This window comes from Rathayibacter sp. AY1B7, from assembly GCF_002932735.1.
Classification (GTDB): Bacteria; Actinomycetota; Actinomycetes; order Actinomycetales; family Microbacteriaceae; genus Rathayibacter.
Window position 1 is genome coordinate 112,704 of record NZ_PSWK01000003.1, and the last position, 54,964, is coordinate 167,667.

Genomic DNA, 54,964 nt, shown 5'->3' on the forward strand with positions numbered 1-54,964 from the left:
GCGGATCCGCTCGACGAAGTCCTCCTCGCGGTAGTCGATCAGGACGTCGGCGCCGAGCGCGCGGCACGCCTCGAGCTTGCGGGCGCTGCCGGCCGTGACGGCGACGCGGGCGCCGAGGGCGGCGGCGATCTGGATGCCCGTGGTCCCGATCCCGCTCCCGCCGCCGTGGAGGAGGACGGTGTCGCCGGATCCGAGCCCGGCCACCATCACGAGGTTCGACCAGACGGTGGACGTCGTCTCCGGGAGGGCGGCGGCCGAGACGAGGCCGACGCCGTCCGGCACCGGCAGCACCAGGCCCGCGTCGACCGCGACGTACTCCGCGTAGCCGCCGCCGGAGAGCAGCGCGCAGACCTCGTCGCCCTCCGCGAACCCGGTCGCGTCCTCGCCGAGCGCGACGACCGTGCCGGACACCTCCATGCCGAGGATCTCGGAGGCGCCGGGCGGCGGCGGGTAGACCCCGCCGCGCTGGCCGAGGTCGGCGCGGTTGACGCCGGCGGCCGCCACGCGGACGAGGACCTCGCCGGGTCCGGGGGAGGGCGTCGGCACCTCCTCCAGCACGAGTCGGGAGTCGGGGCCGGGGTTCTCGATGCGGATCGCCTGCATGAGGGGGATGCTACGCCGCGGGCCTCGGCGCTCGCGGTGCTCCCGTCCGGCGAGGGGCCGGCTCAGCGCTGCTCCGCCAGGAACGCCAGCACCGCGTCCTTGAAGCCCCGCGCGGGCACGGTGCTGGTGTGGTCGCGGCCGGGGACGCTCACGAACCGCGCCCCCGCCTCCGCCGCCAGCAGCTCTCCGCCGGGAGCGATCGGATCCGCGCCGCCGGTCACGAGCAGCGTCGGCAGGTCGGGGTGCCGCCCGTGCTCCGGGTGCGCCCCGCCGCGGACGCCGTCGGCCACCGCCACCAGCGCCGCGAGGTCGTTGCCCTGCACGCCCTCCGCCATGCCGATGAAGGCGCGGGTGAAGCCGTCGTCGATCTCGCCGCCGGAGGCGACGCGGGCCCGGGCCGCCTCCGCGTCGAAGGAGCGGAGGGGCTCGCCCACCGTCAGCCCGCCGAGGCTCAGCGATGCGAGCCGCTCCGGGTGCTCGAGCCCCAGCACCCAGCTCATCCGGGCGCCGAGGGAGTACCCGAGCACGTGGGGCGCGTCGAGGTCGTAGGAGTCGAGCACCCGCACCAGGTCGGCCACCATGGCGTCCACGCTGTAGGAGTCGGAGTGGTGCGGCTTCTCGCTCGCGCCGTGCCCGCGCTGGTCGAGCGCGACGACGCGGTACCCGGCCCGGTGCAGCGTCCGCAGCCAGCCCGACGTCTCCCAGTTGAGCACGGCGTGGGAGGCGAAGCCGTGCACGGCGAGGACGGTCGGGGCGCTCTCCTCGCCGACGGAGTAGGTGGCCAGCCGCACTCCGTCGTCGGCCACGACGTAGACGGGCGGAGGGAAGGCGATCACTCCACCACCCTGCCCGCCGCCGCGACGTGGAGGGGGGCACCGCGCCGCGGACACGCCGGGCGGAGTCCCAGGAGCGGAGAGCCGCCGTGCCCGGTGTCCCCGGACGGTCAGCGCGGCGGACGGGTGGAGCGGGCGAAGGGCACGGCGATCCAGAGGCGCACGGTACGGCCCTGGCCGGACCGGACTCCGAGGACGACGCACAGCACGAGGTTGAGCACGGCCAGCGCGAGGATCGCCGAGATCGTCGCGAGCGGCCAGTCGGCGCCGAGCGAGTCGCGCACCGACACCAGCGCGAGGTGCAGCGGGACCAGCATCAGCTGGAGCGCGAGGTAGGTGAGCTGCCAGTTGACGGCGACCAGGCCGTTCCGGTCGCTGAGGGTGCCGATCCGCCGCCGCGACCCCCACACCATCACGGTCGCCGTGAGGGAGATCACGGGGGAGATCACCACGAAGCCGGCGAGCGCCGAGAGCCCGGCGAACCAGACGGCCCGGGCGCCCTTGCGGTCCCGGGTGCGGTGCCGCAGCTCGTCGTCGTCCATCGTCGCCGCCTCCTCGCGCCGGGACCAGTCTCGCACCCGCCCCCGCCTCGAGGCGGGGGATCGCCCCCGAGTTCCGGGGGTTCCCCGGATGGGGCGGGTCCGGGCTCGTCCGTAGCGTGGAGGCATCGCCGGAGCACACCGGCAGCACCGCCGGCCCGCCCGGCGGGACCGCATCCCGCCGGGCGACCGGCACCCGAGAAGGAGCACACCGTGACCACCGACGACCGCACCGCCCGCCTCTCCACCCCCGCCGACGAGCAGCCGACCGTGGACCTGGGCGCGACCGCCGTCCTCACCGAGGAGCGGCCGTCCGCCGGGGAGCGCCCCGCCGCCGAGGAGCCCGCCTCCTCGCAGCAGGCCCGCGCCCCCTACGGCACCCCCGCCGTCCCGCCCGCGTCCGCCGCCGCCCCGTGCCCCGGCGATAGGCTGGCCGCGCAGTTCGCGAGCCCCCTGCACCCTCCGGGGCCGCACGACGACAGCAACGGAGCTGGACGTGACCCTCGCACCGAGCACCCTCCCCGACCGCGACCCGGAAGGCAGCGCCCTGGACGACACCGAGACCCCCGCCACGCGCACCGAGAGCGACTCCCTCGGCTCGATGGAGATCCCCGCCGAGGCCTACTGGGGCATCCACACGGCGCGGGCCCTCGACAACTTCCCGATCTCGAAGCGCCCCATCTCGATCTACCCCGATCTCGTCCGGTCCCTCGCCACGGTCAAGCTCGCGGCCGCCCGGGCGAACACCGAGCTCGGCAGCCTCGCCCCCGCCAAGGCCGAGCTGATCGAGACCGCGTGCCGCCGCATCATCGACGGCGAGTTCCACGACCAGTTCGTGGTCGGGGTGATCCAGGGCGGCGCCGGCACCTCGACGAACATGAACGCGAACGAGGTCGTCGCCAACGTCGCACTCGAGATCGGCGGCTTCGAGCGGGGCGACTACGCCCACCTGCACCCCCTCGACGACGTCAACCGCAGCCAGTCCACCAACGACGTCTACCCGACCGCGATCAAGATCGCGATGACCTGGTCGCTGCGCCGCCTGCTCGACGAGCTGGCGCTGCTGCGCGAGTCGTTCTCCCGCAAGGCGGTCGAGTTCGGCAGCGTCCTGAAGGTCGGCCGCACGCAGCTGCAGGACGCGGTGCCGATGACGCTCGGCCAGGAGTTCCACGGCTTCGCGACGACCCTCGGCGAGGACCACGCCCGCCTCTCCGAGACCATCTGGCTGCTCGCCGAGGTCAACATCGGAGCCACCGCGATCGGCACAGGCATCACCGCCGATCCGCGCTACGGCGCGGCCGCTGTCCGCCACCTCAACGAGATCACCGACCTCGACCTCGAGATGGCGCAGGACCTCGTCGAGGCGACGAGCGACACCGGCGTCTTCATGTCGTTCTCGAGCGCGCTCAAGCGCTCCGCGATCAAGCTGTCCAAGATCTGCAACGACCTGAGGCTCCTCTCCTCGGGCCCTCAGGCCGGCTTCGGCGAGATCAACCTGCCTCCGCGCCAGGCGGGATCCAGCATCATGCCCGGCAAGGTGAACCCGGTCATCCCCGAGGTGGTCAACCAGGTCGCCTACTCGGTGGCCGGGGCCGACGTCACGGTCACGATGGCGGCCGAGGCGGGTCAGCTCCAGCTCAACGCCTTCGAGCCGGTGATCGCGCACTCGCTGCTGCAGAGCATCACCTGGATGACGCAGGCCTGCAGGACGCTCCGCGAGAACTGCATCGACGGCATCACCGCGAACGTCGACCGGCTCGAGGCCATGGTCGCCTCCTCGGTCGGCGTCGTGACGGCGCTCACCCCGAGCATCGGCTACACCGCGTCCGCCGCCCTCGCGAAGGCCGCCCTCGCGACCGGCCGCAACATCGCCGACCTGGTGGTCGAGGCGGGGTTGATGTCGCGCGAAGAGGTCATGAGGCTCATCTCGCCGGCCCGACTCTCGGGCATCGAGGCGATGACCGCGGCGCTCCCGATCATCGACCCCGCGCCGGAGGCGTGACCGCGGCCGCGAGGCGCGCCCCGGCGTAGCTGCGCCAGGGCGCCCAGCGGCGTCCGGTCTCGGTCAGCGCGCGCTCGCCGGAGGGCAGGCCGAGCGCCGCCGCGCCCCGCCGGAGCACGGGATCCCCGGTGAGCAGGACGTCGGGATCTCCGGTCGCCCGCTGTGCCACCTCGGCCGCCGTGGCCGCGTCGATCCCGGGGACCGCCAGCAGCTGCTCGGCGAGCTCCTCCCGGTCGGCGTCGAGCCGCAGGGCTCCCTCGGCGAGCAGCGTGCAGGTCCGCACCAGCACGTCGGCGGATCCGCGGAGCACGTCGGCGGCCTGCTCGGCGATCACCGCGGGGGAGGGGAAGGCGCGTGCGATCGATCCGCTCGCCACGGACTCCGGGAGCGTCGCGCCGAGCGCTGTGACCAGCCGTGCGGCCTCCCGCCGGCCGAGCAGCGCGCGCACCAGCGTCTCGGCCGGATCGACGGAGCCGGGCACGCGGACACCGGGGCGGGCGGCGACGCTCGGAGCGAGTGCGGGATCGGCCGCGAGGGCCTCGTCCACGGCCCGGGCGTCCGCGTCCAGGTCGAGAACCCGCCTCACCCGGGCGACCAGCGGCCCGACGTCGGCGACGGAGACGAGCGTCGCGCTGCAGCGGACGCTCTCCCCGTCCGCCGCCAGCCGCACCAGTGCCGCGCCCCCGGGCAGGACGAGCGAGCGCGCGTAGCCGCCGGGGGACGCCTCCTCGATGCCCGGGAGCGCGGCGCCGCCGAGCACGTCGAGCACCCCGGGATCGAACGGAGCCCGCACTGCCAGCCGGAGCTCCAGCGTGGTCGCGCCGTCGTGGACGCTCGCCTCGGAGCGAGTGCCGCGGGCCGAGGCGCGCAGGGCCGTCGGGGTCCGCTCGTACACCTCCGCCAGGGTCGCGTTGAACTGCCGGATGCTCGTGAAGCCGGCGGCGAAGGCGACGTCGGACACGGGCAGGTCGGTGCTCGTGAGCAGGAGCCGGGCGGTCTGGGCGCGCTGGGCGCGAGCGAGGGCCAGCGGAGGCGCGCCCAGCTCCTCGCGCAGGATGCGGCCGAGGTGGCGCGCGCCGTAGCCGAGCCGGGCGGCCAGCCCCTCGACCCCCTCGCGGTCGACCACTCCGTCGGCGATCAAACGCATGGCGCGCGCCGCCGTGTCGTCGCGCAGGTTCCACTCGGGGGAGCCGGGGACAGCGTCCGGCAGGCAGCGCTTGCAGGCGCGGAGCCCCGCCTCGTGCGCGGCGGCGGCCGTCGGGTAGAAGCGCACGTTCGCGCGCCGCGGCGTGATGGCGGGGCAGCTCGGACGGCAGTAGATGCCGGTGGAGTGCACGCCGGTCAGGAACCGCCCGTCGAACCGGGAGTCGCGGGAGGCGACGGCGCGGTAGCGCTCCTCGAAGAGCGGATCGGAGTCGGGCACGCCTCGAGCCTCGCACGCGGCGACGTCGAGCAGGAGCGGGAATCGGACACGGGCGTCCGCACCCCGGCCCTCCTCCACTCGCCCGGCGCGTGTCAACCGCCGACAGCGCACCCCGCCCGTGCCCTACTGTCGGCCCCATGAGCGCCTATCCGCCGCCCGCACCGCCCGCCACCGCCCGCCCCTCCGTCGTGCCGACCGTGCTCGGCTCGATCGGCGTGGCGCTCCTCGGGATCCTGCTGCTGCTCGTGCTCGCCTACGTGGTTCTCGGACTCGGCGTCAGCGCCGCGGGGATCTGCGCGGTCATCGCCCTCGTCCCGCTGACCGTGGTTCTGCTGGGCGTCCGCTGGGTCGACCGGTGGGAGCCGGAGCCAGCGCTGGGCCTGTGGTTCGCGTTCCTCTGGGGCGCGGCAGGGTCCGTCGCGATCGCGCTCCTGGTCGACCTCGGCGTGCAGATCGCCGTCTACGCGTCCGGGCAGCAGCCGAGCGGATCCGACTTCGTCGGCGCCGTGATCCAGGCGCCGCTGGTCGAGGAGACGGCCAAGGGGATCGGCGTCCTCCTCGTCCTGCTGATCTGGCGCCGGACCTTCGACGGGCCCGTCGACGGCATCGTCTACGCGGCCGTCGTCGCCTCCGGGTTCGCCTTCGTCGAGAACATCCTCTACTTCGGCAGCGCGCTCGTGGAGGGCGGTCTCGGCTCGCTCGCCGTGACCTTCTTCCTCCGCGGGGTGCTCTCGCCCTTCGCGCACGTGCTCTTCACCGCCTGCACGGGCGCGGCCCTCGGCTTCGCCTCGAACCGGCCCGCCGTCGCGCGGCTGCCCATCGCCCTGCTCGGGCTGGCGCTCGCCGCGTTCCTGCACGCGCTCTGGAACGGCTCGTCGTTCCTGGTGTCCGACTGGTTCGGCTTCTACGGCGTGGTCCAGGTGCCGCTGTTCGCGGTGGCCGTGGTCGTCGTGGTGCTGCTGCGCCGGCAGGAGCGGCGCGTGACGCTCCAGCGGCTCGACGACTACGCCGTCGCCGGCTGGCTCTCGCCGGCCGAGGTGCGGATGATCGGCACCGCGGAGGGGCGCCGCACCGCCGCCCGCTGGGCCCGGAGCGCGGGAGGGGACCGGCCGCGGGCGATGCGGGACTTCCTCCGCTCGGCGACGCGGCTCGCGCACCACCGGCAGCACCTCCTGCTCGGCCGCGGCGGACGCACCGGAGCGGTCGACGAGCAGGTCCTGCTCGACGAGCTCGTCGCCCGCCGGGCGGTGCTCACCCGCTGAGCCGGGGCCGCCCCCGCTCAGCCCCGGCGCGCTAGGCGGAGGCGCTGCGCACGCGGCGCTCGCCGGCCGTCACGGGCACGCCGAGCCGGTTCTGCGCGGGCGGCAGCGGGCAGTTGTAGTGGGGCGAGAAGCCGCACGGCGGGATGTACGCCCGGTTGAAGTCCAGGAGCACCGGACCGGGGGTGCCCGCGTCGGCCGCGCCGCCGATCCGCTGCACGACGAGGAAGCGGCCGACGGGGTAGCTCGCGAGCTCCGGGTCGTCGCTGCGGTTGGTCGGATCGCCGAACGGGACGAGGAGCGTGCCGCCGTCGTCGAACGCCGCGACCGTGTACTCGCGGGCGCGCCCGTCGTCCACGAGCGAGAAGGTGATGTCGCCGGGCACGACGAGCTCGCGGGTGGCGCCGTTGTCGCGCAGGTGCTCGAACGGGACGGTGCGGTCCTCGGCGACCGGCTCGAACCACGCCTCGAGCACCCAGGCGGCGTCGAACGGGAAGGTCTCGATGGCGTCGAAGGAGCGGATGCCGTCGGAGGCCGCGTCCCAGACGCGGTAGCCGTACTCCGGCTCGCCGGTGTCGAGGTTCTCGCGGCGCATCCGCGTCAGGGTCGCCGAGGGGCCGTAGCCGGTCAGCGCCTGCTCGTCGTCGACGCTCTCGCCGGGCTCGAGCCAGCGCGTCTCGACGAGGGCGAGATCGCCCCGGGGTCCGGTGACGCGCTCGACGCGTCGGGCGAGCCACGACTCCCAGCCGGCGCGCGCCGACTCCGTGAGGTCGATCGAGGCGCGGGAGGGGGCGGTGACGCTGCTGCTCGGAGTGGCCATGGGGCGTGCAACGCGGGGCCGTCCGGTTCTCTTCCCGGTCGATGACCGGACGGCGGACGGGCTCCCGCGAGAAAGAGCTCGACGCCCTGCGGCAGCGGCAGGGCCGGCTGCTCGGACGGGGCGTCGAGCTCTTCGTGAGAGAGAGGATGCTCCTCCGCGGCGCCGAGCGCAAGAGGCATCCGGATCCCGCTGTCGGGACGGGCCGCTTCGGATCGCTCGGTAGACTGGACCGCCTGTTTTCCCGCGGCCCCCGGAGCGCATCCCGCGCCTCCCGGCCCGCGGCGGCGGACCCTCGGAAGGCGGACGATGACGGACGGCAGCACTGTGCAGGCCACCGAGCTCTCTCGGGAGCGCGACTACGTGGCGGCGCTCTACGCCCGCCTCGACGAGCTGATCGCCCAGGCCCGCGAGGCTCTGGACACGGTCCGCATCGAGAGCGTCGGCGGCAACCACCAGAGCCGCTCCGAGCGCGACGCCTATGCGCGGCTCTACGAGGACCGCATCCGCTCGCTCACCGGCGCCGACGACCGGCTCGCCTTCGGCCGGCTGACGCTCGCGGACGCCGACGCCGAGCACCGCTACATCGGCCGGATCGGCCTGCGCGACGAGGAGCAGGACACGCTGCTGCTCGACTGGCGCGCCCCGCAGTCGGCCGCGTTCTACCAGGCCACCGCCGCCCGGCCGATGGGGACGCGCGCCCGGCGCCACCTCACCACTCGGGGCCGCGAGGTCCTCCGCTTCGAGGACGAGGTCTTCGACGAGGAGCTGCTGCGCGAGGGCACCGTGCTGCAGGGCGAGGGCGCGCTCATGGCGGCCCTCGGTGCGCAGCGCACCGGCCGGATGCACGACATCGTCGCGACCATCCAGAGCGAGCAGGACCGCATCATCCGGTCCGAGCTGCGCGGCGTGCTCGTCGTGCAGGGCGGGCCGGGCACCGGCAAGACCGCGGTCGCCCTGCACCGGGCCGCCTACCTCCTGTACTCCTACCGCGACCGCATCGCCTCCTCCGGCGTGCTCGTGGTCGGCCCCTCGCGGTCCTTCCTCCGCTACATCGAGGCGGTGCTGCCCTCGCTCGGCGAGACGGGCGTCGTCCTCTCGACGCTCGGCCAGCTCTACCCGGGCCTCGACCTCGTCGAGGAGGACGTGCCCGCGGTCGCCCGCGTGAAGGGCTCGGCGCGGATGGCGGAGCTGCTCAAGCGCGCGGTCCGCTCCCGCCAGACCGTCCCGGCCGAGACCCAGGTGCTCGACGTCAACGGCGAGAAGCTCCGTCTGGAGCCGCAGGACGTGGAGCGCGCGATCACCCGCGCGCGCGACACCCGCAAGCCGCACAACGAGGCGCGCGTCTCCTTCGTCAAGACGCTGCTCTCGCAGCTCACCCGCCAGCTCGCCGATCAGCTGCGGAGCCACGGCAGCACGGTCGACGAGGCCGACGAGGCGGTGCTGCGCGAGGACGTGCGGACCGCCCACGACGTCCGCGTCGCTCTCAACACCGCGTGGATCCCGCTGACCCCCGAGAAGCTGCTGCAGGACCTCTACGCCCGTCCGAACTGGTTCGCGACCCTCACGCCGCGCTGGACCGCCGCGCAGCGCTCCCTCCTCCGCCGAGACCGTGACGCTCCGTTCACGGTCTCCGACGTACCGCTGCTCGACGAGGCCGCGGAGCTGCTCGGCGCCTACGACGACCACGCCGACGCCTCGAAGAAGGCCGAGAAGGAGCAGCGCAAGCGCGACGTCGAGAACGCGGAGGCCGCCATCCGCAACATGGGCGTCGACGGCCTCGTCAACGCTAAGGACCTCGCGGCCGGCTTCGCCGAGCGCTCGGTGCTCGGCACCACCGCCGAGCGGGCCGCGGCCGACCGCACCTGGACCTACGGGCACGTCGTGGTCGACGAGGCGCAGGAGCTCTCGCCGATGCAGTGGCGGGTGCTGCTGCGCCGCTGCCCGATGCGCTCGTTCACGATCGTGGGCGACGTCGCGCAGGCGTCCGGCGCCTCCGCCGCCTCGAGCTGGGACGCCGCGCTCCGCGACACCTTCGGCCGCCAGGGCCGGGGAGTGGAGGCGGCGCCGTGGCGCCTGGAGGAGCTGACGGTCAACTACCGCACGCCCGCGCAGATCGTCGCCTTCGCCGAGCGGACGGCGCGCGAGAACGGGCTGGAGATCACGCCGGGGGAGGCCGTGCGCTCCACCGAGTGGCCGGTGCGGACGATCCGCGACCGCGGCGACGCGAGCCTCGCCGAGCGCGTGCTGGCGGCCGTCGTCGAGGACCGGGCGATCGAGGCGGAGGGGACGCTCGCGGTCATCGCGCCCGACGACGACCTCGCCGCGATCGCCGAGCGCCTCGAGGAGCGGTTCGGCCGGGAGGTGGGCCGCGGAGCGACCGGGCTCGACCGCGCGATCGCCGTGCTGTCGACGAACGACGCCAAGGGGCTCGAGTTCGACTCCGTGATCATCGCCCGCCCTCGCCTCATCGCGCAGACCGGCGAGCGCGGCGCCGCATCGCTCTACGTCGCGATGACCCGGCCGACGCAGCGCCTCACGCTCGTGGAGTGAGTGCTCGCAGCCCGCTCCCAGACTCCGCTCCCGAGCGCCGTAGGATCGAGGCATGAGCAGCGAGAACCTGACCAAGCCCGAGGTCGACGCCCCTGAGGGCCCGGCCCCCGACACCCTCGTCGTCGAGGACATCGTCGTCGGCGACGGCGCCGAGGCGCAGCCCGGCTCGACCGTCGAGGTCCACTACCTCGGCGTCGAGTACGACACCGGCGAGGAGTTCGACTCCTCCTGGAGCCGCGACCAGTCGATCAACTTCCCCCTCAACAACCTCATCCGCGCCTGGCAGCAGGGCATCCCGGGGATGAAGGTCGGCGGCCGCCGCAAGCTGATCTGCCCGCCCGCGCTGGCGTACGGCCCGGCCGGCGGAGGGCACCCGCTCTCCGGCAAGACCCTGATCTTCGTGATCGACCTGCTCGGCACCGAGTAGCTCCGAGCGCACGACGAAGGCGCAGCTCCTAACGGGGCTGCGCCTTCTTCACGCGGTCGACCAGCTCGCGCCAGGCTCCGTCGAGCTCGGTCTCGCCGAGGCGGACGAGGTGCGTCTGCACGCGGATCTCGTAGACGAAGCGGTCGGCCCGGCCGGGGGACTCGCCGTCGGCGGCGTCCCAGGGGAGAGAGCCGAGCAGGTCGCGCCACGCGCCCTCGTCGGGCTGCTGCTCGACGTCGACCCGCCACACCCGGCGTAGGCCGGCGAATCCGCCGCTGCGCGACACGATGACGTCCATGCGCGCGATGCTACCCGCCTCCGCCCTCGATCGGACCGGCTCAGGCGGACAGGGTCACGCCGACCGTCGTCCAGCCGGTGCGCACGGCGGCCTCGACCTCGGAGCCGGAGCCGTAGCGCTCGGCGGCGGCCTGCACGGTGAGCGCGGCGAACGCCTCGAAGTCGGCCGTCGCGGTGAGGACGCCCCCGGTCAGCACGTCGTACCAGACCTGCCCTGCGCGCTCCCACGCCTTCCCGCCGAGGGTCGTCGCCGCCACGGCGAACGCGCGGTTGGGGATCCCCGAGTTGATGTGCACTCCGCCGTTGTCGTCGTCGGTCTCGACGTAGTCGGCCATCGAGCCCGGCTGCGGGTCGGAGCCGAGGACGTCGTCGTCGTACGCGGTGCCGGGGGCGATCATCGACCGCAGGGCCGTGCCCTGCACCTCGTCGGTGAAGAGCCCCTCGCCGATCAGCCAGCTCGCCTCGTCGGCGCTCTGGCCGGCGCCGTACTGCTCCAGCAGGGCTCCGAACACGTCCGAGACCGACTCGTTGAGCGCTCCGGACTGGCCGCGGTAGACGAGGTTCGCCGTGTACTCGGTGATGCCGTGGGCGAGCTCGTGGCCGATCACGCTCTGCGAGACGGTGAAGCGGCGGAACACCTGGCCGTCCCCGTCGCCGAAGACCATCCGCGAGCCGTCCCAGAAGGCGTTGTCGTAGTCGTCGCCGAAGTGCACGGTCGCGTCGAGCGGCAGCCAGGCGTCGTCGATCGAGTCGCGGCCGTACGCACCCTGCAGGAAGGCCGACATCGCGCCGAGGCCGTCGTACGCCTCGTCGACGGCCGCGTCCCCCGTGGCCGCCTCGCCCTCGCGGCGGACGACCGTGCCGGGCAGGGTCTCCTCGGTCCGCGCGTCCGCGATGGTGCGCTGGAGCGACTGCACGCGGGTGCGCGGCGAGGACGTCGCGGTGGCGGTCGGCGCCCCGCGGTCGGGCGCGGGCTCTCCGGGCCGGACGCGCCGGAACGGCACGTCCTGCTCGAGCGAGCGGCTCGCGGCCCGCGCGGCCCGGGCGAAGGCCGGATCGTCGAGGCGGGCGATGCGGACGAGGAGGTACGGCGGCACGACGGTTCGTCTCATGCCCCGATCCTGGCACCGACGTCCGACACGGTCCCGGGCTCGCCCGGCGGGCCCGCATGCGGTAGCACCGAGCGGTAGCGTGAGCGCGACGAGCGGTTTCCAGCGATCCGGGGCCAGGCCCCGAGGACGACGAGGGCGGACATGGGCATCATCACGCGGGGCTTCTTCGGCAAGAGGGAGGCGGACCCGGACCTCCCGCCGGGCCAGCACCTCGAGAACGGCTTCCCCGTCCTCTCGATCGGGCCCACCCCGAACATCCACGAGTGGGCCTTCTCGATCGACGGCGGCCCCGCGGGCGTGCGCCGCTGGAACCGGGAGGAGTTCGACGCGCTCCCGCACGAGGACGTCCACACCGACATCCACTGCGTGACCCGGTGGTCGAAGCTCGGCACCAGCTGGCGCGGCGTCTCGGTCGACACGCTGCTGGAGGGCCTGGAGACGGACGCCGGCTTCGTCATGGCGCAGAGCTTCGGTGGCTACACGACGAACCTCCCGCTCGCCGAGATCCGAGGCGGGAGGGCCTGGGTCGTCACCGAGTTCGAGGGGAAGCCCCTCGCGGCCGAGCACGGCGGCCCCGCCCGGCTCCTGGTGCCGCACCTCTACTTCTGGAAGAGCGCGAAGTGGGTCCGGACGCTCCGCCTGATGCCCGGCGACGAGCCCGGCTTCTGGGAGCAGAACGGCTACCACATGCACGGGGACCCCTGGAAAGAGGAGCGCTACTGGTGATGTGGACGGAGGCGGTGGCCGAGTCGGTCGCGCCGCTCACGCCCACGTCGCGCCTCCTGGTGCTCCGCGTGCCCGGGTGGCCGGGCCACCTGGCGGGGCAGCACCTCGACGTGCGCCTCACCGCGCCCGACGGCTACCAGGCGAGCCGCTCCTACTCGATCGGCGCCCCGGCCGACGGGGAGCGGGTCGAGCTCGCGGTCGAGCGGCTGGACGACGGGGAGGTCTCCCCGTACCTGGTTGACGGCCTCGAAGCGGGCGACCGGCTCGAGATCCGCGGTCCGATCGGCGGCTGGTTCGTCTGGCGTCCGGAGCAGGCGGAGCCGGTGCAGCTGATCGCGGGCGGGAGCGGCGTGGTGCCGCTGATGGCGATGGCGCGCGAGCACGCCCGGTCCGGGAGCGCGGCGCGGATGCAGCTGCTCTACTCGGTCCGCTCGCCCGTCTTCGCCTACTACCGCGAGGAGCTGGCGGCGCTCGCCGAGCGGCCGGCCGCGACGGGCGGAGTCGCGGTGGACCACGTCTTCACCCGGGCGGCGCCGGCGGGAGCGGCGCGTCCGGCCGGCCGCGTCACTCCGGAGCTGCTCGCCGAGGCGGCTCTGCCGGCCCCGCTCGAGCCGACCGTCTACGTGTGCGGCCCGACCTCGTTCGTCGAGGCCGTCGCCACCGCCCTGGTCGAGCAGGGCCACGCGCCCGAGCGCGTCCGCACCGAGCGCTTCGGCGGCGCCTGACGCCTGTCCCCGCGAGGCGCCGCGCCCCGGCGGCGCCCCGGGGGGAGGGATCACTCGAAGGAGACGGTGCGGTTCTCGCCGATGTCGGGCTGTCCGCCGGTGACGGCGGCCTTGAGGACCTTGAACAGCACCACCGGACGCGGCTCGTCGGTCGCCCACAGCTCGACGGTCTCGGCCTTGACGCGGATCAGCGCGACGGTCGGGTCGTCCTTGCCGTCGGGGAACCAGCCGGCGACGGCCGGGGACCACAGCTCGTCCACCTTCGCCGGGTTGTGCACGACGGTCGCCGAGCCGGCCACCGACAGGTAGCCCTTCTTCGACTCGAACGCGACGTTGACGCTCGGGTTCGCGCGGATGTCGTCGACCTTGGGCGACGGGTCCTGCGTGAAGAACCACAGTTCGCCGTCGAAGTCGATGTCCTGGGCCTTGAGCGGACGGCTGACGAGCTGCCCGGTGGCGTTGACGGTGGTGAGGAGCCCGATCCCGGCGCTCTTCACCATCTCGGTGATCTGCTCGCGGTCGTCGGAGTCGGCGGGAGTGATGTCGGTGTCGGTCATGGTGCCGACGCTACGCGGACCGCGCGCCGCCGCAAGGGGTGGCGACGCCTCCCCGCGCGTGTCTAGCGTCGAGGCATGGACACCGAATCGACGTACACCGCCATCCTCGACAGCGGAGCGGAGCAGGAGAGCATCCGCCTCGAGATAATCGACGGCTCCCCGCAGCGCTCCTTCACCCGCCTGGCCGACATCGACGGCGAGGAGGTCGAGGTGGTCTGGGAGCTGGAGCCCGACGACGACGGCTTCCACGTCTACCGCCCGGTGCGGGTCGAGGGCCGCGACGACGACAGCGGACTGGTCTCGGACGACCGGCTGACCGACGGCGGCGGCGCCGACGCGGCCTCCGGAGACTGATCCCCGGCGCGCTCGTCCGCCGGCCTGAGCCGAGCGGGCGGGCGCGCTGTCCCGTCCGCCTCGAGGGAGACGCCCCTCCGCTCAGGCCGTCGGGTGGAGGGCGTCGTACGCGCGGAACCCCGGCCGCAGGCGCAGCACCGCGGCGAGGATCGCGATGATCGCGAGCCCGCCCGCGAGCGGCGGCAGCCAGAGCAGCGCGAGCGAGGCGAGCAGTCCCGTGTAGAGGTCGCCGACCCGCGGGCCGCCCGTCACCGCGACGATGAACACGCCCTGGAGACGACCCCTCATGTTGTCCGGGACCGCGGTCTGCAGCATCGTCTGCCGGAAGATCGAGCTGACGTTGTCGGAGGCGCCCGCGCCGGCCAGGGCGACCGCCGCCAGCGCGATGAGCCCCGCGTTCGGCGCCGACGCGTCGTGCTGCACGAGCGCGGCACCGAGCAGGACCGCGCCGAACGCGACGACGAACGCTCCGTACACCTGGATCGAGCGGCCGATCGCGAGGCCCTGCCGGCGGACCCCGGTGAGCCGGCCGGAGAAGACGCCGCTGATCAGCGCCCCGATCGCGAACGCGGCCGTGAGGGCGCCCACCGTCACCGCGCCTCCGCCGAGCAGCACGGCGGCGGCCGCCGGGAAGATCACGCGCGGCTGTCCGAAGGTCATGGCCACGATGTCGACCAGGAAGGACATCCGGATGTTCGGGGCGCCCTTCAGGAAGCCCAGGCCGTAGCGGAGGGACTCCAGCCCCGGCCGCTGCCGCTCGCCCTCGGGCACGAGCGCCGGCAGCCCCGCGATGCCGAGGAACGCGGCGAGGAACAGCACGACGTCGATCGTGTACGTGATCGCGAAGCCGGAGGAGGCGACCAGCACGCCGGCGAGGGCGGGCCCCACGGTCACCTCGACTCCGCTCGCGATGCCGCCCAGCGCGGCGGCGGCGGGGACCAGCTCGGTGCGGAGCAGCCGCGGAGCCAGCGTCATCCGGGTGGTCACGATCACCGTCGTCGCCACCGCGTTCACGGCGGTGAGCACGTAGAGGGAGAGCGGGGTCTCGGCGCCGAGCCAGGCGAGGGCCGCGATCCCCGCGGTCGAGCCCCAGGCCACGACCGCGGCGAGCAGGAGCACCAGGCGGCGGTCGAACGCGTCGGCGAGCATCCCGCCGTAGAGGCCGGCGATCACGGTCGGGACCAGCGCCACCACGCCGACCAGCGCGACCGCGAGGGTCGATCCGGTGAGCTCGTAGATGTGCAGGCCGACCGCGACGATCGTCATCTGGCCGCCGATGCCCGAGATCACGTTGCCGGCCCAGAGCCGGGCGAAGGCCGGGGACTCGCGGAGGGGGGAGACGTCGAGGACGTGGCTGCGCCGGGGGGCGCGGGGGGTCTGGCTCACTCGCTCCATTCTGCTGACTCCGCCGCCCCGGCGGGCCGCGTCGCGCCGATCCGGGGGCTCAGGGGTCATCCCCTAGGGTGAGAGGCATGAGCACGTCATCCGACGGCGCGCCCGGGCGTCAGGGTCCTCCTGCCCCGCGAGCAGCCGGAGCCGCCCCCTCGCGACGCTCGATCCGCACCGCCGCCGAGGCGGGCGCGCGTCGCGCGGCGGCCGCCACGGGCGGTCGGCGCAGCTCCACGGGCGGCGTCCGCGCCGGAGCCGCTCGGACCGGTGCCACGGCCTCGGGAGCTCGCGGTTTCCTCCGCCGCTACGGAGCCGGGATCGTCTCGGTCCTCCTGGCCGTCCTCGCCGTCCCGCTGTCGTTCTTCGTCTGGTACGCCCTGATCTCGCTCGGCGCCTACCCGGGCGACCAGGCCGTCAGCGACCTGCTGGTCGGCGTGCTCTACACCGCGCTCGTGCACGCGGTCCTGCTCGCCGGGATCCTGCTCGCCGTCTCCACCCTCCGCGCCCGGCGTCGCGAGAAGCGCCCGCCGATCGCCGGCTGGATCGGCGTGGTCCTCAACGTCCTCGTGCTCGTCTACTGGCAGCTGCTGGTCTCGCCGTGGCTCGTCGTGCTCTGGAACCGGGCCACCGGCTCCTGATGCCGCCCTCCCTCTGGTAGAGTCGTCCGGTTGCCGTTCGACGGCCGCGGATCAAGAGAGCCCACGCATCAGGCGCCGGGCACCGCGCAACGAGAGAGAGGGGATCCCATATATGGCACTCGAAGCAGATGTCAAGAAGGCGATCATCGAAGAGTACGCGACCCACCCCGGTGACACCGGATCCCCCGAGGTGCAGGTGGCCGTCCTGACCAAGCGGATCAAGGACCTCACCGAGCACCTCAAGGAGCACAAGCACGACCACCACTCGCGTCGTGGTCTGCTGCTGCTCGTGGGTCAGCGTCGTCGACTCCTCGGCTACCTGTCGGATGTGGACATCAACCGCTACCGCTCGCTGATCGAGCGTCTCGGTCTGCGCCGCTAGCTCCTCCCGGAGCAGGGCGCGGTCTCGATGACACCGCGAACTTCTTGCCGAACGGGCCGTCCTCCTCGCGGAGGGCGGCCCGTTCCGCGTTCCCGGGAAGACGAGGCGCGCGGCGCCGGTCAGGGCAGGGGAGCGGGGCGGTCGACTCCGCCCCACGAGTAGCCGCTCGAGGCCGAGAACCAGTCGGCCGCGGCCCGCTGGAGCGCCGTGTCCTCCTCGGGGCGGCCGGGAGCCTCCACGGCGTCGACGAGCCCGGGCAGGGCGATCCGCCAGGCCGCCGCGCTCCGCTGGGCGCGGGCCCAGTCGCGCGCGCACACCGAGTCCTCGGCCGCCGCGGCGAGAGCCCGCGGCGAGGTTACCCGCCAGCCGGTGTCCGACTCCGCGACCACGACCGCGCAGGTGAGCGCGGCGCCGCGGATGATGCTGTCGGGACCGGCGGAGGGGCCGATCGCCTGATCCTGAGCCGCGACCACCGCGGTGAGTGCGAGCTGCAGCCGGGTCGAGGGCTCGTCGGGCCGCGGTCGGATCCTCCCGTCGCCGGCCGAGACCGAGGCCGCCGATCCGGGTGCGAGGAGCAGCCCGGAGGAGGACTGCGACGCGTGCAGGCTCAGCAGCCCCGTCACTCCGTCCGTCCCGCTCGTCACGCCCCGCACCGAGGAGTCGCCGAGACTCCAGACGACGGGGGTGCGGTTGTGGATCGTGAGGCGCCGGTGGTCCTCGTCGAGGCAGGCCACGAGGTGGCCGGCCGGCACGCCCGCTCCGCCTTCGAAGGCGGACGAGGCGGCCAGCAGCTCCCGGGCGTCGTCGCACTGGGCGGGGGCGTCGGAGGCGGCGGCGGCCTGGTCGGCGACCGGCGCCCGGGGGGCGAGGGAGCCCTGCACGCCCGCGACCGCCGCCGTGGTGAGCGCCGCGGCGGCGAGGAGGAGGACCACGCCGCGCCTGCCCATCCTCCGCACCTCCTGGTCGGAGGCTAGCCCGGCGCGGGCGCTCGGGCCAGCGCTGCGAGGGGCTCGCGAAGTGTCCGGCAGAAATTCTTTCGAAGAATCTCAGACCGGGTGCATCCGAGGAGGCGCCTCGGCCGGAAGTAGTGGTGAAGGCCCTTCTCGACCACCCCCCGACCCCACGCGGGTCCCATCGTGAAAGAGGAACACCGTGACCACCTCCCGCTTCTCCCGCAGCCTGCTCGCCGGTGCCTGCATCGGAACCCTGGCCGTCGTCGGCATCGCCGCCACGCCCGCCGCCGCCGCCGACGCCGACTCGGCCGACCTCTCGGTCCTGCACGCCGTCCCCGATACCCCGGTCGACGTCTACGTCGACGGCAAGCTGACGCTCGACGACTTCACCCCCGGCTCGCTCGCCGGCCCGCTCGACCTCCCCACCGGCACCTACAAGGTCGCCATCACGGCCTCCACCGCCGCGGACGCCAGCGCCCCCGTGATCGGCCCGATCGACATCAGCCTCGAGGCGGGGAAGAGCTACACCGTCGCGGCGCACCTCAAGCCGGACAACACCCCCACCGCGACCCTCTTCACCAATGACATCTCGAAGACCGCCGCGGGCGAGGGCCGGCTCACGGTCCGCCACATCGCCGCCGCTCCGGCCGTGGACATCCTCGCCGGAGGGTCGCCCGTCCTGACGAACGTGACGAACCCGAACGAGGGCGTGCTGAACCTCGCCCCGGCCACGATCTCGACCGTGGTCGCCGCGACCGGGACCACCGCGCCGGTCATCGGCCCGGCCGACGTGCAGGTCCAGGAGGGCGTGAACACGATCGTCTACGCCTGGGGCAGCCTGGAGAAGGGCAACCTCGCTCTCGCGACGCAGACCATCGACGGACTGCACTCCTCGCCGTCGGGCGTCCCCGCCGGTGAGGCCGGCCTCGCCGCGGACAACCGTCCCGACGCCGCCGCGGGCTGGTGGGGCGGAGCACTGCTCGCCGCCCTCGCCGCCGCCGGCGCCGTGCTGATCGGCCGCCGCACCGCCGCCTCGCGTCGCTGACCCGAGGCTCCGACCGCCGGGTCGGCCGTGCTGGAGCGCGGCCGTCCCGGCACCCCCGACCACGACCCAGGAGGACGCCATGAGCCGGAGCCCCTTCCCTCTGCGCGTCCTCGCCGTGGTCGGGCTGATCGTGGCCGGTGCCGGTCTCGCCGGATGCGCGGCGCAGGAGTCCCGGGTGGAGCCCGCTCCCGCCGCCGTCTCCTCGGCGCCCCAGCAGCCGGTGCCGGCCACGGTCCCCTCCTCGCCCGCGGCGGCCCTGCCGGAAGCGGTGCCGTCCGTCCCGGTGGCGGACGCCCGGCTCGGCGCGACCCCCGCCCCCACCGCGCTCGCTCCCGAGCGGCTCGTCGTCGACGGGCTCCCCGTCGATATGGCCGTCGAGCCGGTCGGAGTCGCGGACGACGGCACGATGGAGCTCGTGCCCGACACGCAGGTCGCCGGCTGGTACCGCTTCGGCGCCGGCCTCGACGAGCCGGAGGGCACGGTCGTGATCGCCGCGCACGTCGACTCCCTCGCCTACGGCCTCGGGCCGTTCGTCGAGCTGAAGAAGGCGGTCCCGGGCCAGACCGTGACCCTCACCGGCGCGGACGGCGCGGAGCGCGCGTACACCGTCTCGACGGTGGAGACCACGGAGAAGACCACGGTCGACCTCTCGGCCGTGTTCGCCGCCGACGGACCGCCGCGGCTGGTCCTGATCACCTGCGGCGGCGACTTCGACTACGACACCCGCCACTACCTCAGCAACGTGGTGGTCACGGCCGTCCCGGCCGGCTGACCCGCCCGCCCGAGCCTCAGCGACGTACGATGAGCCTCGCAGCGCCGCACGCCCCCGGGCGGCAGCGCTCCCCGCAGCCCTGGAGGGACCCCCTGATCGAGACCATCGAGCCCGCCGACGGCGCCGAGGCCGACAGCGCTCTCGTGGCCCGGCTCGGCCGCCGCTTCGCCGCAGGGGAGGGGGCGGCGCTCGCCGAGGCGTACTCGCGCTGGTCGCCGCTGGTCTTCACGCTGGCGCTGCGCTCGCTCGGCGACCGCGGCGACGCGGAGGACGTGGTGCAGCGCGTGTTCGTCTCGGCCTGGACCTCGCACTCGGGCTTCGACCCCGGACGGGCGGCTCTCGGAGCGTGGCTGGTCGGGATCTCCCGGAGGAGGATCGCGGACGCGCACGAGGCGCGGGCGCGCGAGCGGAGGCTCACCGAGGCCCTCGTCGCCGTCACGCCGGTCGAGGAGGGGGAGGCCCCCGTCGACCTCGAGGCGCGGATCCTGATCGCCGACGAGCTGGCCCGCCTGGATCCCGTCCCCCGGCGGGTGATCGGCCTCGCCTTCTACGAGGACCTCACCCACACCGAGATCGCCGAGCGCACCGGCCTGCCGCTCGGTACCGTCAAGAGCCACATCCGCCGCAGCCTCGACCGGCTCCGCTCCCGCCTGGAGGTGAGCAGCACATGACCCACCTCGATCCCGACGAGCTCGCCCTGCTCGCCCTCGGCGAGCACTCGAGCGACGCCGAGCAGGCCCACCTGCGCGATTGCCCCGACTGCGCCCGGCAGCTGGTCGAGCTCGGCCACGCCGCGGGCCTGGGCCGTGCGAGCCGTGCTGTCGAGCTGGAGGCGCCGCCCGCGATCGTCTGGGACCGCATCCGCGAGGAGCTCGCCCTCGACGACCTCGGGCCCGGCGCCCTGCCGTCGTCGGCCGCTGCCGTGCCGCCTCCGCTCGCCCTTCCCCGGGGACGGCACCGTCCCGCGCGCCGCCGCCGGCCCCGCGCTCTGAGCGCCGTGCTGGCCGCTCTCGGCGCGCTCGTCATCGGGGTCGCGGGCGGAGCCTGGTGGCAGGCCTCGCGGAGCGACGACACCGCCGCCGTCGTGGCGCGCGCTGATCTCGCCGCTCTCCCCGACTGGCAGGGAGCGAGCGGAACCGCCGAGCTGGAGGACGCCGACGGCACCCGCCGCCTGCACGTGCACCTCGATGCGCAGAGCGCGGACGACTCGTACCGGGAGGTCTGGCTCCTCGCCGCCGACGCCTCCGGGCTGGTCGGGCTCGGCGTGCTCGACGGGACCGACGGCGTCTTCGCCGTGCCCGACGACGTCGACCTCGCCGAGTACCCGCTCGTGGACGTCTCCCAGGAGCCGTTCGACGACGACCCGGAGCACTCCGGCGACTCGATCGTCCGCGGCCCCCTGCGCGAGGGCTGAGGCCTAGGCCGACCGCTCCGCCAGCACGGCCGTGAGCGCCTGCACCGCGGCGGAGGGGCGCGGCGCCGTGCAGACCGAGAGCTCCCAGACCAGCCCCGGCCAGTCGAGCGCGAGGGCCGTGACGCCCTCCAGCGGCTCGACGCCCGCGCGCGGCACGATCGCCGGCCCCAGCCCCGCCTGCACGAAGCGGGGGATCCCCGGCAGATCGGCGACCTCGGTGGCCACCCGGCGCGACGCCCCGGCTTCGCGGAAGGCGAGGTCGACGGCGACCCTGTTGCCGAAGCCGGCGGGCGTGTCCACGAAGGTGAGCCCGTCGAGGTCCTGCGGGGAGGGCGGTACCGCCGCGGCGAGCGGATGCGCGCTCTCCACCAGCAGGACGTAGTCGCTGCGCACCAGCCGCGTCACCGCCAGGCCCCGCAGCTGCGTCGCCGGCAGTGCCAGCAGAGCGGCGTCGAGCAGGCCGCGGCGCAGGTCCTCGGCGAGACCGGTGGAGCCGGTGGTCGAGGTGCGCAGGAGCAGGTCCACCAGCGGGTGCCGAGTGCGGAAGACGCCGAGCGCGCCGGGCAGGTCGACGAGGTCGAGGGCGGAGAAGGTGCCCACCCGCACCCGCCCGCGGAGCCCCGCCGCGTCGTCGGCCGCGAGCGAGCGCATCCGGTCGAGGCTGTCGATCGCCGATCGGGCCGAGGGCAGGAGCGCCTCGCCGACCGCGGTGAGCGCCACCCGCCGGGTCGAGCGGGCGAACAGCGGCGAGCCGAGCTCCTGCTCGAGCGAGCGGATGCTCGCCGAGAGGGTCGACTGCACGACGAACAGGCGCGCGGCCGCCCGGGTGAAGCTGAGCTCCTCGGCGACGGCGACGAAGGCGGCGAGCTGGCGGTCGTCCATCCGCCCATTATTCAGCAGGGACGATCAATCCAACCGAGATCCTCCGTTGGACACGGATGATGGGGCGGAGCACTGTGGACACCGTGACCACCACCGAGCGCTCCCTCCCGTCCGTCCATCGCCGCGAGCTCCCGCACCGTCACGGCTTCTGGGTGATCGCCGTCGCCTTCCTCACGGTGATGGCGTTCTCGACCGTGCCGACACCGCTCTACGCGATCTACCAGCAGCGCGACGGGTTCCCGGCCTTCGTCGTCACCGTGGTCTTCGCCGCGTACGCGGTCGGAGTCGTGGCGAGCCTCTTCCTCGCCGGGCACGTCAGCGACTGGCTCGGCCGCCGCCGGATCCTGCTCGCGTCGATCCTCGTCGAGGTCCTGGCGGCCGCCGTGTTCCTGCTCTGGCCGGACGTGCCCGGGCTGATCCTCGCCCGCCTGCTGACCGGGCTCGGCGTCGGCGCGCTCACCGCGACGGCCACCGCCCATCTCTCGGAGCTGCGCGCCGTCGCCCGCCCGGAGGAGGGCCCCGGCACCTCCCGCGCCGTCTCCGCCCTCGTGAACATGGGCGGGCTGGCGCTCGGCCCGCTCGTCGGCGGGGTGTTCGCCGTGACTGTGCGCGAGCCCCTGGTCGTCCCGTACGCCGTGTTCCTCGTCCTCCTGGTCGTCCTCGGAATCGGCGTCGCGCTCGTCCCCGAGACGGTCGAGCGGCGCGAGGTCCTCCCGGCGTACCGTCCGCAGCGCCTGGCCGTGCCGGCCGCGTCCCGCGGCGTCTTCCTCTCGGCCGCGGTCGGCGCGTTCGCCGGGTTCGCCGTGCTCGGCCTCTTCACCTCGCTGGCGCCGACCTTCCTCGCCGGGCGCTTCGGCGAGACCTCCCACCTCGAGGCGGGCGCGGTCTCCTTCGGGGTCTTCGCCGCCGGAGCCGTCGCGCAGCTGGTCTCGATCCGGCTGTCCTCGCGGACGGCGCTCCGCCTCGCGGCCGTGGCGCTGACGGCCGGGCTGCTGCTGGTCGCGACCGGCGCCGTGATCGTCTCGGTGTCCGCCTTCATCGTCGGCGGGGTGCTCGCGGGAGCGGGCGTGGGCCTGCTCTTCCGCCTGGCGCTCGGAGTCGCCGGCTCGCTCGCCACCGACGAGACCCGAGGCGAGGTGCTCGCGGCCGTGTTCCTCGCCGCCTACCTCGGCCTCGCGGTGCCGGTCCTGGCGATCGGTGCCGCACTCGCGCTCCTGCCGGCCGTCCCGGTCCTGCTCGGCTTCGTCGCCGTCGTGCTCGTCCTGGTGCTCGCGGCGATCGCCCGGATGCGGCGCACCGCCTGACGCGAGCGGGGGAGGGGCCGCGCGCTGGACAATGGGGGCATGAAGCTCTTCCCGTTCGGACGCGGCGACGCGAACCCCCTCCCCTCCGACGACCGCGGCTCGGGCAAGCTCGACGACTACGACTACGAGCTGCGCCCGAAGTCGCGGCGCGGCGACACCCTCCTCCGCCTCGCCGACTCCCGGCCGCACCAGGACGAGATCGCGCGGGTGCTCGCCCTCGGCGAAGACGAGGTCACGGCCGTGATCCCGCGCCGCACCGCGGAGGAGGAGCGCGTGGACGCTCCGATGCCGGTCCGCCTGTTCGCGGCCCAGCGCCCCTCGGGGCTCGTCGGCCAGGTGCCGCGCGGTCTCGAGAACGTGGTCGAGGCCGCCCTCGCCCGGCTCTCGGAGGCGGGGAGGTCGCCCCGCGTGCCGGCCCGCATCGTGACGGTGAGGGGCGGGCTGCGCGTCGAGCTGCTGATGCACGAGACGCGGGGCTGACGGGCGGAGGGCCGGCCGGGTCGGCGCGGTCCATGGAGGAACCGCACCGCGGCTGATAGCATGAACCGGTTCCGAATCCGAAAGCGACCGCCGGTCGACCCAGGATTCGAGCCACGGAGCAGGCCGGCAGGAAGCTGGTCCTCGGTGGTGGAGTCCCGGACGGCGGCAGCGTGCGACAGAGCACGGGCCGCCGCGGCACGAGTCGCAGGCGGCACGTCCCGCTCGCGGCACAGGTCGCGACAGCCCGGAGCTCTTCTACTGGTGGCCAGCACGAACGCCCTCCACACGACGGCACGGCGCGAAGCCCTGCCGTGGGATCGTCTCGATTCCTGACCGGACCGCTGCTCCGACGAACGCCGGCGCCCAGAAGGGGCGCCGCTGCAGACGTTAAGGAGACAGACCTCTTGGAAGGTCCTGAAATCACATTCGCCGAAGCCGTTCTCGACAACGGCTCGTACGGCACCCGCACCGTCCGCTTCGAGACCGGCCGCCTCGCGCAGCAGGCTCAGGGCGCCGTCGCCGCCTACCTCGACGAGGACACCATGCTCCTCTCGGCCACGTCGGCCTCGAAGAACCCGAAGGACAACTTCGACTTCTTCCCGCTGACCGTCGACGTCGAGGAGCGCTCCTACGCCGCCGGCAAGATCCCCGGCTCGTTCTTCCGCCGCGAGGGCCGCCCCTCCACCGAGGCGATCCTGGTCTGCCGTCTGATCGACCGGCCGCTGCGCCCCTCGTTCGTCGAGGGCCTGCGCAACGAGGTCCAGATCGTCATCACGGTCCTCAGCATCGCGCCGGACGAGTTCTACGACGCCCTCGCGATCAACGCCGCGAGCGCGTCCACGCAGATCTCCGGCCTGCCGTTCTCCGGCCCGGTCGCCGGCGTCCGCCTGGCGCTCATGTCCGACGGCTCCGGCAGCGACCAGTGGGTCGCCTTCCCCAAGGCCTCCCAGCTGGAGAACGCCGTCTTCGACCTCACCGTCGCGGGCCGCGTCGTCACCAACGAGGACGGCTCCTCGGACGTCGCCATCATGATGGTCGAGGCCGAGGCCACGGAGTCCTCCTGGAACCTCATCAAGGCGGGTGCGACCAAGCCCAGCGAGGACGTCGTCGCCGAGGGCCTCGAGGCCGCCAAGCCCTTCCTCCGCGCACTCGTCGAGGCGCAGGCGAAGCTCGCCGCCGAGACCGCGAAGCCGGTCAAGGACTACCCGGTTTTCCTGCCCTACGCGCAGGAGACCTACGACAACGTCGCCGAGCTCAGCTACGACGAGCTCGTCCGCGTGTACCAGATCGCCGACAAGGTCGAGCGGCAGGACGCCGACGACGCCCTCAAGGCGCGCGTCAAGGAGCAGATCGCCGAGCGCATCGCCTCGGGTCAGCTGTCGGCCGAGGCCTACAACCAGGTCGGAGCGGCGTACAAGTCCGTCACGAAGGTGGTCGTCCGCGGCCGCATCCTCCGCGACGGCGTGCGCATCGACGGACGCGGCCTGGCCGACATCCGCCCGCTCGACGCCGAGGTGCAGGTCATCCCGCGCGTCCACGGCTCGGCCATCTTCCAGCGCGGCGAGACCCAGATCCTGGGTGTCACCACGCTGAACATGCTCAAGATGGAGCAGCAGATCGACTCGCTGTCGCCCGTCACCAAGAAGCGGTACCTGCACCACTACAACTTCCCGCCCTACTCGACCGGTGAGACCGGCCGCGTCGGATCGCCGAAGCGTCGCGAGATCGGGCACGGCTTCCTCGCCGAGCGCGCCCTCGTGCCGGTGCTGCCGAGCCGCGAGGAGTTCCCCTACGCGATCCGCCAGGTCTCCGAGGCGCTGAGCTCCAACGGCTCGACCTCGATGGGCTCGGTCTGCGCGTCGACCCTGTCGCTCCTCAACGCCGGAGTGCCGCTGCGCGCCCCGGTCGCGGGCATCGCGATGGGCCTCGTGTCCGACGTCGTCGACGGCCAGACCCGCTACGCGGCGCTGACCGACATCCTGGGCGCCGAGGACGCGCTCGGCGACATGGACTTCAAGGTCGCCGGGACCGCCGAGTTCGTCACGGCCATCCAGCTCGACACGAAGCTCGACGGCATCCCGTCGTCGGTGCTCGACGCCGCGCTCAAGCAGGCCAAGGACGCCCGCACCACGATCCTCGCGGTGCTCACGGCGGCCATCGACCAGCCCGACGAGATGGCCCCGACCGCGCCCCGCGTGATCTCGGTGCAGATCCCCGTCGACAAGATCGGCGAGCTGATCGGCCCCAAGGGCAAGACGATCAACGCGATCCAGGACGAGACCGGCGCCGACATCTCCATCGAGGAGGACGGCACCGTCTACATCGGAGCCGTCGACGGTCCGTCGGCCGAGGCCGCGCGTGCGCAGGTCAACGCCATCGCGAACCCGACCAACCCCGAGGTCGGCGAGCAGTTCCTCGGAACCGTCGTCAAGCTCGCGACCTTCGGCGCGTTCGTCTCGCTCCTCCCCGGCAAGGACGGACTGCTGCACATCAGCGAGGTCCGCAAGCTCGCCGGCGGCAAGCGCGTCGAGAACGTCGAGGACGTCCTCGGAGTCGGCCAGAAGCTGCTCGTCCAGATCACCAAGATCGACGACCGCGGCAAGCTGTCCCTCGCGCCCGTCGTGGCCGAGGAGGCCGAGGCCGAGGCTCCCGCCGAGAGCTGATCCCTCCTGCACGACCGTGACGCCCGTCCCACTCCGGTGGGGCGGGCGTCCGTCGTCGACGGGGGCATGGGGTACGGTGGCGGGACCGCGCCGCACCGCCCCGACCGGAGGACTCCGTGACCGACCCGACGCCCCTGGCCACCGAGCCGGAGACGCCCCTCCTCTCACGCACCCTGGGTCGGACCGGCCTCCCCGTGCATCCGCTCGCCCTCGACGGCTCCGTCTTCGGCTGGGCCGCCGGGATCGACGACACCACCGAGGTGCTCGACGCGTTCGGCCGCCTCGGCGGCACCCTGATCTCGACCGCGGACCACTACGCGACCGGTCGGAGCGAGTACATGATCGGCCGCTGGCTCGAGCAGAGCGGGCTGCGCGAGCGGATGCTGGTCGCGACGAAGGTCGGCCGGCACCCGGACGCGCCGGGCCTCGCCCCGGAGGACGTCCGCATCGCGATCGAGGGGAGCCTCGAGCGGCTCGGCACCCGGATCGACCTGCTCTCGTTCGACAGCGAGGACCCCGGGATCCCCATCGCCGACAGCCTGGCGGCGGTCGCGCCGTTCCTGGCGGACGGCTCGGTCGGCGCGCTGGGCGCCGCGCACTTCAGCGGAGCCGCGATCACGGCGCTGCACGAGACGGCGACCGCGTTCGCGCTGCCGTCGCTCTCGGCCGTCGTGTCGGAGTACAGCCTGATGGAGCGCCGGACCTACGAGACCGACGTCGCCCCCGAGGTGGTGCGGCTCGAGCTCGGCACCCTCGCGCGGCTGCCCCTGGCGAGCGGTTACCTCACCGGCGCCCTGCGCAGCCGCACGGACGAGCCGGAGTCGGCCCTGTTCGAGGCGGGCCTGGACTACGTCGGCCGCCACGGCTCCCGCGTGCTCGCTGCCCTCGACGAGATCGCCGGGGCCCACGACACGGAGCCCGGCGTGGTCGCGCTCGCCTGGGTGCTCTCGCACCAGGAGGTCTCGGCGGCGATCGTCCGGGCGCGGAACGCCGCGGAGCTCGAGTCGCTGTTCGCGGCGGCCGCGCTCCCGCTGACCCGGAGCGACATCGCTCAGCTGGACCGCGTCTCCGCCTGAGGCTCTCGCCCGCTGGTCCGCCGCCGTCGAGCGCCGCGCCGCGCCCCGCGCCGGGCTCGGAGCGGGGCGCGGCGCGGTTCAGCGGCGCAGGATGCGCGCCTCCCACGGGCCGAGCGTCGACCCGGTCGCACCGGCGACGTTGCCGAGGACCGTCTCGGCAGCCGCCCACTCCTCGAGCAGCGGCACCTCGAGCGGCTCACCGGACACGTTCCCGACGACGAGCAGCTCGCCCGGTCCGGTGCGTGTGAAGGCGAAGAGCGCGGGGTGCTCGGGCTCCAGCAGCGCGAAGCGGCCCAGCTGCACCGTCTCGTCGGCGTGCCGCAGCGCGATCAGCGCCCGGTAGTACTCGAAGACCGACCGCTCGGCGGCCCGATCGGCGGCGACGTTCACCTCGGCGGCGTTGGGGTTGACCGCGATCCACGGCTCGCCGGTCGTGAAGCCGGCCTGGAGGCTGTCGTCCCACTGCACCGGCGTGCGGGCGTTGTCGCGGCTCTGCGCGCGCAGCCCGGCGAGCACGGTCGCCGGGTCCTCGCCGCGCTCGCCGACGGCCTCGGCCCAGTAGTTCAGGGACTCGACGTCGCGGAAGTCCTCGATGCCGGCGAACGGGACGTTCGTCATCCCGATCTCGTCGCCCTGGTAGATGTACGGCGTGCCGCGCTGGAGGTGGAGGAGCGTCGCCCAGAGGGTCGCGGACTCGTAGCGGTGCGCGCCGTCGTCCCCGAAGCGCGAGACGAGACGCGGCTGGTCGTGGTTGCCGAGGTACAGGCTGTTCCAGCCGCGCTCGGCCAGGCCGTCCTGCCAGCGCGCGAGGTTGGCCTTCAAGGCGACCAGGTCCAGCGGCACCGGGTGGAACTTGTCGACTCCGTGGTCGATGCCGACGTGCTCGAACTGGAAGACCATGTCGAGCTCACGCCGCTCGGGATCGGTCACGAGCACCGCCTCCTCGAGGGTGACCCCGGGCATCTCGCCGACGGTGAGGAAGGAGCCCTCGCGGTGCGCGAACACGGCCTCGTGCATCTCGCGGAGGTACTCATGGAGCCGCGGACCCACCCCTCCGACGATGCCCGCGCCGCCCTGCTCGCCGTCGACGGCTCCGACGTCCTTCGAGACGAGGTTGATCACGTCCATCCGGAAGCCGTCCACTCCGCGGTCGAGCCAGCGGTTCATCATCGCGTGCACCGCGTGCCGCACCTCGGGGTTCTCCCAGTTGAGGTCCGGCTGCTGCACCGCGAAGAGGTGGAGGAAGTACTCGTCCGTCGCCGGGTCGAGCGTCCAGGCCGGGCCGGAGAAGTAGGAGCGCCAGCCGTTCGGCTCGGCGACGTCGAGGCCGGCGCCGGCGGCCGCCTCGAGCTCGCGGCCGGGCTCGGCCGAGCGGCGCCCGCGGCGCCACCAATACCAGTCGCGCTTCGGGTCCTCCTGCGAGGAGCGGGACTCGACGAACCAGGCGTGCTCGTCGCTCGTGTGGTTGACCACGAGGTCCATCACGATGCGGATGCCGCGCTCGTGGGCCTCCGCGAGGAGCAGGTCGAACTCCTCCAGCGTCCCGAACCGCGGGTCGATGTCCTCGTAGTCCGAGATGTCGTAGCCGTTGTCGTGCTGCGGCGACGGGTAGACCGGCGAGAGCCAGATCACGTCGACCCCCAGGTCGGCGGTCTCGGAGGGGGTCGGGGCGGCGGAGTCCATGGTCGCGAATCTAGCCCGGACGGCCGACACGGAGGGGCCCGCCGCACCGCTCGCCGGCGCGAGTCGACCCCGCCGGCGGCGCCCGTGTAACGATCTGGTGAACCGTGCGCGACCCGGCGGAGTGGCGGCTCCGGCGCTCGGATACTCTCTCCCCTGGCGGGACCCGAGCCGCCGCAGGGAGAGTGGTGGAGTGCCCAGGGACAGGACCGGCGCCGTCGTGCGGGCTCCCCGTCACAGTGCCGTCCCGCTCCCGCCCGCGGCGTCCCGCGCAGCCTCCTCGAGCGGCGTCCTCGCCGAGACCGGCCCCGTCGAGCCGACCGCCGTCGCACCCTCGCACCGCCGGCCGATGGGCGACTCCGGCCACGACCTCTTCCCCTTCGTGCTCGACGCGGCGGCCCTCGGCCGCGACGACGGTGCCGCGCTGCTCAAGCGCTACGCGGCGTGGGGCGGCAACGGCGTCGTCGTCACCGACTCGAGCCTCGCGGAGGGCGTCGGCGGCTGGCCCGCCGGACACCGCGACCGGGACCGCTTCCTCCTGATCGGCCGCTTCGCCGCTCCGGTCGGCGCGCCCGCGACGCCGCGTGCGCTGGTGGACCGTGTCGAGGGGGCGCTGCGCCGCCTCCGCACCGACCGCCTCGATGTGCTGGCGGTCCGCCCCGACGGGGCCGGACGCCTCGACGAGCTCCTCAGCGCCGTCGACGTGCTGCTGGCGCGCGGGCTGGTGCGGTCGGTGGTCGCCTCCGGGTTCTCCCCGGAGGAGCTGTTCGAGGCGCGCGTCCTGGCCGCCCACGGGCTGCCCCGCCTCGCCGGCGCGGAGGTCCGCTGGAACCTGCTCGAGCGGCCCGGCTCGGAGGGCGATCTCGGCCTCGTCGCCGCCGGCCAGGGACTCGCCCTGCTCGCGACCGTCCCCCTCGCCCACGGGTTCCTCCGCGGCGCCGAGCGCACCCGCCGCGAGCTCGGCCGCCTGCCCGACGGGGCACTCGCCGCCGCCCACCTCGGGCGCCGCGGACGCCGGGTCCTCGCCGTCCTCGACGCGATCGGTGCCGAGCTCTCGGCCGCTCCCGCCGCCGTCGCCCTGGCCTGGCTGCTCGGCCGGCCGCGGCTGACCGCCGCGACGGTCGCCCCGCGCTCACCCGCCGACGTGGACGCGCTGGTGCGCGCGGTCTCGCTCGAGCTCGACCCCGGACACCTGGCCGCGCTGGAGCGCGCGCGCCGCTGACCGCGCCCGTCCGCGACGCCCCCTGCACCTCTCCCGCCACGGCGCGACAGCCCGGCTCGGGCCGCCGTCGCGGTGGCCTAGGGTGGGCACGATGAATCACGGAGTCGCACTGCCCCTCGACCAGCCGGAGACGTCAGTCCGGGCCGCAGGCGGATCCACGGTCCGCCGCTCCGTCCTCCCGAGCGGTGTCCGCATCCTCAGCGAATCGGTGCCAGGCGCCCGCAGCGCCACGATCGGCTTCTGGGTCGCCGCGGGTTCTCGCGACGAGCGGCCCGGCCGCCCCGCGACCGCGGGCGAGCCCGCCGTGCCCTCCAACGTCGGCTCGACGCACTTCCTCGAGCACCTGCTGTTCAAGGGCACGCAGAAGCGGTCCGCCCTCGACATCGCCGTGTCCTTCGACTCCGTGGGCGGGGAGCACAACGCTCTCACCGCCAAGGAGTACACCTGCTACTACGCCAAGATCCAGGACCGCGACCTCCCGATGGCGGTCGAGGTGATCGCCGACATGGTGACCTCGAGCCTGATCGATCCGGACGAGTTCGAGACCGAGCGCGGGGTCATCCTCGAGGAGCTGGCGATGGCGGACGACGATCCGGCCGACGTGGCGGGCGAGAAGCTGTTCGAGGCCGTGTTCGGCGACCACCCGCTGGGCCGCCCGATCGGGGGCACCGCCGCGACCATCGGCGAGGCCACCCGGGACGCGGTCTGGGCGCACTACCGCGCCGCCTACCGCCCGCGAGACGTGGTGATCACCGTCGCCGGCGCCGTCGACCACGAGGCGCTCGTCGCGCTGCTCCAGCGGGTCCTCGTCGCCGACGGCTGGGACCTCGGCCCGGCGGCCCCGCCCGTCGAGCGGCGCGTCGGCGGCCGTGCGTCCTACACCCGCGGCAGCGCCCTGTCGGTGGTGCACCGCCCCACCGAGCAGGCGAACCTGCTGGTCGGCTTCCCCGGTCTCGCCGCGGGCGACGAGCGGCGGATGACGATGGGCGTCCTCAACTCGATCCTCGGCGGCGGCATGTCCTCGCGGCTGTTCCAGGAGGTGCGCGAGAAGCGCGGCCTGGCCTACTCCGTCTACTCCTTCGCCCCGTCCTACTCGGACGCGGGCCTCTTCGGGCTCTACGCCGCGTGCACCCCGGCGAAGGCGGGGACGGTCGCCGAGCTCCTGCTCACCGAGTTCCACCGCCTCGCCGAGGACGGCGTCACCGACGACGAGCTCGCGCGCGCCCGCGGCCAGCTCTCGGGAGCGGCGGCGCTCGCGCTGGAGGACTCCGACACCCGGATGTCGCGCCTCGGACGCGCCGAGCTGACCTTCGGCGAGTTCGTCGACCTCGACGAGAGCCTGCGCCGACTCGCCCTCGTCGGCGCGGAGGACGTCCAGGCACTCGCGGCAGACTTGGCCCGGGGGCCGTCGTCGATCTCGGCCGTCGGCGCGGTCGACGAGTCGGCCTTCGCCGGGATCGCCGGGATCGAGAGCGCCTCCGCGATCTGATCCGATCGTCGAACGCCCGCTGACCGCGCACCGCCGCGCCGCACCAGGGAGGACCCCGTGTCCCACTACATCTACCTCGTCCGCCACGGCGAGCAGCAGGACGCCGAGCACGGCATGCCGGACGGCCCGCTCTCGGCCCGTGGTGAGCGCCAGGCGAGGCTCATCGCCGAGCGGCTCGGCGGAGTCCCCTTCACGGGAGCGTGGCACTCCCCGCTGCGCCGGGCCGAGGAGACGGCCGCACGCTTCCAGACGCTTCTGCCGAGCCTGCCGCTCCAGCCGTCCTCGCTGCTGTTCGACTGCATCCCCTCGGGGCCGACCCCGGACATGCCCAAGGCGTTCGAGCCCTTCTTCGGCAGCGTCACCGCGGCCGAGATCGAGGCGGGGCACGCGCAGATGCAGGACGCGGTGGCCGAGTTCCTGGCGCCGTCGCGCGAGGACCGCCACGACCTCCTCATCACCCACAACTTCGTGATCGGCTGGTTCGTCCGCCACGTGTTCGACGCTCCCGACTGGCGGTGGCTGGGCCTCAACCAGGCCAACTGCGGGCTGACGATCATCCGCGTCCGCTCCCGCAAGCCGCCGGTGCTCGTCGTGCACAACGACCTCTCGCACCTGCCCGTGGAGCTGCGCACCGGCCTGCCCGAGGCCCAGCCGTACTGAGCTGCGGGCTACTCTGAGTCGGTGACTACCTCCGTCGCCGTGGTCGGCGCGTCCGGCCGACTCGGCTCGTTCACCTGCTCGCTCATCGAGGCGTCGAGCGAGTTCTCGCTCGTCGCACGGCTCGGCTCGCGGAGCGATCCCGCCGAGATGCTCGCGGCCGACGTCGTCGTCGACATGACCGTGCCGGCCGTCAGCCAGCAGATCGTCGACTTCGCCGTGGCCAACGGGAGGAAGGTGCTCGTCGGCACCTCCGGCTGGACCGGCGACCGGATCGCGGCCCTCCGGCGCAGCGTCGCCGAGCAGCCGGAGGCCGGCGTCGTGATCATCCCCAACTTCTCGCTGGGCTCGGTGCTCGCGACCGCGCTGGCCACCGTGGCCGCGCGCTTCTTCGACGCCGCCGAGATCGTCGAGACCCACGGCGCCCGCAAGGTCGACTCGCCCTCCGGGACCGCGGTCCGCACGGCCGAGCTGCTGCTGCGCGCCCGGGCCGAGCTCGGTCCGGTGCAGGCTCCGCACACCGACCAGCGGGCCCGCGGCCAGCAGGTCGCGAGCGTCCCGGTCCACAGCCTCCGCCTGCCCGGAGTGGAGGCGCGCCAGGAGGTCGTCTTCGGCGGCACCGGCGAGACGGTCACCATCCGGCACGACACCACCTCGCAGGCGTCCTACGAGCAGGGCGTCCTGCGTGCTCTCGACGCGGTCCGGACGACCTCGGGGGTGGTGGTGGGCCTCGACGCGCTGATCGACCTGCGCGCCGCCTTCGACGCCGCGCCTCTCGCCGAGCGGCCGGTCGACGAGCAGCCCGTCGTCGACCGGGGTCCGTCCGGCCAGGCCGCCGCAGCGACGAGCACCCCGTGAGGACCCGCGTCGGCGTCGTCCTGATGGCGGTCCTGCTCGCCCTCTACCTGTTCGTCTGCCTGCAGTACTCCGTCGTCGCCTTCGCCGCGGCGACGGTGCCCGGCATCGTGATGGGCGTCGGCCTGCTGATCCTCGGCGCCGTCGGCGTCTGGGGGCTCGTGCGCGAGCTGCTGTTCGGGCTCCGCGCCGAGAAGCTGGCCCGTCGGCTGGAGGGCGAGAACGCGCTGCCGCAGGAGGTCCTCGACTCGCGGGCCAGCGGGCGTCCGCTCCGGGAGGAGGCGGACGCGCTGTTCCCGCGGTACGCGGAGGAGGTCGACAAGCAGCCCGGGAGCTGGCGCGCCTGGTACCGCCTCGGCCTCGCCTACGACGCCAGCGGCGACCGCAAGCGCGCCCGAGGCGCCATCCGCCGGGCCATCGCGCTGGAGCACGAGGCTCCGGCCTGACCGCTCGGCCGCGACCCGAGCGCGGCTCTCCGGGCGACGACCGCTCGGGCGGCCGGGATCAGGCGAGCACCCACTCCAGCGCCTCGCCGACCGTGCGGTGGCGGAACTCGAAGCCGTCGTCGAGCAGCCGCTGGGGGACCAGGCGCTGGCTCGAGAGCAGGAGCTCGTGCCCGGCGTCGCGCAGCGCGAGCTCGATGATCTTCTCGGGGACGGCCAGCTTGAACGGGCGGTGCAGCTGCTCGGCGAGGGTGCGCATCACGTCGTTCGCGGTCGCCGGCACCGGTCCGGCGAGGTTCACCGGGCCCGAGAGCGAGGACGTGAGCAGGTGGCGGATCGCCGCGGCCTCGTCGTAGAGGCTGATCCAGGGCCAGGCCTGGTTGCCGCTGCCGAGCGGCCCGCTGAGACCGAGCTTCGTCAGGGGCAGGAGCGGCTTGAGCGCGCCGCCGTCGCCGAGGACGAGCCCGGTGCGAGCGGTGACCACCCGCGTGGCCTCGGGCGCGAGGTGGGCGGCCTTCTCCCAGCGGTCGACGACGTCGGCGAGGAACCCGTCGCCGCGCGAGGACTGCTCGGTGAGCTCCTCGCCCGGGCGGTCTCCGTAGTAGCCGACCGCGGAGGCGTTGATCAGCGTCGTCGGCGGGGTCGAGGACATCCGCATCGCGTCGGTGAGGGTCTGCGTGGACTGGATCCGCGAGTCGAGGATCTCCCGCTTGTAGGACGCGGTCCACGGCAGGCGGCTGATCGAGGCGCCGGAGAGGTTGATCACGGCGTCGACGCGGTCGAGCACGCTGAAGTCGAGCATGTGCGAGGTGGGCGCCCAGTGGAACTCGTCCGGGCTCGACGGCGCGTGGCGCACCAGGCGCAGGATCTCGTGCCCCTCGGCGCGCAACTGGCGGGTCAGCTCGGAGCCGATCATCCCGCTGGCGCCCGAGATCAGGACGCGGAGCCGGGGAGCGGACGCATTCGGCCGGGCCGAGGGCAGCTCGGACGGCGTCGACACGTGCTCGCCCGGCGTGCGCGCGGCGCGTCGCGGCGAGCCGGAGTCCGTGGTCCCGTCGTGGTCGGAGTGCCGTGCGGATGAGTCGCTCATGGTGCCTCCCGGAGCCGGTCGCGGGCCGCCCGCGAAGCGGACCCAGCCTAGAGCCTCACGCCCGGGAGCCGGCCGAGCGCCCGACCAGGCCGGCCCGCGCGAGCACGAGGTAGAGCTCGCAGCCCAGGCAGAGGCCGAACACGGCGTTGAGGAAGGCGGCGAGGAAGGCGACGGCCGCGGCGACCGGAACCGATCCCGGGACGCCGGCGACGTGCAGGAGGACGCCGGTGCCGGTCACCACCAGGCCGATCAGCTGGGCGAAGCGCGGCGGGCGGGCGTCCTCCCACTCGCGCGGCGGTGCCAGGTGCGGCCGGACCACCCGGCGGAACAGCACCGCCCAGGGGCCGGAGCCGACGCCGCGCGCGGCCGACCAGGCGAAGAGGGCGGCGAGCGCGAGCAGCAGGAGGAAGCCGGGCTGGGAGAGCCGGCCGTCGAGGTCGGCCCGGGCCGGGGCCGCGAGCCCGAGGCCCACGGCCGTGAGGAGGAGTGCGGCGGTGACTCCGGCGGCGACCCTCGGGCCGCGGGGATCGACGGTGCCGGACGGGGGAGTGGCGCCGGTGGTGGAGGGGGAGCGGGAGCTCATCATGTCTCCTGGAGTCGGTCGAGCTCGATGGTCAGGGCGGCGCGGGTCGGAGCGCCGCCGATGCGGCTGCGCGGCACTCCGTCTCGATCGAGCAGGAGGAGCGTGGGCGTCTGCCGGACGCGGAAGCGCGCCGCGAGGTCGGGGCGGTGCGTCAGATCGACGTCGAGGTGCGCCAGCCCGGTCCGCTGCTGGGCGAGCTCCCCGACCATCCGTCGCACTGCAGGGCACCGCGTGCAGACGTCGGTCGAGAACTGCACGACTGTGGCCCGGGTCCCGAGCACTGCGCCGGGGACGAGCCCGCCGGGGTCGATCGCGGGGCCCTGGCGCGAGGGGACGCCCGCGACGCGCCCGGAGCGGGCCCGATGGACAGCCCCGAGGACGACGCCCAGCGCGACGAGGCCGAGCAGTGCGGCGAGGATCGTCACGGGCTCCATCCGGGAAGCGTAGGTCGGCGCAGGCGCTGCGCGGACGACTGTTTCGGGATGTGACGACGGCCGCGGTCGGAGCGTGGTCTAGGTTCGATCCGTGACCGAACAGAGCAGCCTCAGCGCAGACCCGAGCAGTCCCGTCTTCCGCAGTGATGTCGTCGTCGAGCTGGTCCGCGCGAGCGCCCACGACTCGGACGTGCTGTTCGCGGCCCGCGTCTCGACCCAGGGCGAGAAGACGCTCGCCGAGGCGCTCGACGGCGAGGAGTCCGACGCCGAGCTGCAGCGCAAGCGCGACCGCGGACTGATCAACTACCTGATGCGCGACCGCCACGGCTCGCCGTTCGAGCACAACTCGATGACCTTCTACGTGCAGGCGCCGATCTTCGTCTTCCGCGAGTTCATGCGGCACCGCATCGCCTCCTACAACGAGGAATCGGGCCGCTACCGCGAGCTCCGCCCGGTCTTCTACGTGCCCGGCCCCCGGCGCAACCTCGTGCAGGTCGGCAAGCCCGGCGCCTACTCCTTCGAGCCGGGCACCGCGGAGCAGGCCGAGCTCGTCGCCGAGGAGACGCGCCGCGTCAGCACGCAGGCCTACGAGTCGTACCGGCGGATGCTCGGCGAGGGCGTCGCCCGCGAGGTCGCCCGGATCGTCCTCCCGCTGAACATCTACTCGTCGATGTACGTCACGCTCAACGCCCGCTCGCTGATGAACTTCCTCTCCCTGCGCACCAAGCGCGAGGACTCGACGTTCCCCTCCTTCCCGCAGCGCGAGATCGAGATGGCGGCCGAGCAGATGGAGACGCACTTCCAGGAGCTGATGCCCCTCACGGCCGCCGCCTTCACAGCGAACGGCCGCGTCGCCCCGTAGCCCGCCGCCCGGCGAGGACGAGCGGGCCGTCCCGCCCGATCGCCTGCTGCCGTCCGCGCGGGCGGCTCCGGGAAGCTCCTCCCGGCGGCGCGGCGGCGACCCGCTACCCTGGCAGCGTGTCAACTCCGGAGAATCCCTTCGGCCAGGTCCTGGTCGCCCTGGTCACCCCGTTCACCGCCGACGGCGAGGTCGACTGGCCCGGTGTCGAGAAGCACATCGACGACTGCATCGCAGCGGGCGCGGACGGCATCGTGGTCACCGGGACCACGGGCGAGACCAGCACCCTGACCGACCCGGAGAAGATCCGCCTCGTCGAGGTCGGCCGCTCGGTCGCCGGGGGCCGCGCGAAGATCATCACGGGAGGCGGCTCGAACGAGACCGCCCACGCCATGCAGCTCGCCCGTCAGAGCGAGAAGGCCGGCGCCGACGGCAACATGATCGTCACCCCGTACTACAACAAGCCCACGCAGGCGGGCGTGCTCACCCACTTCCGGATGATCGCGGATGCGACGGACCTGCCGGTCATCCTCTACGACATCCCCGGCCGCACCGGCGTGCCGATCCGCTACGAGACGATCCTGCGGGCTGCCAAGCACCCGAACATCCTGGCCGTGAAGGACGCGAAGGGCGATCTCTCCGAGGTCAGCCGCGTGCTCAACCAGACCGACCTGATGTACTTCTGCGGCGACGACGCGAACGTGCTCCCCGAGCTCGCCATCGGCGCCACGGGGCTCATCGGCGTCACCGCCAACATCGCCGCCGCGCCGTACCGCACGATCGTCGACGCGGTGAACGCGGGCGACCTCCACGCGGCCACCCGCGCGCACCAGCAGCTCGAGCCGCTCGTGCGCGCCGTGATGACGCACGTCCCCGGGACCGTCGCCGCGAAGTACATCCTGCACGGCCTCGGCCGCATCTCCTCGCCGCGCGTGCGGCTGCCCCTGGTCGGCCCGGAGGAGTCGGAGGCGGCGCTCATCGAGGACGAGCTCGGCCTGGTCCGCGACATCCCGGGCGTCGACTTCCGCAACTTCCGGCCCGACCGCAACGCCGCGGCCGGCGGCGCCCTCCCGAAGGTCGCCGGCACCACCCGCTGAGCCCGAGCGGCACGTCCCGAGAAAGCACTGCTGGAGAAGGAGGGCGCATGCCCGGTCCCGTGATCATCCCCGCCCCGCTCGCTCCGGGAACGCTCCGGATCATCCCCCTCGGCGGCCTCGGCGAGATCGGCCGCAACATGACCGTCTTCGAGATCGACGGCAGGCTCCTGATCGTCGACTGCGGCGTGCTCTTCCCGGAGGAGGACCAGCCGGGCGTCGACCTGATCCTCCCGGACTTCACGCCCATCCGGGACCGGCTCGACGACATCGTCGGAGTGGTCCTCACCCATGGCCACGAGGACCACATCGGCGCCGTCCCCTACCTGCTCCGGCTGAAGCGCGACATCCCGCTGATCGGCTCCACCCTCACGCTCGCCCTCGTCGAGGCGAAGCTCAAGGAGCACCGGATCACGCCGTATACGCTCACGGTGAAGGAGGGCGACGTCGAGAACCTCGGGCCCTTCGAGCTCGAGTTCGTCGCCGTGAACCACTCGATCCCGGACGCGCTGGCCGTGTCGATCGTCACCGACGCAGGCTCGGTGCTGCACACCGGCGACTTCAAGATGGACCAGCTGCCGCTCGACGGCCGGATCACCGACCTGCGCGCCTTCGCCCGCCTCGGCGAGGAGGGAGTCGACCTGTTCATGGTCGACTCCACCAACGCCGACGTCCCCGGCTTCACGCCGAGCGAGCGCGACATCGGCCCGGTCATCGAGAGCGTCATGGCCAGGGCGACCCGCCGCGTCATCGTCGCGAGCTTCTCCAGCCACGTGCACCGGGTGCAGCAGGTGCTCGACGCGGCTCACGCCACGGGCCGCCGCGTGGCGCTGCTCGGCCGCTCCATGGTCCGCAACATGCGCATCGCCGCGGATCTCGGCTACCTGCACGTCCCTCCGGGAGTCCTGGTCGACATGAAGAAGTCGGGCGACGTCCCCGAGGACAGGATCGTCTACATGTCCACCGGGTCGCAGGGCGAGCCGATGGCCGTCCTCAGCCGGATGGCCAACCTCGATCACCAGATCGAGCCGGGGGAGGGCGACACCGTGATCCTCGCCTCCAGCCTCATACCCGGCAACGAGAACGCGGTGTACCGGGTCATCAACGGGCTCACGCGGCTCGGAGCGACCGTCGTCCACAAGGGCAACGCGAAGGTGCACGTGTCCGGGCACGCCGCGGCCGGCGAGCTCCTCTACTGCTACAACATCCTCAAGCCGCTGAACGTGATGCCGGTGCACGGCGAGTACCGGCACCTGGTCGCGAACGCGCAGCTCGCGCGCGAGACCGGGATCGCGGAGGAGAACACGATCATCGCCGAGGACGGCACCGTGATCGACCTGCTCGACGGCAGGGCGACCGTCGTCGGACGGCTCGACCTGGGGTTCGTCTACGTCGACGGATCGTCGGTGGGCGAGATCACGGACGCCGACCTCAAGGACCGGCGGATCCTCGGCGAGGAGGGCTTCATCTCGATCATCGTGGTGGTCGAGGCGGGCACGGGGCGGATCGTCGTCGGCCCCGAGATCCACGCGAAGGGCTTCGCGGAGGACGACAGCGTCTTCGACGAGGTCAAGCCGCGGATCGCGGCCGCGCTCGAGGAGGCGGTGCGGAACGGGGCGAGCGACCAGCACGCGCTGTCGCAGGCCGTCCGTCGCGTCGTCGGCCGCTGGGTCAACACCTCCTACCGCCGCCGGCCCATGATCGTGCCGCTCGTCATCGAGGCCTGAGCCTCCCGGCCGGCGGCGGATCGGCGCCGGCCGTCGCGGCGCGGGTCACCGGCCCTGACGGGGGCGGCGGGTACGGTGGCCTCATGGCGACCAGTACCAAGACGACCTCGCGCGGGCGCGGCAGCGCGACTCCGCGCTCCGGCGCGCCGCGATCCGGCCGGGGCTCGGGCAAGGCGGCCGCCGAGACGAAGACGGTGGCCTTCGAGTCCGCCCCGCGCACCAACCCCGCCGTGCGGCTCTGGATGGCGCTGGCCCACCTCGCGGGCGGCGCCGCGCGCGCCCTCGGTCCCGAGCGGCTGGCGAAGGAGGAGCGCCGCGACGGCGTCCCCTTCCTGCTGCTGCTGCTGGCCGTCGCGGGCGCGGTCGTCGAGTGGTTCCTCGCGACCGACCCGGTCGCCCTGGTGCTCGACGCGTGGAGCTTCGGCGGCTTCTTCGGCCGGGTCGCCTACGTGCTGCCGGTCGTCCTTCTCCTCTTCTCCCTCTGGCTGTTCCGGCACCCCCGGTCCGTCGACGACAACGGGCGGATCGGCGTGGGCGTCATCACGCTGCTCGTCGCCTCCGCCGGCATCTGCCACGCGCACCTCGGCCTGCCGCAGCCCGGCCAGGGAATCGAGACCATGGCGGCAGCGGGAGGCGTCCTCGGCTGGCTGGTGGGCGCCCCGCTCGCGGCGATCGCCACCGTCCCCGGCGCGACCGTGCTGCTGTCGCTCGTGATCCTGCTGTCGCTGTTCATCATCACCAAGACCCCGCCGAACCGCATCGGCGCGCGCTCGCGGGAGCTCTACGGCTACCTCTTCGGCGCCCCCGTGCTCGACGACGAGGAGCGCGCCCGCCTCAAGGCCGAGCGGGCCGCCGCCAAGGCCGCGGCGAAGGCGGAGGCCGAGCAGGAGGAGGACGCGCAGCAGGACGGCGGAGAGCTGCCCTGGTGGCGGCGCACCGAGTCCGGGCGCGAGGACGAGCCGACCGTGCAGACCGAGCTCCCGATCGACTCCTTCGCCGAGGTGCTCGAGGGCACCGCTCCCGCCCGCGGCCGCGCGAAGGGCTTCGACACCGCGCTCGAGGAGCGCGACGACGAGGCCCACCCGCCGACCCGCTCCTACGCCACCGAGGTGCTGGCCGAGGCCGAGACCGCCGAGGCGGCGCTCGCCCGCTTCGAGCAGACGGGCGCTCCCCGCGGCGCGACCGGCGTGGTCGACGACGACGCGACCGAGGTCATCCGGCTCGACCGCCTCGACGTGGCGCCCGCCGTCCCGGTCCCGCCGGTCATCGAGACCGGCCCGATCGCGCCCCTCGCCGAGGAGGACCCGACCGCCGGGTTCGACTCCTCGTTCGAGGAGGACGCGCCGTACCGCCTCCCCTCGGCGGCCGCCCTCTCGACGGGCACGCCCTCCAAGGCGCGCTCGGCGGCCAACGACGAGATGGTCCGCGCCATCACCGAGGTGCTGCAGCAGTTCAACGTGGACGCGACGGTCACCGGCTTCTCCCGCGGCCCGACCGTCACCCGCTACGAGATCGAGCTCGGCCCCGGCGTCAAGGTCGAGCGCGTCACCGCGCTCAGCAAGAACCTCTCCTACGCCGTCGCCAGCAACGAGGTCCGGATCCTCTCCCCGATCCCGGGCAAGAGCGCGATCGGCGTCGAGATCCCCAACACGGACCGCGAGATCGTCTCCCTGGGCGACGTCCTCCGCTCGCCGGCCTCGACGACGTCCACGCACCCGATGACCATCGGCGTCGGCAAGGACGTCGAGGGCGGCTACGTCGTGGCGAACCTCGCCAAGATGCCGCACCTCCTGGTCGCCGGCTCCACCGGCTCCGGCAAGTCCAGCTTCGTCAACTCGATGATCACGAGCCTGCTGATGCGCGCGCGCCCGCAGGACGTGCGCATGGTCCTGATCGACCCCAAGCGCGTGGAGCTCACCATCTACGGCGGAGTGCCGCACCTGATCACTCCGATCATCACGAACCCCAAGAAGGCCGCCGAGGCGCTGCAGTGGGTCGTGAAGGAGATGGACATGCGCTACGACGACCTGGCGTCGTTCGGGTTCCGCCACATCGACGACTTCAACGCGGCCGTCCGCGCCGACGAGATCAAGCTCCCCGCGGGCAGCAGCCGCGTCCTCAAGCCGTACCCGTACCTCCTCGTGGTGGTCGACGAGCTCGCCGACCTGATGATGGTCGCCCCGCGCGACGTCGAGGACTCGATCGTGCGCATCACCCAGCTCGCGCGCGCCTCGGGCATCCACCTCGTGCTGGCCACGCAGCGGCCGAGCGTCGACGTGGTGACCGGCCTCATCAAGGCGAACGTGCCCAGCCGCCTCGCCTTCGCGGTGACCAGCGTGACCGACTCGCGGGTCATCCTCGACCAGCCGGGAGCCGACAAGCTCATCGGGCAGGGCGACGGCCTCTTCCTCCCCATGGGCACCAACAAGCCGATGCGCGTCCAGGGCGCCTGGGTCCGCGAGGACGAGATCGCGAAGGTCGTCGAGCACGTCACCCGTCAGGCGCAGCCCGAGTACCGCCAGGACATCACCGTGCAGGCGCAGCGCAAGGAGATCGACTCCGACATCGGGGACGACCTCGAGCTGCTGGTCGCGGCGGCCGAGCTCGTCGTCAGCACGCAGTTCGGCTCGACCTCGATGCTGCAGCGTAAGCTCCGCGTCGGCTTCGCCAAGGCCGGCCGACTGATGGACCTGCTCGAGTCGCGCGAGGTCGTCGGCCCCTCCGAGGGGTCGAAGGCCCGCGACGTGCTGGTCACCGCCGAGCAGCTGCCGGGCGTCCTCGCGCGGATGCGCGGCGAGGACCCGGGCGAGGGGCCGGCCGCGCCGTCCTCGGTCGCCCCGGACCCGTACGCGGATCCGCTGGCCGAGCCGACGGGGCCCGCCGCCACCGACTACCACGACGACGACGAGGGGTCCGGCGAGGACGCCTGGACGCTGACGGGACGCGAGTGACCGTCCCGGTCGCCCGCACTGCGAGGAACGGCGGAGCACGATGACCCACCCCACCGCACCGGCTCCGGCCGCGTCGGGCAACTGGAACCTGCCGAACGCGATCACGGTCGTCCGGATCCTGCTGGCGCCCGTCTTCTTCTGGCTCCTGCTGGCCGACGGGGGGCAGGACGGCGGGATCCGGATCGCCGCGGCGCTCCTCTTCATCGTCGCGATCGCCACGGACGGCATCGACGGGCACATCGCCCGGAGCCGGGGCCTCGTGACCGATCTCGGCAAGCTCCTGGATCCGATCGCCGACAAGGTGCTCACCGGCGCGGCGCTCGTCGGGCTCTCGATCCTCGCGGAGCTGCCGTGGTGGGTGACGATCGTCATCCTGGTGCGCGAGATCGGCATCACCGTGTTCCGGATGGCCGTGCTCTCGGACCGGGTGATCCCCGCGTCGCGGGGCGGCAAGCTCAAGACGATCGTGCAGTCGATCGCGATCTCCCTCGCTCTGCTGCCGCTCTGGGCCGTCCTCGGCGAGTGGGTCCACTGGCTGAACGGCATCACGATGACGGCGGCGGTGGTGCTCACGGTCGCCACCGGGATCGACTACCTCGCCGACGCCGCCCGCCAGAGCCGGGCCGCCCGGTCGACGCGGTGACGGCCGCGCAGCTGATCGCCGAGCTCCGGCGGCGGGGTGTCGACCTCGCCGTCGCGGAGTCCCTCACCGGCGGCGCGCTCAGCTCCGCCCTCGTGGAGGTGCCCGGCGCCTCCGCCGTGTACCGCGGGGGAGTGGTGAGCTATGCCACCGACCTCAAGGACCGGCTCCTCGGGGTCGACGCGCGCGTCCTCGGCGAGCGGGGTCCCGTCGATCCCGGAGTCGCCGTGCAGATGGCGCGCGGAGCGTCCTCGCGGCTCGCAGCCGACGGGCGTCCGACGCTCGGCCTGGCGACCACTGGGGTCGCCGGTCCGGATCCGCAGGGGGACACGGCCGTCGGCACCGTCTTCGTGGCGGCCGTCCTCGGCGAGGACGAGCTCGTCCATGAGCACCGGTTCGACGGCGACCGCGCCGCGATCCGCGCCGCCTCGGTCGACGCGGCCCTCGCCCTCGGCGCGGAGCTGATCTCCCGGGGGGCATGAGGCGGATACCCAGCGAGGGCCCTCCGGGAATCGGAATGCGCCGCATTGCGGCCCGGTTACAGCTGGTGTCGCTCACACGCAAAGTCCAGTCATCCGGTATTAGAGTCGACACCATACGAACCGGGTAGTGAACAGCTATCCGGTTCTCTCGTCCCAGCCCCCCGATCACCCGCTCCGGAATCTCCGGCGCTCGTGCTCGCGGTGCAGGTGCACGACATGCGGTTGACGTGGAGAAGGAGGGTCCAGTGGTTCTAGTTCGTCAGGAGATCGGCGATGTCCTCAGGGACTTTCGCCTGCAGAAAGGTCGTACGCTCCGTCAGGTGGCGAGCAAGGCTAGCGTTGCGCTCGGCTACCTGAGCGAGGTCGAACGCGGTCAGAAGGAGGCCTCCTCGGAGATCCTCGCCTCTGTCGCCGACGCCCTCGACACCCCCATCTCGGTGATCATGCGCGAGGTCGGCGATCGTCTCGCCGTCATCGAGGGCATCGACACCATCCCCGACACCATCCCGGCCGACATGGTCGCCGGCTTCGACGCGGACCTCGTCACGCAGTAGTCGGCCCCCGTCCCCTCCACTCACCGCACCCGCTCCACACGAAGGGCGCCCAGGCTCCGGCCGGGCGCCCTTCGGCGTTCCCGGGGGAGTGCGGCCTCCGGGCAGCGGCTACCGTGGACGCATGCGCTTGAGCGAGTTCCGGCAGCTGGTGGACGACGAGTTCGGCGGCGCCTACGCCCGTGTCCTGGTCTCGGACCTCGTGCTGACCGAGCTCGGGGGCCGCACAGCCGAGCGCGCCCTCGCGGACGGAGCGGAGCCGCGCGAGGTCTGGCTCGCCCTCTGCCGCGCCAACGACGTCCCGGAGGCCCGGTGGCACGGCGTGGATCCGCGGAAGCGCCACCGCTGACGCTCCCGTCGCCGAAGCCGTGTTCGACACGCCGACGGCTCGTGCTCGAATCCGTGTTCGAACGGGTCTAGGCTCCTCCACAGAAGCAGGAACGGCCCCGTCTCCACGGAGTCGCTCTCGCTCGGCCCCGATGTCGGTGGTCGGGCGTACCGTCGGAGACACCTGAACGGACCTGCTTCACCGCCTTGTCGCAGCCGGCCGGCACTGTCACTCCGACAGCCACCGGCATGTCGCGACAGCCTGTAGGCGACACCACCACGAACACGAGAGCGAGACGGCCATGCCCAGTTCCTCCGACCGCGAGAAGTCCCTCGAGACCGCACTCGCCCAGATCGACCGCCAGTTCGGCAAGGGCGCCGTCATGCGCCTTGGAAGCGACGACCGCGCTCCCGTCGAGGTGATCCAGACCGGTTCGATCGCGCTCGACGTCGCGCTCGGGATCGGCGGGCTCCCCCGCGGCCGCATCGTCGAGATCTACGGCCCCGAGTCCTCCGGAAAGACAACCCTCACGCTGCACGCGATCGCGAACGCGCAGCGCAACGGCGGCATCGCCGCCTTCATCGACGCGGAGCACGCGCTCGACCCCGAGTACGCCAAGAAGCTCGGCGTCGACATCGACTCCCTCCTCGTGTCGCAGCCCGACACCGGAGAGCAGGCGCTCGAGATCGCCGACATGCTCGTGCGCTCGGGCTCGATCGACCTCATCGTGATCGACTCCGTCGCGGCCCTCGTGCCGCGTGCCGAGATCGAGGGCGAGATGGGCGACTCCCACGTCGGCCTGCAGGCGCGCCTCATGTCCCAGGCGCTGCGCAAGCTGACCGGCGGACTGAACACCACGAACACCACGATGATCTTCATCAACCAGCTGCGCGAGAAGATCGGCGTCTTCTTCGGAAGTCCCGAGACCACGGCGGGCGGCAAGGCGCTCAAGTTCTACGCGTCGGTCCGCCTCGACATCCGCCGCATCGAGACGCTGAAGGACGGCACCGACGCGGTCGGCAACCGCACCCGCGTCAAGGTCGTGAAGAACAAGATGGCCCCGCCCTTCAAGCAGGCCGAGTTCGACATCCTCTACGGCGTCGGCATCTCCCGCGAGGGCAGCCTGATCGACTTCGGTGTCGAGCACGAGATCGTCCGCAAGTCGGGCGCCTGGTACACCTACGACGGCGACCAGCTCGGCCAGGGCAAGGAGAAGGCGCGCCAGTTCCTCATCGACAACGCCGATGTGGCCGCTGAGATCGAGAAGCGCATCCTGGTGAAGCTCGGCGTGATCGTCGACCCGAACGCGGCCGTCGAGGCCGCGCCGGTCGCGATCGAGACCAAGCAGCCCGTGCGCAAGGGCGCCTAGCCCGTGGCGGAGAAGGCCGCGGAGGGGGCGAAGGGCCGCCCCGTGGCCTTCCTGCCCTGGGTCGACCGGGGTGCGGCGGGCGACGAGGGCTGGGCTCCGGCGGCGCCGGCCGCCGACGGGGCCGGGTCGCTTCCGGAGCCGTCCGGAGCCGGGACGCCGCGTACCAGTGCGCCCGGGACGGTCGGAGGAGAGTCGGGAGGCTCGGCCGTCGGCGGCGCCGCGTCTCCGGCCTCCGAGCGGATCGCCGAGCTCTCGGCTCATGTCGCCCGGCGCGCGCCGGCGTTCGTCGAGAACGCGGACGACGAGGACGACGACGACGCGATCGAGATCCCGGAGGAGATCGATCCCGAGCAGGTCGCGGATCGGATCGTACGGGGGCTCTCCCGCAAGAGCCTCTCGGTCGCCGAGGTCGAGGCGCGCCTCTACACGGAGGGCGTCGCCGAGAAGGACGCCCTCGAGATCCTCGAGCGCTTCACGCGCTTCGGCTACCTCGACGACCTCCGCATGGCGGAGCAGCTGGTCGTCTCGCTCCGCGACCGCAAGAAGCTCGGCCGCTCCTCCATCCAGCAGGAGCTGCGCGCGCGGAAGATCGACCCCGAGGCGATCGCGTCAGCGCTCGACGAGCTGGACGGCGACGACGAGTACCGCACGGCGCTCGAGCTCGCGCGCAAGCGCCTGCCGAGCCTGCGCTCGCTCTCCGACGAGGTCGCCGAGCGCCGACTCACGGGATTCCTCGCGCGCCGCGGCTACGCCGGCGGACTCGTGCAGCGCGTCGTCCGCGAGACGATCCGGAAGCCGGGGTCGAGCGTCCGCTTCCGCTGACACGGCGGCCCGGGAGCGGTCCGACCGGAGCGTAGAATCCCACACCATGAGCACGCTCGGTACCGCCCCGTCGCCCGTCGCCGAGACCCGGCCGAGGACCTACGAGGTCCGTACGTTCGGGTGCCAGATGAACGTGCACGACTCCGAGCGGCTGAGCGGTTCGCTCGAGGCGGCGGGCTACGTGTCCGCCGATGGAGCCGAGGCCGACGTCGTCGTGATCAACACCTGCGCGGTGCGCGAGAACGCCGACAACAAGCTCTACGGCAACCTCGGCCACCTCGCGTCGGTGAAGCGCCGCCACGAGGGGATGCAGATCGCGGTCGGCGGCTGTCTCGCGCAGAAGGACAAGAACGTCATCCTCGACCGTGCCCCGTGGGTCGACGTGGTCTTCGGCACGCACAACATGGGCGCCCTCCCCAGCCTGCTCGAGCGCGCCCGCCACAACGACGAGGCGCAGCTCGAGATTCTCGAATCGCTCGATGTCTTCCCCTCCACGCTCCCCACGAAGCGCGACTCGACCTACAGCGGCTGGGTCTCGATCTCGGTCGGCTGCAACAACACCTGCACCTTCTGCATCGTCCCCTCGCTCCGCGGCAAGGAGAAGGACCGGCGCCCCGGCGACGTGCTCGCCGAGATCCAGGCGCTCGTGGACGACGGCGCGATCGAGGTCACCCTTCTCGGCCAGAACGTGAACTCCTACGGCGTCGAGTTCGGCGATCGCCAGGCGTTCTCGAAGCTGCTCCGCGCGGCGGGCACCATCGACGGGCTCGAGCGGATCCGCTTCACGAGCCCCCATCCCGCGGCCTTCACCGACGACGTGATCGACGCCATGGCCGAGACGCCGGCGGTGATGCCGCAGCTGCACATGCCGCTCCAATCCGGCTCCGACCGCGTCCTCAAGGCGATGCGCCGCTCCTACCGCTCCGAGAAGTTCCTCGGGATCCTCGACCGGGTGCGCGATCGCATCCCGCACGCGGCGATCAGCACCGACATCATCGTGGGCTTCCCCGGCGAGACGGAGGCCGACTTCCAGGAGACCCTGCGGGTGGTCGAGGCGGCCCGCTTCGCCTCCGCCTTCACCTTCCAGTACTCCATCCGGCCCGGCACCCCGGCCGCGACGCTGCCCGACCAGATCCCCAAGGCGGTCGTCCAGGAGCGTTACGAGCGGCTCGTCGCCCTGCAGGACGCGATCAGCGAGCAGGAGAACCGCGCAGTCGTCGGCCGAGAGGTCGAGGTCCTCGTCGCGACCGGCGAGGGCCGTCGCGACACGGAGACGCACCGGCTGAGCGGACGCGCCGAGGACAGCCGTCTGGTGCACTTCGACGTGCCCGAGGGCTCCGAGCAGCCGCGTCCCGGAGACGTGGTCTCCGTCCGGGTCACCCGTGCCGCCCCCTTCTACCTCCTGGCGGATTCGCCCGACGGCGCGCCGCTCCGCATCCGCCGCACCCGCGCGGGCGACGCCTGGGACCGGGCGCAGACCGAGTCCTGCGGAGTTCCGGCCGCCCCGGGCGGGAGCGGGGCGCCCCGGGTCTCGCTGGGCCTGCCGTCGCTGCGCGTGCGCGACGCCGGCACGCTGACGACGCCGATCTACGACGCCCTCGATGGCGAGCGCTGAGACCGGAGCCCCCGATACCGCGCCGGAGCTCATCGCGGTCGTCGGCGCGACCGGCACGGGCAAGTCCGACCTCTCGCTCGAGCTCGCCGAGGCGATCCGGCAGGACGGCGGCGCCGCTGAGATCGTGAACGCCGACGCGATGCAGCTCTACCGCGGGATGGACATCGGCACCGCGAAGCTGCCCGCCGACGAGCGTCGGGGCGTCCCGCACCACCTGCTCGACGTCCTCGACGTGACGGAGGAGGCGTCGGTCGCCCGCTACCAGAGCGAGGCGCGGCGCGTGATCGAGAGCGTGCTGGCGCGCGGGGCGACGCCGATCCTCGTCGGGGGCTCCGGTCTGTACGTCTCCAGCGTCGTCTTCGAGTTCTCGTTCGCGGGCACCGACCCGGCCGTCCGGCGCCGGCTCGAGGAGACCGCCGAGCGGGAGGGCCTGGGCGCCCTCGTCGAGCGGTTGCGCCGGATCGACGCCGGAGTGGCCGAGCGGATCGGTCCGCACAACGCCCGGCGCATCGTCCGCGCGCTCGAGATCGCGGAGCTCACCGGCGGGAGCACGCACAGCGCGCTGATGTCCGACGAGCCGGTTCGGTGGCGCCCCGCCTCGATCCTGTTCCTCGAGGCTCCGCGGGAGGAGCTGGTGCAGCGCCTCGACCGGCGGGTGGAGCGGATGTGGGCGACCGGGATGCTCGACGAGGTCGAGCGGCTCGTCCCCTTCGGCCTGGAGCGCGGCGTCACAGCCGGGCGGGCCATCGGGTACGCCCAGGCGCTCGCCCAGCGTGCCGGCGTCCTCCGCGAGGAGGAGGCGATCGCGGCGACGCAGGCGCTCACGCGCCGCTACGCACGTCGGCAGAACAGCTGGTTCCGGCGCTACGCCGGCGCCCACCGGCTCCCGTACGATGCGCCGGACCTGGTGTCGCGGGCGCACGCCGCCGCCCAGGCCGCCGCTCCCGCTCCTCGCTAGGCTGTGCGCCATGACGATCGAGCTGCACTTCACCAAGGGCCAGGGCACCGGCAACGACTTCGTGCTCTTCAGCGACCCGGACGGTGAGGTCGACCTCTCGCCCGCGCAGATCGCGATGATCTGCGACCGCCACTTCGGCGTCGGCGCCGACGGCGTCATCCGTGCCGTCCGCTCCCGCGCGATCCCGGAGGGCGCCGCGGCTCTGGCCGAGGAGAGCGAGGCGGAGTGGTTCATGGACTACCGCAACGCCGACGGCTCGATCGCCGAGATGTGCGGCAACGGCATCCGCGTCTACGCCGCGTTCCTGCTCGCGGGCGGCCTCGCGACGCTCGAGCCCGGCGACACCCTGCCGATCGGCACCCGCGCCGGCGTCCGCGACGTCACCCGCAGCGGTGCCGGGTTCCAGGTCGACCTCGGCCGCTGGGAGCTGGCGGGCGGCGAGCCCCTGGTGCGGGCGAAGGAGCTCAAGGTCGCGCGCCCCGGTCTCGGGATCGACCTCGGCAATCCGCACGTGGTCGTCGCCCTCAGCAACGACGAGGAGCTCGACTCCGCCGACCTCTCCTACATCCCGCAGCTCGACCCGGAGCCCGAGGACGGCGCGAACGTCGAGTTCGTGGTTCCCGGCGAGCCCCTGGTCCACGACGGGATCGGGCGGATCCGGATGCGCGTGCACGAGCGCGGCAGCGGCGAGACCCTGAGCTGCGGCACGGGTGCCGCGGCGGCGGCACTGGCGGTGCGCTACTGGGCGGGAGCGCGCGCTCCGCAGGCCTGGCGCGTGGAGGTCCCGGGCGGCACGCTCGGCGTGACGATGTTCGCGGCGGAGGAGGGCGAGCACGTCGGGCTCTCCGGCCCGGCCGACCTCGTCTTCACCGGGACGATCCGGATCGACTGAGGACCCGGTCAGGCCAGGCGGGTCGTCCGGAGCACGCGAAAGCCCTTCGCCGAGGAGACGCGCTCCACGTCGAGCCGCCCGGCGAACGCGGCGCCCAGCCAGGTCTGGAGCGAGTCGGAGCCGAGGTTGCGCTGCACGACGAGCCAGGCGTCCGCGCCCTCCTCGAGCCGCGGCAGCCAGCGCTCGAGCAGGAGGTGCAGCTCCTCCTTGCCGATGCGGATCGGCGGGTTCGACCACACCGTGCGGAAGCGGACGTCGTCGGGAACATCCTCGGGCAGCACGGCGTTGACATTGAGGACGCCGAGTTCCTCGCAGTTGCGACGGACCAGCTCGAGCGCCCGCTGGTTGACGTCGACCGCCCACACCCGGGCGTCGGGGGAGGCGAGGGCGAGCGCGAGGGCGATCGGGCCCCAGCCGCAGCCGAGGTCCAACAGGTCCCCGTCAGCGGGGGCGTCGGGCACCGCGTCCAGCAGGACGCGCGTGCCGAGATCGACGTGACCGGGGCTGAACACCCCTCCTGCCGTCGTGACCTCGAGGTCGCGGCCGGCCAGGCGGGCCTGGATCCTGCGGGGCCGGAGGTCGCCGTCGGGAGTACTCGAGAAGTAGTGCTCGGCGGCCATGAGAAGTGAACCTATCAAGACCTGAGGAGTTAGTGTTATCCGGATGACGGAAGACCTGAACGAGACCGACACGACCGAGGCCGTGGACGTCGTCTCGAGGGTCCTGGCGAACGCGCAGTCGCGTTCGGCAGGGTACTCGCGCTTCGTCGCGGGTGGAGCCCAGGCGCTGCAGAGCGCCGGCCACGAGGGCGAGAACAGCGACGGCGAGCAGTTCGACCGCGACGACCGGCAGGCGCTGCGACGCGTCGCCGGCCTCTCGACCGAGCTCGAGGACGTCACGGAGGTCGAGTACCGCCAGCTGCGCCTGGAGAACGTCGTGCTCATCGGCGTGTACTCGCAGAACTCGCTGGAGGACGCGGAGAACTCGTTGCACGAGCTCGCCGCGCTCGCGGAGACGGCGGGAGCGACGGTCCTCGACGGCCTGCTCCAGCGCCGCCCGCACCCCGATCCGAGCACCTACCTCGGCAAGGGCAAGGCCCAGGAGCTCGCGGGGCTCGTCGCGGCCCTCGGCGCGGACACGGTCGTCGCCGACACCGAGCTCGCACCGAGCCAGCGGCGTGCGCTGGAGGACGTGGTGAAGGTCAAGGTGATCGACCGCACCGCGGTGATCCTCGACATCTTCAGCCAGCACGCGAAGAGCCGTGAGGGCAAGGCGCAGGTCGAGCTCGCGCAGCTCGAGTACCTGCTCCCGCGACTGCGCGGCTGGGGCGAGTCCATGTCCCGCCAGGCCGGCGGCCAGGTGGGCGCGGGAGCCGGAATGGGCTCGCGCGGTCCGGGTGAGACGAAGATCGAGCTCGATCGTCGCCGCATCCACACCCGCATGGCGCGCCTGCGCAAGCAGATCACGGCGATGAAGCCCGCCCGCGAGGCCAAGCGCGCGAACCGCAAGCGCAACGCCGTCCCCTCGGTGGCGATCGCGGGGTACACGAACGCCGGCAAGTCGAGCCTGCTGAACCGGATGACGCACGCGGGCGTCCTCGTCGAGAACTCGCTCTTCGCGACCCTCGACGCCACCGTCCGCAAGGCCCAGACGAAGGACGGGCGCCTCTACACGCTCGCCGACACGGTCGGCTTCGTGCGAGCGCTTCCGCACCAGCTCGTCGAGGCCTTCCGGTCGACGCTCGAGGAGGTCGCGGACTCCTATGTGATCGTCCACGTCGTGGACGCCTCCCACCCCGATCCGGCCGGGCAGATCGCCACCGTGCGCGACGTGATCGGCGAGGTGGGCGCCCGCAGCATCCCCGAGATCATCGCCTTCAACAAGGCCGATCTGGTGGACGAGGGCACGCGGCTGGTGCTGCGCGGTCTCGCTCCCGACGCGGTCTTCGTGTCGGCGCGCAGCGGCGAGGGCATCGACGAGCTGGAGGCGCGGATCGCCGAGATCCTGCCCGAGCCGGACGTCGAGATCGACCTGCTCGTGCCGTACGACCGTGGCGACGTGATCTCGCATCTGCACCGCAGCGGCCGGATCCTGTCGACGCAGTACGTCGAGGGCGGCACCCACGTGGTCGCCCTCGTGCACGCCGATCTGGCGGGCTCGCTCACCGAGTTCGCGGTTCCGCGCGCGGCCGTCCAGGCCTGATCGCCACCACCCGAGCGCCCGTCTCCCCGTCAGGGAGGCGGGCGCTCGGCGCATCCGGGAGGGGGTGCGGCGACCCGCACCACCGACCGGCGGCGGCCGGAGGGTTCGGCGACGGGGTTTCGGCGGCCCTCCTCCGCCTTCCCGTGACCGCGACGGAGGGGCGCGCGCCCCGATCGCCGGTGCCCGTCGAACGCAGGAGGGGCCCGGCCGGCTGCAAGCCGGTCGGGCCCCTCCTGCGTTCCCGGTGTCAGACCGAGCGGAGGACCGCCACGATCTTCCCGAGCACCTCGGCCTCGTCGCCGAGGATCGGCTCGAAGTTGGAGTTGCGGGGCAGCAGCCAGGTGTGGCCGTCGCGCTGGCGCAGCACCTTGACGGTGGCCTCGCCGTCGAGCATGGCCGCTACGATCTCGCCGTTCTCGGCGGTGCGCTGCGAGCGGACCACGACCCAGTCACCGTCGCAGATCGCGGCGTCGATCATCGACTCGCCGACGACCTTGAGCATGAAGAGCTCGCCCTTGCCGACGAGCTGCCGGGGAAGCGGGAACACCTCGTCGATCTGCTGGTCGGCCATGATCGGCACACCCGCCGCGATCCGGCCGACGAGGGGGACCATCGCCGCGTCGCCGACCGTCGCGGTCGACTCGAACGACCCGTCGTCCTCCGTCGAGCTGGGGACGTCGATGAGGATCTCGAGGGCGCGGGGCCGGTTCGGGTCACGGCGCAGGTAGCCGCTGAGCTCGAGCTGGTTGAGCTGGTGGGTGACGCTCGACAGCGAGGCGAGGCCGACCGCGTCGCCGATCTCGCGCATGCTCGGCGGGTAGCCGCGGCTCGACACCGAGCGCTGGATCGCGTCGAGGATCGCGAGCTGCTTGGCGCTCAGGCTCTTCCGGCGCCGGCCCGCGGCCGCCTTCGTCTTGGCGGCCGGGGTCCCGGCCCTCTGCGCGTCGCTCACGATGCTCCCTCTTCCCGGTGCGCACGCCGCGTGCGCGCCCGCCCGGTCGCGACCCGACAAGGAATGTCGGTGGTCGCTGCTCTACTACGACCAGGCTCTCGAAACTGTATCCGCCGGAACTCGCGACTCGGAACATTCGTTCGAGTGTGTCGCGCGCGAGTCCGCCCGCGGATCAGCCGGAACGGTCCCTTGACCGCTCCGGCGTTCGAAGATATGTTCGGTACAGGCGTTCGGGGCGGCCCTCCCGGCCGAGGGCCTCCCCGAATCCCTGTTGAAAGGAGCGATCCCATGACCGCACAGCTCACCTCCCGCCCGCTCCAGCGCTCGTCCGCGGCTCGGCCCGTCGAGGTCCTGCCGTCCGCTCCCGAGCCGATGAACGCGTTCGGCGAGGCGCGCATCGTCCGCACCCGTCTGCGCCTCACGCGCCGCGGCCGCGCCGTGGTGGCCGCTCTGGGGGCCCTGCCGATCGTGGCGGGCGCCTTCGCCTTCGGGCTCAACGGCGGTGGAGCGGTCGCGTCGAGCGACGCCGCTGCAGTCGAGTTCCAGTACGTCACCGTCCACGCGGGCGAGTCGCTCTGGTCGCTCGCCGAGGAGCTCGCCCCGCAGGCGGACCCGCGCGACGTGGTCGACGACATCCTCTCCCTCAACCAGCTCTCGAGCGCGGGCGTCGAGCCCGGGCAGCGCCTCGCCGTCCCGGCCGAGTACGACATCGCTCGCTGAGCCGGGCGGCCCGGTCGTCCGCGTCGGGCGCTTCGCTACCATTCCCTGGTGACGACTCTCGACGACCTGCCCCTCCGCGACGACCTCCGAGGCAAGCACCCGTACGGCGCACCCCAGGCGGTCGTGCCCGTCGCCCTCAACGTCAACGAGAACACCCACCCGGTCCCGGACGACGTGATCGCCGACATCGTCGGGCGGGTCACGGAGGCGCTGCGCACCGTCAACCGGTACCCCGACCGCGAGTTCCGAGAGCTGCGCGACTCCCTCGCCGGCTACCTCGGTCACGGGCTCACCGCGGACGGCGTGTGGGCTGCGAACGGATCGAACGAGGTGCTCCAGCACGTCCTTCAGGCGTTCGGCGGTCCCGGGCGCTCGCTGCTGGGGTTCGCGCCCACCTATTCGATGTACTCGATCCTCGCGTCGGGGAGCGGAACGGAGTGGATCCCCGCTCCGCGCGAGGCGGAGTTCGAGATCGGAGCCGAGTACGCCGCGGAGCAGATGCGCCGGGCCCGGCCCGACATCGTCTTCCTCTGCGCTCCGAACAACCCGACCGGGACGCCGCTCGACCTCGCCGTGATCGAGGCGGTCTACGACGCGACCGACGGCATCGTCGTCGTCGACGAGGCGTACGCCGAGTTCGCGGGCAGGGGCGCGCCCACCGCGCTGAGCCTCCTCCCCGGGCGACCGCGCCTGCTCGTGTCCCGCACCATGAGCAAGGCCTTCGCCTTCGCCGGCGTCCGCCTGGGCTACCTCGCCGCCGACCCCGCGGTGATCGACGCGCTCCGCCTCGTCCGCCTCCCGTACCACCTGTCGGCCCTCACCCAGGCCGCCGCGACCGCCGCCCTCGCTCACGCCGACGAGATGCTCGCCATGGTCGGCGAGATCATCGTGCAGCGCGACCGGATGATCGACGGCCTGCGCGCCCTCGGCTACCGCCCGTACGCGACCGGCAGCAACTTCGTCCTCTTCGGCGGTGTCGCGGATCCGGCCGCCGTGTTCGAGGGCCTGCTCGCCCGCGGCGTCCTCATCCGCGACGTCGGCATCCCGAACCACCTCCGTGTCAGCGCCGGCACCGAGGAGGAGACGACCGCGTTCCTCGAGGCGCTCGCCTCCCTCCCCGCACC

At 73.3% G+C, this 54,964-nt stretch carries 55 protein-coding genes (2 of these 55 only partly in view); 38 read left to right on the forward strand and 17 right to left on the reverse strand.

Annotated features, from left to right (window positions below):
* The 3 genes from C5C95_RS02900 to C5C95_RS17295 all read right to left on the reverse strand — a co-directional run.
* Positions 1-603, reverse strand: partial view of an NAD(P)H-quinone oxidoreductase gene (locus tag C5C95_RS02900; RefSeq protein ID WP_104323750.1) — the 5' portion only. 375 nt of this gene lie to the left of the window's left edge; the window shows 603 of its 978 coding nt (coding positions 1-603); it begins with the start codon at positions 601-603; its stop codon lies off the left edge, out of view.
* Between the two features lie 62 nt (positions 604-665).
* Complete coding sequence (locus C5C95_RS02905; RefSeq protein ID WP_181125534.1) at positions 666-1,439, reverse strand: alpha/beta fold hydrolase; 774 nt, start codon at positions 1,437-1,439, stop codon at positions 666-668.
* Positions 1,440-1,546: 107 nt separating this feature from the next.
* The gene (locus C5C95_RS17295; RefSeq protein WP_181027172.1) at positions 1,547-2,014 is read right to left on the reverse strand and encodes a DUF4870 domain-containing protein; all 468 of its coding nucleotides are present in this window, start codon (positions 2,012-2,014) and stop codon (positions 1,547-1,549) included.
* 508 nt (positions 2,015-2,522) lie between these two features.
* On the opposite strand from C5C95_RS17295, the gene C5C95_RS02915 reads away from it, so the two are divergent.
* The gene (locus C5C95_RS02915) at positions 2,523-3,977 is read left to right on the forward strand and encodes an aspartate ammonia-lyase (RefSeq protein ID WP_258060401.1); all 1,455 of its coding nucleotides are present in this window, start codon (positions 2,523-2,525) and stop codon (positions 3,975-3,977) included.
* Here the strand turns inward: C5C95_RS02915 and C5C95_RS02920 are convergent.
* Complete coding sequence (locus tag C5C95_RS02920) at positions 3,952-5,400, reverse strand: Ada metal-binding domain-containing protein (protein WP_181125536.1); 1,449 nt, start codon at positions 5,398-5,400, stop codon at positions 3,952-3,954. The two genes, C5C95_RS02915 and C5C95_RS02920, sit on opposite strands and share 26 nt — an antisense overlap.
* Positions 5,401-5,537: 137 nt before the next feature.
* On the opposite strand from C5C95_RS02920, the gene C5C95_RS02925 reads away from it, so the two are divergent.
* Positions 5,538-6,662 (forward strand): PrsW family intramembrane metalloprotease, encoded by a 1,125-nt coding sequence (locus tag C5C95_RS02925; RefSeq protein WP_104233243.1) that lies wholly within the window; start codon positions 5,538-5,540, stop codon positions 6,660-6,662.
* A 31-nt stretch (positions 6,663-6,693) separates the two neighbouring features.
* Here the strand turns inward: C5C95_RS02925 and C5C95_RS02930 are convergent, their stop codons facing one another.
* The gene (locus C5C95_RS02930; protein ID WP_104323754.1) at positions 6,694-7,479 is read right to left on the reverse strand and encodes a DUF1684 domain-containing protein; all 786 of its coding nucleotides are present in this window, start codon (positions 7,477-7,479) and stop codon (positions 6,694-6,696) included.
* A gap of 306 nt (positions 7,480-7,785) precedes the next feature.
* Between C5C95_RS02930 and C5C95_RS02935 the strand changes: the two genes are divergently transcribed.
* Together C5C95_RS02935 and C5C95_RS02940 are read left to right on the forward strand one after the other, a co-directional pair.
* Positions 7,786-10,029 (forward strand): UvrD-helicase domain-containing protein, encoded by a 2,244-nt coding sequence (locus C5C95_RS02935; RefSeq protein ID WP_104250162.1) that lies wholly within the window; start codon positions 7,786-7,788, stop codon positions 10,027-10,029.
* A gap of 52 nt (positions 10,030-10,081) precedes the next feature.
* Complete coding sequence (locus C5C95_RS02940) at positions 10,082-10,456, forward strand: FKBP-type peptidyl-prolyl cis-trans isomerase (protein ID WP_104224823.1); 375 nt, start codon at positions 10,082-10,084, stop codon at positions 10,454-10,456.
* Between the two features lie 28 nt (positions 10,457-10,484).
* Here C5C95_RS02940 and C5C95_RS02945 read toward each other — a convergent pair whose 3' ends face one another.
* Both C5C95_RS02945 and C5C95_RS02950 read right to left on the reverse strand, forming a co-directional pair.
* Complete coding sequence (locus C5C95_RS02945) at positions 10,485-10,754, reverse strand: protealysin inhibitor emfourin (RefSeq protein ID WP_104295176.1); 270 nt, start codon at positions 10,752-10,754, stop codon at positions 10,485-10,487.
* Positions 10,755-10,794: 40 nt separating this feature from the next.
* A complete protein-coding gene (locus C5C95_RS02950; RefSeq protein ID WP_104224821.1) occupies positions 10,795-11,865 on the reverse strand; it encodes a M4 family metallopeptidase in 1,071 nt (356 codons plus the stop codon).
* Positions 11,866-12,006: 141 nt separating this feature from the next.
* Between C5C95_RS02950 and C5C95_RS02955 the strand changes: the two genes are divergently transcribed.
* Together C5C95_RS02955 and C5C95_RS02960 are read left to right on the forward strand one after the other, a co-directional pair.
* On the forward strand, positions 12,007-12,591 hold the full coding sequence (locus C5C95_RS02955) for a molybdopterin-dependent oxidoreductase (protein WP_104224820.1): 585 nt from the start codon (positions 12,007-12,009) through the stop codon (positions 12,589-12,591).
* Positions 12,591-13,316: a ferredoxin reductase gene (locus tag C5C95_RS02960; RefSeq protein ID WP_104255556.1), complete on the forward strand. Its 726-nt coding sequence runs from the start codon at positions 12,591-12,593 to the stop codon at positions 13,314-13,316. Before C5C95_RS02955 ends, C5C95_RS02960 begins: the two co-directional genes overlap by 1 nt.
* A 50-nt stretch (positions 13,317-13,366) precedes the next feature.
* Here C5C95_RS02960 and C5C95_RS02965 read toward each other — a convergent pair whose 3' ends face one another.
* The gene (locus tag C5C95_RS02965) at positions 13,367-13,873 is read right to left on the reverse strand and encodes a pyridoxamine 5'-phosphate oxidase family protein (protein ID WP_104323755.1); all 507 of its coding nucleotides are present in this window, start codon (positions 13,871-13,873) and stop codon (positions 13,367-13,369) included.
* Between the two features lie 75 nt (positions 13,874-13,948).
* On the opposite strand from C5C95_RS02965, the gene C5C95_RS02970 reads away from it, so the two are divergent.
* Complete coding sequence (locus tag C5C95_RS02970; RefSeq protein ID WP_104323756.1) at positions 13,949-14,227, forward strand: hypothetical protein; 279 nt, start codon at positions 13,949-13,951, stop codon at positions 14,225-14,227.
* Positions 14,228-14,308: 81 nt separating this feature from the next.
* On the opposite strand, the gene C5C95_RS02975 is transcribed toward C5C95_RS02970, so the two are convergent.
* On the reverse strand, positions 14,309-15,613 hold the full coding sequence (locus C5C95_RS02975) for an MFS transporter (RefSeq protein ID WP_258072611.1): 1,305 nt from the start codon (positions 15,611-15,613) through the stop codon (positions 14,309-14,311).
* Positions 15,614-15,699: 86 nt separating this feature from the next.
* Between C5C95_RS02975 and C5C95_RS02980 the strand changes: the two genes are divergently transcribed.
* Both C5C95_RS02980 and rpsO read left to right on the forward strand, forming a co-directional pair.
* The gene (locus C5C95_RS02980) at positions 15,700-16,254 is read left to right on the forward strand and encodes a hypothetical protein (protein WP_104224815.1); all 555 of its coding nucleotides are present in this window, start codon (positions 15,700-15,702) and stop codon (positions 16,252-16,254) included.
* Positions 16,255-16,366: 112 nt separating this feature from the next.
* Positions 16,367-16,636 carry a 30S ribosomal protein S15 gene (gene rpsO / locus C5C95_RS02985; RefSeq protein WP_068252328.1) on the forward strand — a complete coding sequence of 90 codons (270 nt, stop codon included), beginning with the start codon at positions 16,367-16,369 and terminating at the stop codon, positions 16,634-16,636.
* A gap of 119 nt (positions 16,637-16,755) precedes the next feature.
* Here the strand turns inward: rpsO and C5C95_RS02990 are convergent, their stop codons facing one another.
* The gene (locus C5C95_RS02990) at positions 16,756-17,583 is read right to left on the reverse strand and encodes a hypothetical protein (RefSeq protein ID WP_104323758.1); all 828 of its coding nucleotides are present in this window, start codon (positions 17,581-17,583) and stop codon (positions 16,756-16,758) included.
* 205 nt (positions 17,584-17,788) lie between these two features.
* On the opposite strand from C5C95_RS02990, the gene C5C95_RS02995 reads away from it, so the two are divergent.
* From C5C95_RS02995 to C5C95_RS03010, 4 genes are all read left to right on the forward strand, one after another.
* Complete coding sequence (locus tag C5C95_RS02995; protein WP_104224813.1) at positions 17,789-18,634, forward strand: DUF4397 domain-containing protein; 846 nt, start codon at positions 17,789-17,791, stop codon at positions 18,632-18,634.
* Positions 18,635-18,713: 79 nt separating this feature from the next.
* The gene (locus tag C5C95_RS03000; protein WP_104262705.1) at positions 18,714-19,406 is read left to right on the forward strand and encodes a class F sortase; all 693 of its coding nucleotides are present in this window, start codon (positions 18,714-18,716) and stop codon (positions 19,404-19,406) included.
* A gap of 29 nt (positions 19,407-19,435) precedes the next feature.
* Positions 19,436-20,077: an RNA polymerase sigma factor gene (locus C5C95_RS03005; protein WP_104323759.1), complete on the forward strand. Its 642-nt coding sequence runs from the start codon at positions 19,436-19,438 to the stop codon at positions 20,075-20,077.
* Positions 20,074-20,820: an anti-sigma factor gene (locus tag C5C95_RS03010; RefSeq protein WP_104323760.1), complete on the forward strand. Its 747-nt coding sequence runs from the start codon at positions 20,074-20,076 to the stop codon at positions 20,818-20,820. The genes C5C95_RS03005 and C5C95_RS03010 overlap by 4 nt, the downstream gene beginning before the upstream one ends.
* A 3-nt stretch (positions 20,821-20,823) precedes the next feature.
* Here C5C95_RS03010 and C5C95_RS03015 read toward each other — a convergent pair whose 3' ends face one another.
* On the reverse strand, positions 20,824-21,702 hold the full coding sequence (locus C5C95_RS03015) for a LysR family transcriptional regulator (protein WP_104323761.1): 879 nt from the start codon (positions 21,700-21,702) through the stop codon (positions 20,824-20,826).
* 83 nt (positions 21,703-21,785) lie between these two features.
* On the opposite strand from C5C95_RS03015, the gene C5C95_RS03020 reads away from it, so the two are divergent.
* The 4 genes from C5C95_RS03020 to C5C95_RS03035 all read left to right on the forward strand — a co-directional run bounded on the left by C5C95_RS03020 (position 21,786) and on the right by C5C95_RS03035 (position 27,225).
* Positions 21,786-23,006, forward strand: coding sequence for an MFS transporter (locus C5C95_RS03020; protein WP_258069636.1), 1,221 nt, complete (start codon positions 21,786-21,788; stop codon positions 23,004-23,006).
* Between the two features lie 39 nt (positions 23,007-23,045).
* On the forward strand, positions 23,046-23,486 hold the full coding sequence (locus C5C95_RS03025; RefSeq protein ID WP_104226292.1) for a hypothetical protein: 441 nt from the start codon (positions 23,046-23,048) through the stop codon (positions 23,484-23,486).
* 404 nt (positions 23,487-23,890) lie between these two features.
* Positions 23,891-26,149: a polyribonucleotide nucleotidyltransferase gene (locus C5C95_RS03030; protein WP_104323762.1), complete on the forward strand. Its 2,259-nt coding sequence runs from the start codon at positions 23,891-23,893 to the stop codon at positions 26,147-26,149.
* Positions 26,150-26,265: 116 nt separating this feature from the next.
* Positions 26,266-27,225: an aldo/keto reductase gene (locus C5C95_RS03035; protein WP_104268746.1), complete on the forward strand. Its 960-nt coding sequence runs from the start codon at positions 26,266-26,268 to the stop codon at positions 27,223-27,225.
* A gap of 78 nt (positions 27,226-27,303) precedes the next feature.
* Here the strand turns inward: C5C95_RS03035 and C5C95_RS03040 are convergent, their stop codons facing one another.
* The gene (locus C5C95_RS03040; RefSeq protein WP_104323763.1) at positions 27,304-28,908 is read right to left on the reverse strand and encodes an alpha-glucosidase; all 1,605 of its coding nucleotides are present in this window, start codon (positions 28,906-28,908) and stop codon (positions 27,304-27,306) included.
* 190 nt (positions 28,909-29,098) lie between these two features.
* On the opposite strand from C5C95_RS03040, the gene C5C95_RS03045 reads away from it, so the two are divergent.
* The 5 genes from C5C95_RS03045 (at position 29,099) to C5C95_RS03065 (ending at position 33,574) form a co-directional block, all read left to right on the forward strand.
* On the forward strand, positions 29,099-30,127 hold the full coding sequence (locus tag C5C95_RS03045) for an aldo/keto reductase (protein ID WP_146087037.1): 1,029 nt from the start codon (positions 29,099-29,101) through the stop codon (positions 30,125-30,127).
* A gap of 91 nt (positions 30,128-30,218) precedes the next feature.
* A complete protein-coding gene (locus C5C95_RS03050) occupies positions 30,219-31,616 on the forward strand; it encodes a pitrilysin family protein (protein ID WP_104323786.1) in 1,398 nt (465 codons plus the stop codon).
* A 57-nt stretch (positions 31,617-31,673) separates the two neighbouring features.
* Positions 31,674-32,276 carry a histidine phosphatase family protein gene (locus C5C95_RS03055; protein WP_104224462.1) on the forward strand — a complete coding sequence of 201 codons (603 nt, stop codon included), beginning with the start codon at positions 31,674-31,676 and terminating at the stop codon, positions 32,274-32,276.
* Positions 32,277-32,297: 21 nt separating this feature from the next.
* On the forward strand, positions 32,298-33,131 hold the full coding sequence (dapB, locus tag C5C95_RS03060; protein WP_104226297.1) for a 4-hydroxy-tetrahydrodipicolinate reductase: 834 nt from the start codon (positions 32,298-32,300) through the stop codon (positions 33,129-33,131).
* Positions 33,128-33,574, forward strand: a complete 447-nt coding sequence (locus C5C95_RS03065; RefSeq protein ID WP_104295171.1) for a tetratricopeptide repeat protein — start codon at positions 33,128-33,130, stop codon at positions 33,572-33,574. Before dapB ends, C5C95_RS03065 begins: the two co-directional genes overlap by 4 nt.
* Before the next feature lie 58 nt (positions 33,575-33,632).
* Here the strand turns inward: C5C95_RS03065 and C5C95_RS03070 are convergent, their stop codons facing one another.
* From C5C95_RS03070 to C5C95_RS03080, 3 genes are read right to left on the reverse strand one after another with little or no spacing between them, the layout of a single operon-like run.
* Positions 33,633-34,661: a TIGR01777 family oxidoreductase gene (locus C5C95_RS03070; RefSeq protein ID WP_104226299.1), complete on the reverse strand. Its 1,029-nt coding sequence runs from the start codon at positions 34,659-34,661 to the stop codon at positions 33,633-33,635.
* A 55-nt stretch (positions 34,662-34,716) separates the two neighbouring features.
* On the reverse strand, positions 34,717-35,244 hold the full coding sequence (locus tag C5C95_RS03075) for a DUF4395 domain-containing protein (RefSeq protein ID WP_104323765.1): 528 nt from the start codon (positions 35,242-35,244) through the stop codon (positions 34,717-34,719).
* Entirely contained in the window at positions 35,244-35,678 is a 435-nt protein-coding gene (locus tag C5C95_RS03080) for a thioredoxin family protein (RefSeq protein ID WP_181125540.1), read from the reverse strand. The genes C5C95_RS03075 and C5C95_RS03080 overlap by 1 nt, the downstream gene beginning before the upstream one ends.
* 91 nt (positions 35,679-35,769) lie before the next feature.
* On the opposite strand from C5C95_RS03080, the gene thyX reads away from it, so the two are divergent.
* From thyX to dapF, 13 genes are all read left to right on the forward strand, one after another.
* Positions 35,770-36,540, forward strand: coding sequence for an FAD-dependent thymidylate synthase (gene thyX, locus C5C95_RS03085; protein WP_104226301.1), 771 nt, complete (start codon positions 35,770-35,772; stop codon positions 36,538-36,540).
* A 116-nt stretch (positions 36,541-36,656) separates the two neighbouring features.
* Positions 36,657-37,634, forward strand: a complete 978-nt coding sequence (gene dapA, locus C5C95_RS03090; RefSeq protein ID WP_104224469.1) for a 4-hydroxy-tetrahydrodipicolinate synthase — start codon at positions 36,657-36,659, stop codon at positions 37,632-37,634.
* Between the two features lie 47 nt (positions 37,635-37,681).
* Positions 37,682-39,358 (forward strand): ribonuclease J, encoded by a 1,677-nt coding sequence (locus tag C5C95_RS03095; protein ID WP_104276117.1) that lies wholly within the window; start codon positions 37,682-37,684, stop codon positions 39,356-39,358.
* Positions 39,359-39,441: 83 nt separating this feature from the next.
* Complete coding sequence (locus C5C95_RS03100; RefSeq protein WP_104323766.1) at positions 39,442-42,309, forward strand: DNA translocase FtsK; 2,868 nt, start codon at positions 39,442-39,444, stop codon at positions 42,307-42,309.
* A 40-nt stretch (positions 42,310-42,349) separates the two neighbouring features.
* Positions 42,350-42,952: a CDP-diacylglycerol--glycerol-3-phosphate 3-phosphatidyltransferase gene (gene pgsA, locus C5C95_RS03105; RefSeq protein WP_104226303.1), complete on the forward strand. Its 603-nt coding sequence runs from the start codon at positions 42,350-42,352 to the stop codon at positions 42,950-42,952.
* Positions 42,949-43,431 (forward strand): CinA family protein, encoded by a 483-nt coding sequence (locus C5C95_RS03110; RefSeq protein ID WP_104323767.1) that lies wholly within the window; start codon positions 42,949-42,951, stop codon positions 43,429-43,431. Before pgsA ends, C5C95_RS03110 begins: the two co-directional genes overlap by 4 nt.
* A gap of 245 nt (positions 43,432-43,676) precedes the next feature.
* Complete coding sequence (locus C5C95_RS03115) at positions 43,677-43,985, forward strand: helix-turn-helix domain-containing protein (RefSeq protein ID WP_068207524.1); 309 nt, start codon at positions 43,677-43,679, stop codon at positions 43,983-43,985.
* Positions 43,986-44,106: 121 nt separating this feature from the next.
* Complete coding sequence (locus tag C5C95_RS03120; RefSeq protein ID WP_104224474.1) at positions 44,107-44,331, forward strand: DUF3046 domain-containing protein; 225 nt, start codon at positions 44,107-44,109, stop codon at positions 44,329-44,331.
* Positions 44,332-44,611: 280 nt separating this feature from the next.
* Complete coding sequence (gene recA / locus C5C95_RS03125) at positions 44,612-45,679, forward strand: recombinase RecA (protein WP_104262713.1); 1,068 nt, start codon at positions 44,612-44,614, stop codon at positions 45,677-45,679.
* A gap of 3 nt (positions 45,680-45,682) precedes the next feature.
* Positions 45,683-46,501 carry a regulatory protein RecX gene (locus C5C95_RS03130; RefSeq protein WP_104272756.1) on the forward strand — a complete coding sequence of 273 codons (819 nt, stop codon included), beginning with the start codon at positions 45,683-45,685 and terminating at the stop codon, positions 46,499-46,501.
* Positions 46,502-46,547: 46 nt separating this feature from the next.
* Positions 46,548-48,116, forward strand: a complete 1,569-nt coding sequence (gene miaB / locus C5C95_RS03135) for a tRNA (N6-isopentenyl adenosine(37)-C2)-methylthiotransferase MiaB (protein WP_104260627.1) — start codon at positions 46,548-46,550, stop codon at positions 48,114-48,116.
* Positions 48,103-49,074, forward strand: coding sequence for a tRNA (adenosine(37)-N6)-dimethylallyltransferase MiaA (miaA, locus tag C5C95_RS03140; protein WP_104262716.1), 972 nt, complete (start codon positions 48,103-48,105; stop codon positions 49,072-49,074). The genes miaB and miaA overlap by 14 nt, the downstream gene beginning before the upstream one ends.
* Before the next feature lie 10 nt (positions 49,075-49,084).
* Positions 49,085-49,966: a diaminopimelate epimerase gene (gene dapF, locus C5C95_RS03145; protein ID WP_104313480.1), complete on the forward strand. Its 882-nt coding sequence runs from the start codon at positions 49,085-49,087 to the stop codon at positions 49,964-49,966.
* A gap of 8 nt (positions 49,967-49,974) precedes the next feature.
* On the opposite strand, the gene C5C95_RS03150 is transcribed toward dapF, so the two are convergent.
* Positions 49,975-50,586, reverse strand: coding sequence for a class I SAM-dependent methyltransferase (locus C5C95_RS03150; protein WP_104224480.1), 612 nt, complete (start codon positions 50,584-50,586; stop codon positions 49,975-49,977).
* A 43-nt stretch (positions 50,587-50,629) separates the two neighbouring features.
* Here C5C95_RS03150 and hflX point away from each other — a divergent pair, with 43 nt between their 5' ends.
* Positions 50,630-52,168, forward strand: coding sequence for a GTPase HflX (hflX, locus tag C5C95_RS03155; RefSeq protein ID WP_104323768.1), 1,539 nt, complete (start codon positions 50,630-50,632; stop codon positions 52,166-52,168).
* Positions 52,169-52,415: 247 nt separating this feature from the next.
* Here the strand turns inward: hflX and lexA are convergent, their stop codons facing one another.
* Positions 52,416-53,120 (reverse strand): transcriptional repressor LexA, encoded by a 705-nt coding sequence (gene lexA, locus C5C95_RS03160; protein WP_104224482.1) that lies wholly within the window; start codon positions 53,118-53,120, stop codon positions 52,416-52,418.
* Between the two features lie 288 nt (positions 53,121-53,408).
* Here lexA and C5C95_RS03165 point away from each other — a divergent pair, with 288 nt between their 5' ends.
* Positions 53,409-53,840: a LysM peptidoglycan-binding domain-containing protein gene (locus C5C95_RS03165; RefSeq protein ID WP_308470736.1), complete on the forward strand. Its 432-nt coding sequence runs from the start codon at positions 53,409-53,411 to the stop codon at positions 53,838-53,840.
* A 48-nt stretch (positions 53,841-53,888) separates the two neighbouring features.
* Positions 53,889-54,964, forward strand: partial view of a histidinol-phosphate transaminase gene (locus C5C95_RS03170; protein WP_181125542.1) — the 5' portion only. The gene runs 37 nt beyond the window's last position; only the first 1,076 of its 1,113 coding nucleotides appear in the window; it begins with the start codon at positions 53,889-53,891; the stop codon falls past the right edge of the window.

What these genes read in the sequence shown, in the direction of transcription:
- C5C95_RS02950 (WP_104224821.1), bottom strand. Translation starts at nt 11,865, where the DNA reads ATGAGACGAACCGTCGTGCCGCCGTACCTCCTCGTCCGCATCGCCCGC.
- recA (WP_104262713.1), top strand. Translation starts at nt 44,612, where the DNA reads ATGCCCAGTTCCTCCGACCGCGAGAAGTCCCTCGAGACCGCACTCGCC.
- miaA (WP_104262716.1), top strand. Translation starts at nt 48,103, where the DNA reads ATGGCGAGCGCTGAGACCGGAGCCCCCGATACCGCGCCGGAGCTCATC.
- C5C95_RS02955 (WP_104224820.1), top strand. Translation starts at nt 12,007, where the DNA reads ATGGGCATCATCACGCGGGGCTTCTTCGGCAAGAGGGAGGCGGACCCG.
- C5C95_RS03165 (WP_308470736.1), top strand. Translation starts at nt 53,409, where the DNA reads ATGACCGCACAGCTCACCTCCCGCCCGCTCCAGCGCTCGTCCGCGGCT.
- C5C95_RS03005 (WP_104323759.1), top strand. Translation starts at nt 19,436, where the DNA reads ATGAGCCTCGCAGCGCCGCACGCCCCCGGGCGGCAGCGCTCCCCGCAG.
- C5C95_RS02925 (WP_104233243.1), top strand. Translation starts at nt 5,538, where the DNA reads ATGAGCGCCTATCCGCCGCCCGCACCGCCCGCCACCGCCCGCCCCTCC.
- C5C95_RS03095 (WP_104276117.1), top strand. Translation starts at nt 37,682, where the DNA reads ATGCCCGGTCCCGTGATCATCCCCGCCCCGCTCGCTCCGGGAACGCTC.
- C5C95_RS02970 (WP_104323756.1), top strand. Translation starts at nt 13,949, where the DNA reads ATGGACACCGAATCGACGTACACCGCCATCCTCGACAGCGGAGCGGAG.
- C5C95_RS03000 (WP_104262705.1), top strand. Translation starts at nt 18,714, where the DNA reads ATGAGCCGGAGCCCCTTCCCTCTGCGCGTCCTCGCCGTGGTCGGGCTG.
- C5C95_RS03150 (WP_104224480.1), bottom strand. Translation starts at nt 50,586, where the DNA reads ATGGCCGCCGAGCACTACTTCTCGAGTACTCCCGACGGCGACCTCCGG.
- C5C95_RS03015 (WP_104323761.1), bottom strand. Translation starts at nt 21,702, where the DNA reads ATGGACGACCGCCAGCTCGCCGCCTTCGTCGCCGTCGCCGAGGAGCTC.
- C5C95_RS03120 (WP_104224474.1), top strand. Translation starts at nt 44,107, where the DNA reads ATGCGCTTGAGCGAGTTCCGGCAGCTGGTGGACGACGAGTTCGGCGGC.
- C5C95_RS02990 (WP_104323758.1), bottom strand. Translation starts at nt 17,583, where the DNA reads ATGGGCAGGCGCGGCGTGGTCCTCCTCCTCGCCGCCGCGGCGCTCACC.
- C5C95_RS03040 (WP_104323763.1), bottom strand. Translation starts at nt 28,908, where the DNA reads ATGGACTCCGCCGCCCCGACCCCCTCCGAGACCGCCGACCTGGGGGTC.
- C5C95_RS02980 (WP_104224815.1), top strand. Translation starts at nt 15,700, where the DNA reads ATGAGCACGTCATCCGACGGCGCGCCCGGGCGTCAGGGTCCTCCTGCC.
- C5C95_RS03025 (WP_104226292.1), top strand. Translation starts at nt 23,046, where the DNA reads ATGAAGCTCTTCCCGTTCGGACGCGGCGACGCGAACCCCCTCCCCTCC.
- rpsO (WP_068252328.1), top strand. Translation starts at nt 16,367, where the DNA reads ATGGCACTCGAAGCAGATGTCAAGAAGGCGATCATCGAAGAGTACGCG.
- C5C95_RS03010 (WP_104323760.1), top strand. Translation starts at nt 20,074, where the DNA reads ATGACCCACCTCGATCCCGACGAGCTCGCCCTGCTCGCCCTCGGCGAG.
- C5C95_RS03050 (WP_104323786.1), top strand. Translation starts at nt 30,219, where the DNA reads ATGAATCACGGAGTCGCACTGCCCCTCGACCAGCCGGAGACGTCAGTC.
- miaB (WP_104260627.1), top strand. Translation starts at nt 46,548, where the DNA reads ATGAGCACGCTCGGTACCGCCCCGTCGCCCGTCGCCGAGACCCGGCCG.
- C5C95_RS02940 (WP_104224823.1), top strand. Translation starts at nt 10,082, where the DNA reads ATGAGCAGCGAGAACCTGACCAAGCCCGAGGTCGACGCCCCTGAGGGC.
- pgsA (WP_104226303.1), top strand. Translation starts at nt 42,350, where the DNA reads ATGACCCACCCCACCGCACCGGCTCCGGCCGCGTCGGGCAACTGGAAC.
- C5C95_RS03070 (WP_104226299.1), bottom strand. Translation starts at nt 34,661, where the DNA reads ATGAGCGACTCATCCGCACGGCACTCCGACCACGACGGGACCACGGAC.
- C5C95_RS02945 (WP_104295176.1), bottom strand. Translation starts at nt 10,754, where the DNA reads ATGGACGTCATCGTGTCGCGCAGCGGCGGATTCGCCGGCCTACGCCGG.
- C5C95_RS03080 (WP_181125540.1), bottom strand. Translation starts at nt 35,678, where the DNA reads ATGGAGCCCGTGACGATCCTCGCCGCACTGCTCGGCCTCGTCGCGCTG.
- C5C95_RS03100 (WP_104323766.1), top strand. Translation starts at nt 39,442, where the DNA reads ATGGCGACCAGTACCAAGACGACCTCGCGCGGGCGCGGCAGCGCGACT.
- hflX (WP_104323768.1), top strand. Translation starts at nt 50,630, where the DNA reads ATGACGGAAGACCTGAACGAGACCGACACGACCGAGGCCGTGGACGTC.
- C5C95_RS02930 (WP_104323754.1), bottom strand. Translation starts at nt 7,479, where the DNA reads ATGGCCACTCCGAGCAGCAGCGTCACCGCCCCCTCCCGCGCCTCGATC.
- C5C95_RS02965 (WP_104323755.1), bottom strand. Translation starts at nt 13,873, where the DNA reads ATGACCGACACCGACATCACTCCCGCCGACTCCGACGACCGCGAGCAG.
- C5C95_RS03075 (WP_104323765.1), bottom strand. Translation starts at nt 35,244, where the DNA reads ATGAGCTCCCGCTCCCCCTCCACCACCGGCGCCACTCCCCCGTCCGGC.
- C5C95_RS02960 (WP_104255556.1), top strand. Translation starts at nt 12,591, where the DNA reads ATGTGGACGGAGGCGGTGGCCGAGTCGGTCGCGCCGCTCACGCCCACG.
- C5C95_RS02935 (WP_104250162.1), top strand. Translation starts at nt 7,786, where the DNA reads ATGACGGACGGCAGCACTGTGCAGGCCACCGAGCTCTCTCGGGAGCGC.
- dapF (WP_104313480.1), top strand. Translation starts at nt 49,085, where the DNA reads ATGACGATCGAGCTGCACTTCACCAAGGGCCAGGGCACCGGCAACGAC.